The following is a 57,671-nucleotide window of genomic DNA, read 5'->3' as shown; positions in this document are numbered from 1 at the left end:
GATTGCAAAACCTTCGAAAGCAAATAATGAATGATTTCAGAATATGAAGGAGCCCTCCACAGGTTCCTTCTTTCTTTTCTCATTCTATCAAGAATGAGAATTATTATCAAGTGTTTCCTGCAAAAAACAAAACCACTGCAACAGGAGATATACGCTCCCGCTTGCAGTGGTTTTTCTGTGCAAATCTGAAGATTTTAAACGGAACAGCTCCGCCCTGTTAACGGGCCACTGCGCCGTGCTGCTCTCTCACCAGGACCGCGGCCTTCACCATATTGCGCAGTGCGCCAGTGGTCTCATCCCAGCCCCGTGTCTTCAGTCCGCAGTCGGGATTAATCCAGAACTGCTGGACATCCAGCACGCGAAGCGCACGTTCGATGGCCGAAGTCATCTCCTCTACCACCGGTACACGCGGACTGTGGATATCATACACACCCAGTCCAATCCCCTTGTCGTATTCCTGCTCCTCGAAGCTGACAATCAGCTCACCATGGCTGCGTGAGGTCTCAATGGAGATGACATCCGCATCCATCGCCGAGATTGAAGCGATCATGTCATTAAATTCACTGTAGCACATATGCGTATGCACCTGCGTGGTGTCCTTGACATGATTCGTAGCGGTCCGGAAGGATTTCACCGCCCAATTCAGGTAATACTCATGATCTCTCGCCTTCAGCGGCAGACCTTCGCGGATCGCCGGCTCATCGACCTGGATCATCTCGATACCAGCCTCCTCAAGGGCGGATACTTCATGCCGCAAGGCGAGGGCGATTTGTCCCGCCACCGCTTCCCGGCTGAGATCATCGCGGACAAAGGACCAGTTCAGGATCGTCACCGGTCCGGTCAGCATTCCCTTCACAGGCAGCTTCGTCAGTGACTGGGCATACACGCTTTCCTTGACGGTCATCGGCTCTATAAAAGCAACGTCGGCATAGATTACCGGCGGCTTCACGCAGCGTGAGCCATACGACTGAACCCAGCCGCCTGCGGTGAACAGATAGCCGGCCAGCTTCTCCCCGAAGAACTCCACCATATCCGTACGCTCGAATTCCCCGTGCACCAGCACATCCAGACCAAGCTCCTCCTGAAGCGTAATCGCTTCAGCGATCTGCCGCTTGATGAACAAGTCATAACGCTCCTGGTTCCAGACTCCCTTGCGCCATTTCAGACGGGCCTGGCGGACTTCAGCCGTCTGCGGGAAGCTGCCGATGGTCGTGGTCGGCAGCAGCGGCAGACGCCACTTCTCCTGCTGGACCTTCACACGCTCGGCGAACGGAAGGCTGCGGTGGTCCGGCAGCTGGGCAAGGGCACGCACCTGCTCGGCTACATCCGCACGCCCGCGCTCAGGCAGGGCACGGAATACGGCCAGCACCTCACGGCTGCGCTCCAGCTCAGCGGCATAACGCTCTTTTCCTTCGTTCGTGGCTGCCGCAATCAGAACCAGCTCAGCCAGCTTCTCATTGGCGAACGCCAAGGCGTTCTTGACCGCAGCCTTCAGCTTGACCTCGCCCTCAACCGTTACAGGCACATGCAGCAGGCTTGAGGCAGGCTGAAGAATCAACTGCTCCTGAGGCACATAGGTCAGCAGCTTCGCTACCAGCTCCAGCTTAGCATCGGTATCGGCGCGCCAGATGTTGCGTCCGTCAAGGATACCGGCACCTAGTGTCTTATCCTGCGGCCAGCCCAGGCGTGCAACCGACTCCAGATTCTTGCCGCCGTCATGGACGAAGTCAAGACCCAGACCCTGCACGGGCAGCGCCAGCAATGCTTCAAGCGGCTCCGCAGCTTCGAAGTACGTCTGCAGCATCAGGTTCAGACCAGGTACGGCAGCAGCAATCTCACTGTAAATGTTCTGGAGCAGTGCGGTATCCTCAGCTGTTAAGCCTGTAACAATTGCCGGTTCATCGATCTGTACCCAGGTTACTCCTTCGGCCTGCAGCTCTTGTAGCAGCTGTACATACAGCGGGAGGAAGCGCGCGGCAACGGCGGCGATGCCGGCTGCCGGGAAGCCCTTGGACAGCTTCAGGAAGGTATACAGCCCGACTATAACCGGCTTGCCCTCAATACCTGCCCGCTCCTTGGCGAAGCGGTAGGCGGCCAGCGGTTTATTCGTTGTCAATACCGGAGTCAGACTCCCGATCTCAGGCACAATGTAATGGTAGTTCGTATTGAACCATTTGGTCATCTCGCAGGCCGGGGCCCCTGCATTGCCGCGCGCCATGGCAAAATACAGATCCAGCGGAATCTCTCCGCCCTTATATCCGTAACGCGCAGGTACGATCCCGAACATAGCGGCGGTATCCAACACATGGTCATAGAAGGTGAAATCGCCCACCGGAATCAGATCAACTCCGGCCTGCTGCTGGGTCTGCAAATGCTGAAGCTGGATATCCTCCATCTGCGAGCGGAAGTTCTGCTCATCGATTTTCCCGGCCCAATATGCCTCAAGTAATTTCTTCCATTCACGGTTCTTTCCGATTCTCGGATAACCGAGGCTGCTTGTCTTGATTCCTTTACTCATAGCTGTCCACTCCTCTGTATAATGGTCTGCCCTTATGCCTGCAAGCCTTAATCTGATGCCATCTTACTGCACGCCTCCCGCGCCCCGCAACAGATTCCACGCAATCCGGCTATACAGATTCCCTATAGCAGAACGCCAAAAAAAGCCGCACCCCCATGAAGGAGGAGCAGCTAAGACTCTGAAGCCCGGCGAAATCAGAACCAGATCAGATAAACCACACCCGCAAGTACAATCCGGTAGATCGCGAAGGGCAGTAGCTTGATCCGGTTAATCAGCTTCAGGAAGAAACGCATTGATACCAGTGCGAATACGAAGGCGCTGATGAACCCGGCAATGAAGAACGGCAAGGCATCCAGCGTGAAATACTGCCAGTTCTTCAGCAGTGAAATCAGGCTCGCCCCGGCCATAATCGGCACCGCCATGATGAAGGTGAAATCGGCTGCCGCACGGTGGCTCATGCCCAGCAGAACCCCGCCGGATATCGTCGAGCCCGACCGCGAGAAGCCCGGCCACAGGGAGATACATTGGATCAATCCGACTGATAGCGCCTGCCTATATGTAATTTGGTCCACACTCTCAGTCCGGGCATTCGCAGGCGCAAAACGGTCGGCACAGATCATGAACAATGCTCCAACCACAAGTCCAATCAATACAGTAAAGGTAGAGAACAGATGCTCATCAATGTAGTCCTCCAGCAGAAATCCGAAAATTCCGGCCGGTAGCAGTCCGACAAGGATATGTGTCAGCTTCAGCCGCCCTTCCGCGGGGGCCTGCCGCTGCCCTTCCGGCACTACGGCCAAATCCTTGCGGCTGAGCTTCCCGAGGCCCAGCAGATCAATGAACCGGTTACGGAAAATAATAACGACCGCTAGAATAGAGCCTAATTGAATTACTACCTTGAAGGAGTTGGCCGTGTACTTCCCCAGGAATTCCTGCGATTTAAGCCACATATCATCAACGATGATCATATGGCCTGTCGAGGATACCGGAGCAAATTCGGTCAGCCCTTCCACAATTCCCAGGATGATTGCTTTGACAATGGTCAGCAGCTCCATGGCGATCCCCCTTTATTGTTTTCAATATAATAATTGTAAACTCACACAGCTATTTCTGAAACTTACAACCCTCTTGCACTATTGCAAAATTTAGTCCATAACGGTCACTTGACAGGCAGGAGTCTACACTTTATATTTATATGCATGCGCATGCATTTATTGTTTATCCATTCCATATAGAACGAAGGAGCGAAACCCATGACGAAAGATCTGTTCACCCCCTATGAATATAAAAGCTTAAAACTGAAGAACCGGGTGGTGATGCCGCCCATGTGCCAATATTCAGTGACCAATAAGGATGGAATCGCTAATGACTGGCATTACAACCACTATGTAAGCCGTGCTGTCGGCGGCACCGGGCTGATCATTGTCGAGATGGCTGATGTGGACCCGGACGGCCGGATTACCGATTATGATCTGGGCCTCTGGTCGGATGAGCAGATTCCTGCGCTGGCGCGGATTGTGGAAGCCAGCCATGCCCATGGAGCCAAAATCGGAATTCAGGTGGCCCATGCCGGGCGCAAGGCGGAGGATGCCAAGGTTCCTGTCTCCTCTTCAGCTATTCCTTTTGACAGCAAGTCCAAGACTCCTCATGCCCTGACAACAGAAGAAGTTAAAGAAATGGTCCAGAAATTCAAACTGGGCGTAGCGCGTGCGGTTCAGGCCGGGTTCGACACTATTGAGCTGCACGGTGCCCACGGCTATCTGATTCACCAGTTCCACTCGCCGCTGACTAACCAGCGGACTGATGAGTACGGACAGGATCTGACCTTGTTCGGCCGGGAGGTTATCGCTGCCGCTAAGAGCGTGATGCCTGAGGATATGCCGCTGATCATGCGGATTTCCGCCAGAGAATATGTGGAAGGCGGCTACGGCCTCCAAGAGGGTCTGGAGATCAGCAGAGCTTATAAGGAAGCCGGGGCCGATATTTTCCATATCAGTTCAGGCGGTGAGGGAGCAGTTGATACAGAGAATGGACCGGGCAACCATGCAGCCTATCAGTTACCGCTGGCCAGAACCATCCGCCAGGAGCTGAACGTGCCGGTGATTGCTGTCGGCCGCTTGGATGAAGCGGTTCTTGCCAATGCCGTCATTGGCAATGAAGAAGCTGACCTCGTGGCGGTGGGCCGGGGAATGCTCCGTAATCCTTACTGGACGCTGGAAGCCGGTGTGACGCTGCGCAAAGACGCAGATATCCCTAAGCAGTATGCATTGGGATTCCCGCGTTAAGGACAATTCGTCAGCAGCTGGCCTATGGTGATGGTATACTGTATAACAGCTACTATTCATTACAGGTACACACCGGGAGGATGGAAGACATGACTAACCCCCCTTCGAATGATCTGATTAACAGCTGGTTATCACTCTCTCTGATACAGATGAAGGTGGCCGCAGTCCTTGAAGCGAGGCTGACCGAGAACTATGAGTTATCGCTTAAGGAATTCTACGTATTGCTGTTTCTGTCCGAAGCCCCTGAGCAAAAGCTGAAGCTTCAGCAGCTGGAATCGATGGTCGGGCTTAGCCAGAGTGCTGTGTCCCGGCTGGTCAGCCGCTTCGAGGCCAAGGGCTGCGGAGCGCTGGAGCGCAAGTCCTGTGAGGCGGACCGCAGAAGCATCTATACGTCCCTGACTGCTATCGGGCAAGACAAAGTTGACCGGGCGAAGCAGACCGTTAATGAAGTGCTGCAGGAAGCCTTTCCTGTAGCCGACACGCAGGAGCTGCTGGAGCAGCTTATCCAGCTGAAGCAATCCTAGACCCGGGCAGCTGCCTGCCGGGTAAACCCGCCGTCCCTCCCGAGGGGCGGCGGGTTTTTATCTGAACCTCCCTCTCTCCCTGAGCATACATCATACTAATACGTAATTAAGAAAAGCGGGGTGTACGAATGGTATTCACTGTTATGCAGCTGGTTGGCGGCCTTATTCTCTCTGTAGGCTGGATTCCACAGATTGTGCAGATTCTCAGGACCCGTTCTGTTGCAGATCTCAGTCTGAAAGCTTATCTGCTGATGCTGCTTGGCATCCTTCTTATGGAGGCTTATGCGGTTAACCTGGCGGCGCTGGGGGTCGGGCTGGCTTTTCTGATCACCAATTCCTTGTCGCTGGCGGTTGTAACAACGGTTGTCCTGCTAATTATCCGCTACCGCCACAAGGGTAACGGTTTCTAAAGGCTGCACCTCTGTCCAATCTGCGTTATACTTTCTGTAACAAAAGGATGCAGGAGGTTCAGTGAATGAAGCAAAATAAGTATGATGACGCGGTTTTTTTTGCGAATTACAGCCAGATGCCCCGCTCTACGGGCGGACTGGAGGCTGCCGGAGAATGGGAGGTCTTCCGTACCCTGCTGCCTGATCTGACGGGCCAGCGGGTGCTTGATCTGGGGTGCGGGTTCGGCTGGCACTGCCGGTATGCCCGTGAGCAGGGGGCGGCTTCCGTCGTAGGCATAGATCTCTCCTCCAATATGCTGGAGCGTGCCCGGGCGATGACGGACGACCCGAAGATTGAGTATCTCCAGCTCGCAATTGAAGATGCCGCATTCGGGGCAGAGCAATTTGATACCGTTATCAGCTCGCTGGCGATCCACTATATTGAAGATTTCGGCAGCCTCTGCCGCCAGGTCCGGCATTGTCTCAAGCCAGGGGGAGCCTTCGTCTTCTCTGTAGAGCATCCGATCTTCACCTCGCTTGCTGCACAGGATTGGCATTACAGTCCTGATGGGGAGAAGCAGCATTGGCCCGTTGACAACTATCATCTGGAAGGCGTGCGGCAGGCTGATTTTCTCGAACACAAGGTTGCAAAATACCACCGGACCACCGCCACCTACCTGAGTACGCTGCTCGAATCCGGCTTCGTCCTGAAGCAGCTGTCTGAGCTGCAGCCGACTCCTGAGATGCTGGAGAAGAATCCGGCCTGGCAGGAGGAGATGCGGCGCCCGATGTTCCTGCTGTTGTCAGCGGTGAAGCAGGAATAGCCGGATCTTATTTCATAAATAACAGAACAAAACCATCCTAACGCAGAAATAAGATTACCTTAGCACGAGTACAATGTATGCTGTTTTTCACATACATTGGTCCATCTGCCTGCTTGCAAGCACAATATATGCTGTTTTTCACATACATTTGATCCGTCTGCCTGCTTGCGAGCAGGATGTATACTGTTTTTCACATACATTCAGACCGTATGTCTGCTTGCGAGCACGATGTATGCTGTTTTTCACATACGTTTGGTCCGTGTGCCTGATTGCGAGCACAAAGTATATTGTTTTTAACACACATTTTGGTCCATATGCCGGTGTACCAGGCAATTATAAATAAAAAAAAGACCAGCCGGACGGTAGTCCGCTGACCTTTTATCATCCCCGTGGTTCACGGAGTTCACATTGCATTATTCACATTCACTGTGCCTTCCTGAGTCTTGGCAAGTGCGGACGGAATCTTAGGTGCCTGAACCAGCTTCCGTCTGCCCAGAGAGGTTGTAAAAGTGATTACATAACCGGCTACAACTACAGCCATCACCGTATACAGCGTTTCTCTTAACGGCATATAGAAGAGGGAGAAAGCCAGAACGATTACATCCATCAGGATAAATACGGTTCCTACCTTAATACCTTTCCATTCACTGATCAGCACGGACAAAATATCGTCCCCGCCGCTCGCCCCGCCGCCCAGCAGGACCATTCCTGCGCCCAGACCTGTCAATACCCCGGACAACAGCGCCGCAACCGGCAAGTTATCCTGCAGGTCAATAACCCAGCCGGAATAGCGTTCCATCAGCCCGTAGAATACCGTGAAGGCCACTACGGATATGAAGGTGTTCACTACGAATGATTTTCCTTTGAAAATGATTGCGATGATGAGTACCGGAATGTCCAAAATCAGGATGCTTAGTGATGGTGAAATCCCCAGTACATACTTGCCGAGCAGCGACAATCCCACGAATCCGCCTTCGGTCAAGTGGTTCTGATAATTAATGTGATAATACGTAAATGCAAGCAATAGTGTTCCGGTCAAAATAATCGCTAACCGGAGCGGCAAACTCATGCCACTGTCTTGTTTCCTCATTACTCGGTCTCCCCTTATCGTATATGGCGGCTAGACGTTCGTGCCAGCCTCTACGAGGGGGGTACCTGAGGAGATGTTGCTCCTTCGCATACAATACTCCCTTCCCTTCGCAGAAGCGGCTTCGTCAATGAACAACGGTTCGCGCACATTCTACAGGGAAGCTAAGTATAAGACAGATCATAACGTTTCCAAATCGTCCTTTGGGGAATCGTCCTTCGGGGACACATGGTATCCTGATCCTTTCTTTAGTTTGATATGTTCTGAATAGATTATACCACGCGGAAGGGCCACTCTAAACAGTTTCCATCAAAAATAAGCAATCAGCCCTGATTTCTCAGCAGACGGTTGACCGTCTCGCGGCGGACGCCGATCAATTGTCCGATTTCTTCCTGTGTCAGCAGGTCTGTAAGCTGTGCGCCATGAGAATATTCGGTCAGCCAGCGGGTCAGCAGGGCCATACGCTCCCCCGGCGTTCCAACGGTGAGATGATCGAGCCTCGTCTGCATGAACCGCACCTTTTCCTGAAGCAAAAGGGCGATCTCCATCACCTTCTCAGGCTTCTCCCTCAGCTCCCGGTACCATTCTGCAGCCGGAATCAGCTCGACCTCACTTTTCATCATCGCCACTGCGGTTCCATGCGCCTCCTTCGGCGAAATGAGGGAATGATGCGGAACAGTCTCACCCGGATATAACAGGTTGAACAGCACCATGTTCCCGTTCTCATGCAGTCTCGTGACCTTGAACAGTCCGCTCTTCACCTTGAACAGGTTCTGGCCGCCGTCTCCCTGGCGGAATAAGACCTCACCTCTGTGCAGAATCATTTCGCATTCTCCTTTGCCTTCTCTGTATATATATTTTTAATTATACCGAAATAAGACACCAAAATGGAGGGGCAAGCGTAAAACAGCCATTATTCATGAGTTCAAAGACAAAGAAACCGCCTGGGCAGAGAAGGGTCTCTGCTCCCAAGCGGTTTCAGGGAAAGGCAAGATAGGTTATTTCGCTTCAACCGGCTTCTTCCAGAGCCCCAGGATCAGCCCGGAAATCACGGAGCCGATCAGCACAGATAACAGGAACAGCGCGGCATTGCTGGACAGGAAGGCTACAAACACACCGCCATGCGGTGCGGGAACGTTGAGGTTCCACAGCTGGGTAAGTCCGCCGGCTACGGCAGAGCCCAGGATACAGGAGGTAAGCACCCGCAGCGGATCAGCCGCAGCGAACGGAATGGCTCCTTCGGTGATGAACGACAAGCCCAGCACATAGTTGGTTACACCGGATTTACGTTCGGTCTCCGTGAATTTATTCTTGAAGAACGAGGTGGCCAGGGCAATCGCCAGCGGAGGTACCATCCCTCCGGCCATGACTGCGGCCATCATCATTCCGTTCGTGTTGCCGCTGGATGTAAACACGCCGATGGCAAAGGTATAAGCAGCTTTGTTGAACGGGCCGCCCATATCAATGGCCATCATCCCGCCAAGCACCAAGCCCAGCAGAATCTTATTGCCGGTGCCCAGATTATTAAGCACATCGGTCAGTCCCCCATTGATCCAGCTGAATAACGGATCGAACAGGAAGAACATAATCGTGCCGGTAATCAGCAGGCTGAATACAGGATAGAGCAGAATCGGCTTCAGTCCGTCCAGTGTGCGCGGCAGGCCCGAGAAGGCTCTGCGGAGCATTACCACAACATAACCGGCCAGGAATCCGGCAGCCAGACCGCCGAGGAAGCCTGAATTGGAGTTAAGAGCCATCAGACCGCCGACCATACCCGGCATCAGCGCAGGACGGTCGCCGATGCTCATCGCGATAAATCCGGCCAGGATAGGAATCAGGAAGTGGAAGGCTCCGTCACCGCCGCCGATGCTCTGCAGCAGCTTAACCAGCGGATTGTCGGGGCTGGCCACCTGTTCAATCAGGAACGAGATCGCCAGCAGAATTCCTCCACCGACTACGAACGGCAGCATATGCGAGATGCCGTTCATCAGGTCTTTGTAGATTTTGCTTCCAATAGAACCGGACTTCACAGGCGTGGAACCTTCTTCACTGCGTCCAGAGCTGCGGTAGATAGGTGCATCTCCTGCTACTGCGATCCGGATCAGCTCCTCTGACTTGCGGATACCGTCGCTAACCGGACGCTGGAGCACAGGCTTGCCGCTGAAGCGCTCCATCTCCACGTTCTTGTCAGCGGCAATAATGACCCCGCTGGCCCGGGCGATTTCTTCCGGTGTCAGCACATTCTGCGCACCCTCCGAGCCGTTGGTTTCGACACGGATATTGACGCCCATCTCCTTGGCCTTCTTCTTGAGGGCATCCTCCGCCATGAAGGTATGGGCGATTCCAGTAGGACAGGCGGTTACAGCAACTACGAAGCTCTGTGAATCCGGGTTCCCGGTAATGATCCGTGCCGGTTCAGCTTGCGGTACGGCTGCCTTCGGAGCAGCCTTCACTTCCGCTGCCTTGGCTTCCGCTTCTGCCCGGGCCTCAGTCTCAGCTTGCTTGGCATCAAATAAGGCGGACACCTCGGCAGGTGTCTTCGCACCCATAAGCTGTTCGATGAATTCGCTTTCAATGAGCAGCCTGGACAGTGCAGCGAGTGTTCGCAGGTGCATATTTCCAGCTCCGTCCGGCGCGGCGATCATGAAGAATATATGGGCGGGCGCTTCATCCAGGGAGGCAAAATCAATTCCGGCACTGCTCTTGGCAAATACCACCGTTGCTTCCTTGACGGCCTTCGTCTTGGCATGTGGCATGGCAATGCCTCCGCCGATGCCCGTGCTGGACTGGGCTTCACGCTCCAGAATCTTCTCCTTGAACAGCTTCGCATCCGTGATGCGTCCACTGGCTGCGAGACTGGCAATCAGCTCGTCAATGACCCCTTCCTTCGTGGTAGCCTGGAGCTCCATAATCATTGTTTCCTGTATCATCAAATCTGTAATCTTCATCAAGACTCAACTCCCCGAATGTACTTGAACCTCTTACTTCTGTTATTCATAGCTGGGATATGGCAATAAGCGGACGAAGCTCTTCAATCAATGTCTTGTCTGCCAGATCGTCGGAGAATGCTGTGGCACTTCCCGATGCCACACCGGCACGGAAGGCTTCCAGCTCATTCCCTGTCTGCGACAACGTGCCCACGAATCCGGCAATCATCGAATCTCCCGCACCTACTGAATTCCTCACCTGGCCCTTAGGAGCGCTGGCATGATAGACCTCTTGCCCTGTAATGAACAGTGCGCCTTCTCCAGCCATCGAGACCAGCACATGCTTGGCGCCGCCCATAAGCAGCTTGCGTCCGTAAGTGATAATCTCTTCCCGGGTGCTGATCTGAACACCGAACAGCTCTGCCAGCTCATGGTGATTCGGCTTGACCAGCAGCGGTCCCTGGGATAAGGCATCCTGCAAGGCCTGCCCGGTTGTATCAATAACAAACTCCGCGCCCTTCTGCTTGCATACTGCAATCAGCCTGCTGTAGAAATCTCCGCCCAGCGAAGGTGGCGTGCTTCCTGAGAGGATCACTATGTCACCCGGCTCCAAGGATTCCAGCTTCTGCAGCAGCGAAGCCGTCTCGGTCTCCGTAATGACTGGCCCCGCCCCGTTAATCTCCGTCTCCTGGCCGGCCTTAAGCTTGATATTGATCCGGGTATCGTCCGCAATATGAACAAAGTCGCAGGCTATTCCCTCCTGGCCCAGCCAGGTGTCAATATAGCCGCCGGTGAAGCCGCCTAGAAATCCAGTGGCTGTATTCTCTACGCCAAGCTGCTTCAGAACACGGGATACGTTAATGCCCTTCCCGCCGGGCAGCTTCATATCCCGCTTCATCCGGTTGAGTCCGCCTAATGTTAACTCTTCTACCTCCACGATATAATCGACGGAAGGATTGAGTGTCACCGTATAGATCATCATTCATCCCTCATTTATAATGTTTGTCTTCCCATCCCATCACACCAGTGTATAATCCACATCCAGCTTCTCAAGCTGCCTCCGGAAGCTATCCGGTATCCCGGTATCCAGAATGCAGTGGTCCATCTCCTGCAAATCTGCAACCTTGCAGAAGGAGATCTGCCCGATCTTGCTATGGTCGGCCAGCAGGATCGTCTGCTTCGCTACAGCGATCATTTTGCGCTTCGTGGCCGCTTCCAGCATATTCGGCGTCGTAATCCCTTCGCGGATATCCAGCCCGTTGGTGCCGAGGAAGGCCTTATCCACCCGCACCATGTCCAGCGAGCGTTCGGTCATCGGCCCGACAAAAGCCATGGTGTCCGGCCGTAGCATCCCGCCTGTAATGGACACCTCAATATGGCGGCAATCCTTCAGCTCATTCAGCGCCATGATCGAGTTGGTGATCACCTTGAGATTGCGGAACGATTTCAGCGCCCGGGCAATCTGCAGGGTGGTAGTACCCCCGTCAAGGAGAATGGCATCGCCATCCTCAATCATCTCCACAGCCTTCCCGGCAATCCGCAGCTTCTCCTCCAGGAACCGGTCTTCCTTGTCCGGAACCGCGGCTTCAAAGTTCACACTCTGCAGGGACACCGCACCGCCATGCGTACGCTTTAGCAGCCGTGCTTCCTCCAGCTCCTTGAGGTCCCGGCGGATCGTGGATTCCGAGACGGACAGCTCCTGGCCCAGCTCCTGAACCGAGGCTCTTGTATGCTTCTCGACAAACAGCAGAATCATCCGTTTGCGTTCTTCTTCAAACATGCAGCTCACTCCTTAGGATGTGCAGCTACCCGCTGCCGGATTCCTATATATACAGTAACTACTGAATTTAAAGATAAGATGACTGGATTCAAATCACTTGTGATTGATATTGACCATTTGTGCTCATTTATGATTGTAACAGCGTTTTCATGAACTGTAAAGAGGCTTTCTCTGCTTATTTTCCGCCAAAAAATCATGAATTTAAACCTGCTATTCCAGCCGTATTCACTGTTGCTGTAAGAATTGGATCATCACTTGCTCATTTATGCTCATTTCAGCCTGTCACTGTATCAGCATGCGCGGCAAATTACCTCCCGATTGCCTATTTCACAATGGCAGCGAGCGACATATTTATATTACATATGGGGAAAAGCGGGTGAACAGGAGATGGCCTATTACAATAACAACGGATATGGCAGCGCGGGCGGTAACGGCGGCAATGGCAGCAGCAGCGGCATTAACGGCCACGGAGGAGGCGGCAGTGACGGCCCTGTAGAAACCGAGGAACTAAGTGCAGAGGATTATGCGATTATTGCTGCCGGCTTCGGTGTACTCGGGGAACTGTTTGCTTTTTTCTCTCTGGTAAAAGCCAAGCAGGTGACCAAGGAAACGGGCGGGAAGGTAGCTACAGACATCGACCCGGTGCTGTTCGTGCAGAACCGCAAAAAAAAAGCAGCCAGACGAAAGTCCCGCCGGCTGCGTTGAACGTTTATTTTGTCTGAACCCTTCACTTACTTCAAAGGTATGACCTCGTGCTTTGCAAATATGGCCTGCACCTTCTCCCGCAGCTCCTCTTCGGGCAGAAGGACAATGACAATAATATGCTCCAGATCGGCATGCTTCGCATAAGCCTGCGCATCCTCTTGCGGAATTCCCATCCCGATCAGGCTGACTGCAAGCCCGTCTGTCTCAAGATCCGCTCCCGCCAGCTTGCGGGCTGCCGGACCTGCTGCGACCGCTGAATCGGCCACCATGTCCAGACCTACCCCGAGCCCGCGTGCTGTGCCGAACAAGCCCTTATTCCCCTGCCCTGTCTCCACATCCCCGATTCCGGCATCCTGGCTGATGATCTCAAGCGTGTTCTTCTGCTTCGTGACAGCTGAGATATGCTTCGCCTTGATCCCGTTCTCCTTCAATTCCCCGATCGCCAGCACCGCATCACTCCGGTGTCCAAAAATCCCCAATATCAATGTTGGCATGCCGCATCCCTCCTGTTACTGCGATATTACCACTCTGCCTGGGGATTGAACCTGCCTTGAATCTTGCTAACAGCAGCGGCTCCTGCCGGTCGTGAATCAATCTCTTCTAATTCGGTTATAAAGATACGTATACATAAATATAAACATAACTTAAGAGATAGGGGGGCTGCCTGTGCTTCAAAGCAAGTATTTCCGGACTTGCCTGGCCATTATCGCCTTTTTGACGATTCTGTACCTGGGGTCGAAGGTCATTTTTCTGTTCACACCGCTGGTATCTATTATTCAATTGCTGCTCGTACCGATGATGCTGTCGGGCTTCATGTATTATCTGCTGCGGCCGATCGTCAACTATCTGGGTACCAAAAATGTAAACCGCGGGCTGTCCGTGCTGCTGATCTATCTTGTGTTCGCCGGACTGTTCGTCCTATTCTGGGTACTGGTCTGGCCTACACTGCGCGAGCAGATCCAGAACTTCATCGACAATACGCCCTATCTGGTCGAGGGTATACAGAATCAGTTCAACAAGCTCCAGAATGATCCGTCGCTCTCCCGCTTCTTCAAGGGTGATACGGATGTGACCACACGCCTGACGGAGTATTTGAACAATGTCATTACCTGGGTAACTAATTCGATGTCCAATCTGATCGCAGTGATCTCCAGTATTGTCGTGGTAATCGCCACGCTGCCGATTATTCTTTACTATATGCTGAAGGACGGCCACAAGCTGTCTCCGATTCTTCAGGGACTGATCCCGAGAAAGTACCGCAAGGAAGGCCAGGAGATGTTCAAGGATATTGACTCTGCACTCAGCGGCTTCATCGTTACACGCGTCCTGCTTAATGTGGTGCTGGGCATCTTGCTGTATATCGGCTTTTTGCTGATCGGTCTGCCTTATTCCCTGCTGCTCGCCTTGATTTCCATCCCGCTGAATTTCATTCCTTATGTAGGCTCGCTGCTGGCGGCGGTTCCGGTGATTATCGTGGGGTTCATTGAATCACCTTCTATGGCTATATGGTCAGCCGTCGTCATTCTGATCGCGCAGCAGATTCAGGATAACGTGCTGTCCCCGGTCATCTACGGCAAGTCGCTGGATGTGCATCCGCTGACCACAGTGCTGCTTGTACTCGTGGGTGGCGACTTCTACGGCCTGATCGGCGTCCTCATTGCGCTTCCGGTCTATATGATTATCAAAATCATTTTCCTGCGCATTTACGAGATCATTGTCGCCGAACGGGTGGATCAACCCGTCCCTGAGCCCGGTGCTCCGCCCGGGATTGAGATTGAGATCGTCAAGGACGATAAGCTATAATAGTTAACAAAAAGCCCTCCGGCGCATCTTAGCGCCGGAGGGCTTGTCATGTACATGCTTGGACGTATCCAGACCTCAGCCGCGCAGCGAACGGACCACGAAGATGTGGTTGCCCTTAGGCAGGTTCTGCCCGTCACGCAGTGTCACGGAGCCTTTGGTATGTGCGATGATCGTCGCATTGAACGCCACCAGCTGGTCCCCCTTCCAGACAGTAACCGCTGATTTGAAATACACGGCATTATCAAACTGCAGACGTTCTGTCATGATATAGCCGACCGAATGGAGAACCGGGGGCAATGCCCTCTCTTTGGGAGCCAAGGCTTTGATGTACACAATATCGCGGAAAGGGACGGCAATCTCCTGATGCCCGATGACGGCTACCGAAGCTGCAAGATCCCATCTGCGCAGAACGCCTTTCATGATCGTATATGGCTGCTCGCCGCAGTACATAATGACCGGTCTGCCAACCCAATGCTTCATGGCTCCACGCCCTTCCCTGTGCCTGAACTACTTATACCTTTGGTATGGACCAGTCTATACCCTTAAGCCCATGCTGCTCCAGATACTGGTTGGCCTGAGAGAACGGGCGGCTGCCGAGAAATCCGCGGTGTGCAGAGAACGGGCTCGGATGCGGAGACTGGATCACCTTATGTCTGCTGCGGTCCACTACCGCGCCTTTGAGCTGGGCATGACTGCCCCACAGGATGAAGACCATCGGTTCTGTCCGCTCGTTCAGCTTCTCCATAATGGCATCCGTAAAGGTCTCCCAGCCCAGACCTTTATGCGAATTCGGCTGGCCCTCGCGTACTGTCAGCACTGCGTTAAGCATCAGCACACCTTCTTCCGCCCAGTGCAGCAGCGATCCGTGACCCGGCACCTCCACACCGAGATCACTATGCAGCTCCGCATAGATATTGCGGAGTGACGGCGGAATCCTTACGCCCGGCTCTACCGAGAAGCTAAGGCCATGGGCCTGTCCTGCGCCGTGATACGGGTCCTGTCCAAGAATGACTACCCGGGTCTTACTGTAAGGCGTCAGCTTCAGCGCCGAGAACAGCTTGTCCTTCGGGGGATAGACTGTATACTGCTTGTACTCGCGTGCCAGTGCATAGCGTAATTCCTCGAAGTAAGGCTTCTGTGTCTCTTCCTGAAGCACTTCATCCCAATCATTGCCAAACATCCTGTTCTCCTCCCAATTGCCTTGATAGTAGTATTGTTTCATTACCCGTTATTAACCAGAATAAAAGGAACTTATTTGCGGCCATAGTCCGCTTTGATCTCGCCCCATGACTTCGTCTGCCATTTCAGCACCTTGTTGTCATAAGTGTGGTTCCGCAGCCAGCTCTCCGCCCGGTCAATCAGTTGCCAGATCTCCTCCGTAGAGGCATCCCGGGGCAAGGTCGTGGCCACCTTTTTCTGCTTGACCCATTTCATTGCATTAACAGAATCACTATACACCGTCTTGCTGCTGCCCTCCTGCTTAAGATGAGCCAGCGCATGCACAATCGCCAGGAACTCTCCGAGGTTATTGGTCCCTTTACGGATCGGACCGCAGGAGAAAATCACATCCCCGGTCTGGGTATCCACGCCTTTGTATTCGACGGGTCCGGGATTTCCACGGGTGCCTACATCCACGGAGATGCTGTCATAATCGATCTCCTCAGACGTCTCCACTCCGGCACTGCGGCTCCAGGACTTGCCTGACTTACTTGTGCCGGATGCCCCTGAAGCTGCCGAACCCGTTCCCCAGTTGCCCTTCCAGCCTGCCTTGAAGGCTGTCTCAGCAGCCGCCTTGCTCTCATAGGACTTATATTTCGCTCCGGTATAATGATCGGTCTGCGCCTGGCATTCCGCCCATGTAGTGTAGACTCCGGGCTTCTTACCTTCCCATACTACGTAGTATTTCTGCTTCGCCATTCCTCTTGCTACCTCCTGCCGGTGTCACCTCAACCAGAATAATATTGTAATGCCTACCGCGTTCATATTGAAGCCTGAATACACTCGCACGCCTGCTGCCAGCCCGAATATCTATTGGATAATTACCGGCAGGCGCGTTCATACTAATACGGCAGCTTAGTCCAGCACAGCAAGTGTCGTATCGGCAATGGTCTGGAGCTTGCCCGTATCCTGTGTTGCCTTGACCATAACCCGCAGACCTACCAGGGCATTATGCAGATAAGCAGCCAGTGCCGGAGCCGGATGCCGGGAGGAGAGTTCTCCGGTCTCCTGTCCGTGCAGGATCAGCCGCTCAATTAAACTCTCTGTATTCAGAAAAGCCTCATTCGCCCGGCCGGCAGCCTCCGGATCATGACCCGACAGTTCCACTGCCGTATTCACCAGCATACAGCCCTTCGGCTCCTCTTCACTTCTGTGAATTGTGGCTTCGAATAATAGGCGGATAGCTGCCTTGGCGGAGGTGATGCCCTCGATCCGGCTCTCCATCCGGGAGCTTTGAAGGGATGCAAAGCGCTCCAGCGCTTTTATATATAAGGTATGCTTGTCTCCAAAGGTGTCATACATGCTTCGCTTATGAATTCCCATACCGGTTACAAGATCCTGCATGGAGGTCTTCTCATAGCCCTGCTGCCAGAAAATCGTCATTGCCTTGAGCAATACATCATCAATGTCAAACTCTTTGCTTCGCGCCATGATCATGCTCCTTTCGCGGTCTATTTTACCATTTATAGAACGATCGGTAAATATTATTGTAGCCATGTTAACTAGATCACATCAATTCCGCACCAATCATTCTATATTAATTTTAAGGAAAATACCATCAGCATTACACACCCCAAGGAGGTTATTACATGAGAAAAATCGCAGTAATACTTGCGGCATTCACCCTGACCCTGCTCATCGGCTGCGGCAACGCAAACAAAAATGCAGGCAACACTGGCACAGCAGCGAACACGAGCAATACGGCGGCTACCGCTGCACCGGATGCAGTCACTTCGGCTTCGGTAGTCGATAACGGGGAAGCCTTCAAGAAGGCGATCAGCAAAGACGGCACCTGGATTGCAGCTACGCTGAAGGACCTGAGCTTCTCCGAGGAGCTTGTGCTCGACGGACAATTCATCCATAAGGAAGAGCCTGCCCGCAAAATCGCGCTCTATACCCAGGATGCCGATCACAACATCACGAACTCCTTCAAGCTCACCGCCCCGAAATTGACGGTCCGCAGTGAGAATGCCCGGATTCAGGGAGGGACCTTTGTGGGTGATGTCTATGTGGAGGCTAACGGCTTCGCCGTCGTGAATGCCACCATTGAAGGCAATGTCTATTTCTCAGATGACAAATACCAGGCTACCTATTCCGCAGCAGACCAGGGTAAGGTAACCGGCGTCACTGAAGTGAAAAAATAATGCAGCAGGGTGCGGGGTGTTCCTCTTCGGGCAAGCGGCCGGGGAGAACACCCTATTTGTACATTGTTACCCATGAAAAGAGGTGCTGACCTGATGAAGTTCATCCGTAAGTATGCTATCCTTCCTCTTCTGCTCCTGATGCTCTCCTCCTGTAACGGACAGGATGCGGCGCAGACGGAGCCGCAATACCGGATTCAGTCCGGTCATGATCTCAGTATTCTGACAACGAGTGATACCCATTATTTAGCGCAGGAGCTTAGGGATCTCGGTCCTGCCTTCCAGCAGTTTCTGGCTGCCGGTGACGGCAAGCAGCTTGGCTACAGCAAGGAGATGATGGAGGCGCTGGGCTATGATATCGGAATCCGCAAGCCGGATGTGGTGATTATCAGCGGGGACCTCAGCAACAACGGGGAAGAAGCCAGCCATAAGGAGCTGGCCGGACATCTGAAGCGCATCGAGCAAGACACCGGAACCCGGATCTATGTGATCCCGGGCAATCATGATATCCAGAATCCCTGGGCCCGGAGCTTCCGCGATAAGCGCCAATACGCCGCAGATTCCGTGAGCGCCAAGGCCTTCAGCAAAATCTATGGCGGCTTCGGCTATGATGAAGCCCTGCTGAGAGACGAGGATTCGCTAAGCTATCTGGCTGCCCCGTCGGAGCAGCTGTGGCTGCTCATGCTGGATACTGCACAGTACGGAGACAATAAAGCGCTGGGCCATCCCCAGCTGGAGGGGCGGTTCAGTGACCGGACCCTGGAGTGGATCGCCACCTGCGGCGCGAAGGCCGCTGCCGCAGGCGCGCAGCTCGTGACGGTCATGCATCACAGCCTGCTGAATCACAGTGAATTCATTCAGGAGGGCTTCACTGTAGAGGACCATGTCAAGGTTACAGATGCCTTGATGAAGAACGGTGTGCGGACCGCTCTCAGCGGGCATATACACATTCAGGATATCAGTGAATACAGTCATGACGGGGAGCGCATCTATGACATTGCCAGCAATGCTTTGTCTGTTTTCCCCCATCAATACGGGCTCTTAACCTATTCCTCCGCCCGTCAGACTCTGGATTACAGCACTGCAAGATTAGGGATGGAGCAATGGGCCGCAGCCACAGGCAATACCGATCCGAACCTGCTGGGCTTCAGGGCTTACAGTGAAGCCAATTTCCGTAAGCGGTCTGCCACCCGGAGTTATTCCCGTCTGGCTGAAGATCCCGCTTACGCCAGTTATACCGAGACTGAGCTGAAGCAAATGGCTGACGTTGTCGGAAGGCTGAACGAGAATTACTTCGCAGGCTCTGCCAGTACGGGCAATGCTGCCGTGACCGCTGCAGAAGGCTACCGGCTCTGGCAGGATGCTCCGGCGGGCGGAATGAGAAGCTATGTCTTGAAAATGGCCTCGCAGCAGCCGAAGAACAATCATGAACTGCATGTTCAGCTTCCTCAGCGGTGATGTTTGAAGAACTGGAAATAGGTGTAAGATAGACAAGTATGCTTACACCTATTGCTGAGGAGATGATAATCACCATGTTCACACGTATGGACGAGATTATGATAGAAATCCCGGACGTCGAGAAACCAGATCCTAATGCCGCAGCAGCTGTACAGGAGCTGCTCGGGGGCAAATTCGGTGAAATGTCAACGCTCAATAACTACTTGTACCAGTCCTTCAACTTCCGCTCCAAGGACAAGCTGAAGCCCTTCTACGACCTGGTGATGAGTATTACCGCCGAGGAGCTGGGCCATGTTGAGCTGGTCTCCCACGCCGTGAACAAATGTCTTAGAGGTTCCACGGCCTATAAGAAACCCGATTCCACGCCCCTGGGGGATGTCAAAGACGCACGGCTGTCTTATCATTTCCTGGCAGGCGCACAGGGGGCCATGCCATTCGATTCGATGGGCAATCCGTGGACCGGAGCCAATGTGTTCAACAGCGGCAACCTGGTGGAGGATTTGCTGCACAACTTCTTCCTGGAGTGCGGGGCCAGAACCCACAAAATGAAGGTCTATGAAATGACCGACCATCCTGCTGCCCGGGCGGTAGTCGGCTTCCTGCTTGTCCGCGGGGGCGTTCACGTCGTCGCTTACGCCAAGGCGCTGGAGATTGCCACAGGCGTCAATGTTACCAAGCTCGTGCCGATTCCTTCCCTGGACAACAAAGCGTTCAATGAAGCCAGGAAGTATGAGGAAAAGGGCGTCCATACGAAGCTCTACACATGGAGCGATAAGGATTTCAGCTCCATTGACCAGATCTGGAAGGGTACCCATCCTGAGGGCTTCCACTAGAGGTCATTCAGGGTGTACCGAAAGGCTTCCCTATCCCCGAAGCCCCGGAAGTGAAGGAAGAATTCGCACCGGGCATCTCTGCCGAGGAATTCAAGGAGATTGCCAAACGGCTGAAAATGGCCGGGAATATTAATGACTAGCAGCCGGAGCCAAGCCTAGCGAATAATAGCACCCAAGAAGAAGCGGATGTCCCGAAAGCCATGAACTGGCTGCCGGAACATCCGCTTTGTTTGGGTATGAATACTTGTACGATCTCCGCCTTATAACTCAGGCTCAAGCAGTAGTAGGGTATCGGCAACAGCCCGCCCATTCACAAGCAGCACAATCGTATGCGCACCGGGATAGTGCTTGCGTGTAGTCAGGTTGGCCCAGCGGTGGGTCCGGGTACCGGAGAGTCTGGTGCCGCCGGGCACGGTTTTGTCGGATAACAGAAACAGCTTGCGAGAGGTCTTGCCGCCGGCCTTGACGAAGTCGATTCCGTATTCAATACGGATGCGTACCGGACCGCCCTCCCGGATCATCAGAGCGTATTGCAGCTCACACTGTTCCCCGATCCGCAGTACGGGCGGCTCAGCCGCCAACACAGCCGTGCTGACCAGCGGGGCGCCGCTCTCCTCCGGTGCATATCCGAACAGCTCCATGATCTCGGGATCGGCCTTGCGGATCAGTGAGCGGCAGCCATGCCGCACAATCCAGTTCGTATTCGCGTCACTGCCCAACCAGCGGCGGGCGGTGGCTATGACGATATCGGGGTGATCCTTTGCGATATCGTTCAGGCTGTTGGCTACACTTTTGCGCACATAGAGTGACGGGTCAGCCTTCAGCTTCTCCAGCAGCGGCAATAGCGGAGACGGGTCACGCTTGAACACCGGCAGCGCCTGGCCCCAGGGCAGACGGGGACGGCTTCCCTCGCTGGCGAGCCGCCGCACATGCTCCCCCGGATGCTCCGCCCAGATCAGCATCTGCTCCATCATCCGCTGCGGATCACGCAGCAGGAACGGCCTGACGGCGAATTCGGCCGAGGACCCCGGGGTGAACCGCTCCAGCGCCTCCATCGACAGCTCCCAGTGCTCCTCACTTCCGCCATACACCTCCACGAAATCCGGGAAGATCAGATACGGGAAGCCGACACAGTCCTTATCTATCGCATACAATATCTTCAGCGCTTCCTCATAGGCCGGGGGCAGGCAGCTGCCCAGCGTCTCTGTAATCCGCCGCATCCGTGCCTTCAGCTCCAGCTCCTCCCACGGCTCCCTCATCGCCTCCGCCATGAAGCGGCCCTGCTCGAACGAACCGTAGACGGCTTTAATTTTCATTCCCAGGCTGTGCAGGAATTCTTGGTTGTACATTGCTTTCAGGGGTTCGGCCATTCTTGAATTCCTCCTGCTGATGTAATTGGAGTCTCTTATGATGAGAGCATACCATATGAACCGGACATCCCTGTGTCAACTTTCAACTGGATATATATACACCAAGTATAGCCTATGTTCAAATCCGGCAGCCTGTCGTACAATAAGATTTAAGTTTTTTCCGCTGACGATGAATTTATATTCCGATGAAAGGACTGGGACTTTTGCCACAGACACTTGTTAAAAACATTGATTTTTTCGTAGCCGCACTGTCACAGACCTTCGTATCCGCCCTCCAGCTTGACCCTGACGGAATGTACTCCCAGGTAGGCAGCGGAGTCGTTGAGAAATTCTCTGAGGAGTATGTCCGGCTGAAAAGATTCGACGGCACTACCTCGCATTACGCCCGCGACATTACGAAATTCCAGCACAATCATGCCTGAGAAGACTTCGGGGTTTATCATCCAGAGGAAAACCGGCAGGGGAGAAGCAGCGTTTGCCTGTGATCCTCCCTCCCTCTTCAAACGCAGACCCTGGGCCCTGATCCGGGTCTATTTTTGCGTTTATTTTTCACAAAATATTAACGTGTGCATTTCAAGAAACTATTGACTTGACGCTGCTGGAGAACTAAACTGAAATCGTTAACAATTCCATGTACCCGGGGAGAACCTATGATTACCATCAAAGATATTGCCCGTGTTGCCGGTGTGTCCCATACTACCGTATCGAGGGCGCTGAACGGCAACCCGCTGATCAAGAAGGCCACCCGGGATAAGATTGAACGGATCGCCGCCGAAATGAATTATGTGCCGAATTACAGCGCCAAGAGCCTGGTCACCAAGAGATCGTTCATCATCGGCCTGTTCTTCTCCAGTATTGAGCAGGGGACTTCCTCAAGCTTCCTGGTGGATGCGATCAAAGGCATTACGCATAGCCTCGATGAGAACTATAATCTGACGGTGAACGGGATCGACGGTGTCCAGCATTTCAGCAATATTCAGCCGCAGCGCTTCGACGGCATTCTGGTCATGAGCCAGAGCGATGAAGACAATGCCTTCATCTATCATGTGAAGAAGATGGGCATTCCGCTAGTGGTGCTGAACCGCCAGCTGGAGGACCCGGGCATCATGAACGTGGTGGCCAATGACCGCGAAGGCGTGAAGGAAGCGATTGACTATGCTGTGCAGCAGGGTCATCGCAAGCTGGCTATTATTGAAGGAAAGCCCGGCTTCAAGTCCTCAAGCGAACGCAAGCAAGGCTTTCTGGACAGTCTGATTGCAAGCCGGCTTCCGCTGAATCCCGATTATTTTACCGCAGGAGATTATAGTATTGAGAGTGGATATGCCGCGATGAGCAAGCTGCTTAGCCTGGAGGACCGGCCTACGGCTGTGTTCTGCTCCAATGATGATATGGCGATTGGCGCCATGAATGCCTGTTATGCCCACAAGGTCCGGGTGCCGGAGCAGATCTCACTGATCGGCTTCGATGATATGATGTTCGCCCGCTATACGAATCCTGCCCTGACCACCGTCCGCAAGCCGATTGCCGAGATCAGTGAGCTTGGCATTACCATGCTGATCCAGCTGCTTCAGCAGCCGGAGACCCCGCCACAGCAGCTGTTTGTTAAGACTTCGCTGGTGGTACGGGATACGGTGGCCGCAGAATAACTCTACCAGAACCCCAGCCGCTATTTTCTGCAGATACGGAGCCTTCCTGGAGAAGTGAAGGCATTCCGTATCCTGCTTAAAATAAAATGTTAACGTGTGCAATTTATCACTGTATTCTAAAGGAGATCATGACCACTATGACAAACCGTTTATCCAGAAGCACTCACCCGGGGCTAACCGTCCATCCTGAACGGATGATCCAGTTCGGCGAAGGCAACTTCATGCGTGCATTCGTAGACTGGCAGCTGCAGCAAATGAACGATCAGGGTCTGTTCAACGGAAGCGCTGTCCTCATTCAGCCCATTGCGCAGGGCCCCGGAGGAGTAGCCGATCTGATGGCCGCTCAAGACAACCTCTATACCGTGCTGCTTAACGGCATCATGGACAACGAGACCGTCAATTCCCGCGAAATTATCAGCTCGGTCAGCCGGGTGATTAACCCATATACCGATTATGAAGCTTATCTCGCGCTCGCCGGGAATGATGATCTGGAGTTCATTACCTCCAATACTACAGAAGCCGGCATTGCCTATCTTCCAGGCGACCGCGCAGACGATGCTCCCCCTAAGAGCTTCCCGGGCAAGCTGACTGCGCTGCTCCACCGCCGCTTCGAGCTTGGCAAGAAAGGCTTCGTCATCATCCCTTGCGAGCTGATTGACCGTAACGGCGAGAAGTTGCAGGAGATCGTAGAACGTTATGCGGCCGACTGGAACCTTGGCGCAGAATTCCTGCAATGGCTGAAGTCCGAGAACACCTTCTGCTGCAGTCTGGTCGACCGGATTGTTCCTGGTTATCCGCGTGACCAGGCTGCTGCCCTGGAAGCTGAGCTCGGCTATCTCGATAACGTGATGGTAACCGCAGAACCGTTCCTCTTCTGGGTTATTGAAGGGCCGGAGTCTCTGGCAGAGCGCCTGCCGCTGGCTAAGGCCGGACTGAATGTCGTGGTGACACCGGATATGACGCCTTACCGCGAACGCAAGGTTCATCTGCTGAACGGACCGCATACTGCTATGGTTCCTCTGGGCCTGCTCGCCGGTCTTGAGACGGTTGAAGACGTCATGAACGACGGTACCTTCTCCCGTTTCGTGAAGCAGTTGATTGAAGAGGAGCTGATCCCGATGCTGGATCTGCCTGCTGAGCAGCTCTTGTCCTACGCTGATGCCGTACAGGAGCGCTTCCGCAATCCGTTCATCCGCCATGAGCTGACCTCCATCTCGCTTAACAGCATTTCCAAATTCAAGGCCCGCCTGCTCCCGGTCCTGCTTCGCTACCAGCAGGAACGCGGCAAGCTTCCGGAGCGGATGACTCTCGCCTTCGCCGCCCTGCTGCTCAGCTACCGCGGAGACCGTATTCCCCGGCAGGACGGCGCAGAGGTACTGGCGGTGTTCGATCAGGCCTGGAGCCAGCCGGCCAGCTTCGTGAACACTATTCTTGCCGACACCAGCCTGTGGGGACAGGATCTGACCCGGCTGCCGGGACTGGCTGATGCGGTTGCCGCCCACTTGCAGCAGCTGGAGCGTGAAGATTCCCGCGCAGCATTACAGGAGCTCGTCGGCTGAAGCCGCGAGCTTGTACGAAGAAGTTCAGGGAAGCGCAGCTTACAAACTTTTAGGAGGGCCAACATGAAGAACTTAATGAAAATGAACCCGAGAGATACGGTAGCTGTAGCCTTGCGGCCGATTGCTGCCGGAGAAGAACTGACGATAGACGGACTGACAGTTCAGGCCGCCCAGGACATACCGCAGGGCCATAAGATTGCCCTGACTGATTTCAGCAGCGAAGACATCATTACCAAATACGGGTCCCCGATCGGTCATGCCACGGCACCAATTGCCGCAGGCGACTGGATTCATACGCATAACATCAAAACCAATCTGTCCGGCGAGGAAGAATACGAGTATGTGCCGGATGTCCATCCGGTAATCTATCCGCGCCGTGATCTGACCTTCCAGGGATACCGGCGGAGTAACGGCAAGGTGGGCATCCGTAATGATCTGTTCATTATTCCGACTGTGGGCTGTGTGAACGGCGTGGCTGAGCAGATGCTTCAGGAGTTCAAGGCTGAGCATCCCGATCTTGGCGGATTCGACAACCTGACCGTGCTGAAGCATCCTTACGGCTGCTCCCAGCTGGGCGATGACCACCGCATGACCCGCAGCATTCTGCTGGATGCCGTTAATCATCCCAATGCAGGCGGTGTACTCGTCTTCGGCCTGGGCTGCGAGAACAATATCGTCTCCGAGTTCCGCAGCATGCTGGGCGATTATGACGAATCCCGGGTTAAATTCCTGGTAGCCCAGGAGGTAGGCAATGAGCTGGAAGCAGGTCTTGTACTGCTGGAGGAGCTGTATGAAGCCGCTGCGAACGACGTTCGTGAGCCGGTTCCGCTCAGCGAGCTGAACATCGGGCTGAAATGCGGCGGATCTGACGGGTTCTCCGGCATCACAGCCAACCCGCTGCTGGGCGCATTCTCCGACTTCATTATCTCCCAGGGCGGAACCTCAGTGCTGACGGAAGTGCCGGAAATGTTCGGTGCAGAGAAGGTACTGATGGCCCGCGCAGAGAGCAAGGAGGTCTATGATGATATCGTCTCGCTGATCAATAACTTCAAGCAGTATTTCCTCTCTTACGGTGAGCCTGTCTATGAGAACCCTTCTCCGGGCAACAAGGCCGGCGGCATCAGCACGCTGGAGGACAAATCACTCGGCTGCACCCAGAAGGCCGGATCGTCACCGGTGGTGGATGTATTGCAGTATGGCGTGAAGCTGCGCAAAAAAGGGCTGAGCCTTTTGCAGGCTCCTGGTAACGATCTGGTCGCCGCCTCCGCGCTTGCCGCTTCAGATTGCCAGCTTGTGCTGTTCACAACGGGCCGCGGCACGCCGTTCGGCAGCTTTGTGCCAACGGTTAAGATAGCAACGAACAACGACCTTTTTGCCAAAAAAGGCCACTGGATGGACTTCAACGCCGGTCCCCTGCTGGAAACGCCGATGGCCGATGTGCTGGAGGAATTCATCACCTATATTATCGATGTCGCCAGCGGCCGGAAAACACGGAATGAGCAGAATGAAGTGCGTGAGCTGGCTATTTTCAAAACTGGCGTTACCTTGTAGAACTTATTCTATTTATCCTAATCCATTCAAAGGGAGATCCTATTCATGTTCCTAAACGAGGACTTCATGTTGTCCGGCGAAACAGCACGGCTACTCTTTCATAATCACGCCAAAACCATGCCCATAATCGATTACCACTGCCATCTGGACCCGCGCGAAATCTATGAGGACCAGCCATTTGAGAATCTGACCGCAGCCTGGCTGTACGGCGATCATTACAAATGGCGGCTGATGCGCGCGAACGGCGTGCCTGAATCGCATATTACCGGTGACGCCTCTGATTATGATAAATTTCTGGCCTGGGCACGTACGCTGCCTAAGGCAGTAGGCAACCCTCTGTACAGCTGGACGCATCTGGAGCTCCGCCGTTTCTTCGGGGTAGAAGAGATGTTGAATGAAGCCACGGCGCCAGCCATCTGGGAGAAGGTCAACCGTAAGCTGGCTGAACCGGGCTTCACCCGGCGCGGACTGATCCGCAGCAGCGGTGTCAAAGTGATCTGCACCACCGATGATCCCGCAGATTCCCTGGAGTACCACAAGCTGCTGAGTGAGAGTGAGACCGCCTTCCAGGTGTTTCCGACCTTCCGTCCTGACAAGGCGCTGAACATCGATGCTGAAGGCTTCGCCGCCTGGACCCTTAAGCTGGAGTCGGCCTCCGGCCTGCCGGTCAAGAGCTATGCCGGGCTGCTGGATGCCCTGCGTAACCGGGTTGCCTTCTTCCACGAGCAGGGCTGCCGCCTGTCGGACCATGCGCTGGATGTCCTGCGTTATGAAGCGGTTGAAGCTGGAGCGGTTGAAGCTATTTTTGCCAAAAGAATGCAGGGAGCTGCGCTGTCGCTGGAGGAAATCACCCGCTACCGCACTGAGCTGCTGACCGCGCTGATCGGCTTCTATCACGATAAAGACTGGACCATGCAGCTTCACCTGCATGCTTACCGCAATAATAACACGCCGATGTTCCAGCGGCTTGGACCGGATACCGGTTATGACGGCATCAACGATCTGCCGCTGACCACAGCGCTGTCGCAGCTGCTTGACCGGGCCGAGAGCGGCAGCGGCTTGCCGAAGACAATCCTCTACTCGCTGAATCCCGGCGATTACCCTGCCCTGCTGGCTCTGCTGGGCTGTTACCAGAAGGACACCCCCGGCAAGCTCCAGCTTGGCTCCGGCTGGTGGTATAACGATACCCGCAGCGGCATGCGCCAGCAGCTGACCCTGCTGGCCGAAGGCAGCCTGCTCGGCAACTTCGTCGGCATGCTGACTGATTCACGCAGCTTCCTCTCTTATACCCGGCATGAATATTTCCGCCGCGTACTGTGCGGGCTGCTCGGTGAACTCGCCGAACGCGGGGAAGCACCGGATGACCTAGAGGTTCTCGGAGCCATGGTCCGGGATATCTCCTATAATAATGCTGCCGGGTATTTCGGGTTCCAGACGGCCGGCAGCGTAGCCGGGGTCACCGTCTAATGGAGGCATGCTGAAGATGCCGACAATCTATATCGCCGGAGACTCTACCGCTGCCCAGAAGGGCGGCGGGGAATGGCCGATGGCCGGATGGGGCGAATACCTGCAGCAGTATGTCAGCCGGAAGGTGCGGATTGAGAACCGGGCCATCAACGGACGGAGCACACGCTCCTTCCTGGCTGAGGGCAGACTGGCAGACATGGAGCGGGATTTTCTCCCCGGAGACTTCCTCCTGATCCAGTTCGGCCATAATGACCAGAAGCTGGAGGACCCTCTCCGTTATACAGAACCGCATACCGATTACCGCGAGAATCTGAAGGTATTCATCGATTCCGCCCGCAGCCGGGACTGCTTCCCTGTGCTGCTGACATCGGTCAGCCGCCGCCGGTTCACCCCGGACGGTGAACCTGATCCGCTGGCCGTCGGACTTTATCCGCAGGTCATGCGGGAGGTTGGCGTGGAGACCGGAACGCCTTTGCTCGATGTTTTTGCCGCCTCCCAGCAGCTCTACCGCAGGCTGGGAACCGAAGCATCAGCCGGGCTGTTCATGCACCTGCCGCCGGGTGCCCGCCCCAACTACCCGGATGGCATTACGGATGACACGCATTTCTCCAGATCCGGGGCGCAGCAGATCGCAGCGCTGGTAGCCGAAGCGCTCGCACAGTGTGCGGAGCTGAAGCTGCTGCACCCGTATTTGCGGGTGTAGCTGGGGGATGCGGGGGAGTGTGCCGCACGTATTAGGCTGTGCATTGGAATGTGGCACTCGCTACTGCTGCAAACGTATCGAATAGCTTCATTCTTTGGCCAGTATAACCGGGCCGCCTGTATCCTTAAAGGACACAGGCGGCCTTCTTGGCGGGAACCTGCCCTGCCGCGTTCCATGCAAACTCTTGTCCCAGAATATAAAGGAGGTTAACCCTATGACCGTTCCATTTCACCTGGGCGTCCGCGCCCATGACTTCAAGCAGTGTCCGCTGCCGCAATTAATCGATAAGCTGAAGGAGCATGGCTTCCCGGCGATTCAGCTCGCGCTGCATAAGTCTTTTCCGGAGAGTGTGACCGAGCTTGGCGCACTTAGTCCGGGTACTGCTGCGTACTATGGCGATGCCTTCAGACAAGCCGGTATCAAGATTGCTGTCCTTGGCTGTTATGTGAACATTATTGATGCTGACCCTGCCAAGCGCGATCAGGCGCTGAGCGACTTCAATACTCATCTGCGGCTGGCCCGAGACTTCGGCGCGAGTCTGGTAGGTACGGAGACCGGCAGCGTAGGCCAAGGATATACACCGGATAATTTCACGGAGGAGGCTTTTGAACGAGTGGTTGAGTCCGTTAGTGCCATGGTTGCTGAGGCCGAGCGGTTCGGAGTAACTGTAGGCATTGAGGCAGGCGTCAACCACCCGCTCTACACAGCGCAGCTAGCCCGGCGTCTGCTGGATACTGTGCCGTCCAATAACCTGCAAATTATATTGGATGCTGCGAATCTGATGACTCCGGAGAATTATCTTCAGCAGGAGCAGATTGTGGCAGAAGCGCTGGAGCTGCTGGGCAACCGGATCGCGGTCCTGCATCTGAAGGATTTCACGGTTAAGAACGGCACCATCGACATCGTTCCTGCCGGACAAGGGATGCTGAACTTCGCCCCGCTGCTCCGCTACATGAAATATAAGCGCCCGCATATCCAGGGCCTGCTGGAGAGCACTCCTGAGGAACATCTCCAGGCCAGTGCGCAATTCCTGCGGAACATGTATAACGAAGTTTAACAAAAGTGGTCTGCGGATGGAACTTGGGGGGCTGGGTAAGAGATGCTCAATAATGGATGTTGGATGAGAGACAATTAATGATGAATAAAAGATAATGAATGAAAGATAATGAATGAAAGATAAGGGATGAGGTAAGGACTTATACGGTCTACACAGCTTGTCTCACTAACAATGTCTTACCCATCCGCCTACTTTCGGGCTTTCGGCGAAATTAGGTGAATTCAGGGTATTAGTGCTCTTCATTTGCTCCCACTGGGCTGCATCCGATTTACGCACCTTCATGACTGCTCAAAGTATTCGGTTTTTCGAATACATTTGCTCTACGTGCCCTCATAACTGCGAAATGTATTCAGTTTTTCACACACATTTGCTCCATGTGTCTCACTTCCGGATGGCGTATTCGGTATTTCGCATACATTTGCTCCACCTGCCTCACCGCTACTCACTGTGTTCGGTTTTTCACACACATTTGGTTCACGCACCTTGGCGTCAGTACATTGCTTCCCAACTCTGTACTCCCTCTATCCACGACAGACGGAGATTATATTTACGCTACAGTACAGAAGTGCCACCTATCGGCGCATGGGGTACTTTTGCCGCATTCGTGTGTGGATTTCTGTGCTACAGTGTACAGGGGACAGAAACATATGCGTATGAGTTATAGAGTAATAAAGCAATAGACTAATAGACTTATAGCCTAATACCCTACAAACTAACACCAATAATCATGCACAAACTGCAGCTTCTCCCCCAACATATACACTCCATAGCTAGTATTGTTGTACAAAAAGCAGGATTTCTCCTTTACCAAAGCAGACTAGCCTGCACATTCCTGCATTTCCTGCAACAATCCTCAGGCAGGCCCTGGTTTCGGGGGTGCCAGGTTGCATAATCTGCAACATTTGAGGGTATACGCTCTATATGAGCGCTCCTCTAAATGACTGTCTTCCAAACGAGCGGTCCACTAAGCTGCGCGCTATAGGCATAGCAATAAGACCGCCCATAGTTAACCGGGCGGTCCATTGCTTGTTGCTGCTATTCCCCGGCCTCGGGAGAAATCACACCTTTTTTGAGAATAATATTCCCGTAGAGCGCTTCTTCTCCTGTAATTAGAATGGCATAGCTGTGCTTGGAGCGGTCATAGAAATCAAAACGTTCTTCATACTCCACCTGCACCGCAGGATCATGCCGGGTGAGAATCTCCTTGTACGTGTCCCATATCACCGGAACGGTGGATTCCCCCTCCACTACGGCCATGAAGGCTGCCTGAGCCGGAGCATAATGATCCAGTGGAAGCAGCTCCAGGATCGCATCAAGCAGCCGGGGGATGCCGATCCCGTCAGCCCGCAGCACCCGGGAATGCAGCGCATGTCCCGGATAATTGGCATCTGCCAGCACCAGCTCATCCCCGTGGCCCATCTCCATCAGGGTGCGGACGAGCTCGGGGGAGAGCAGTTTGGGTATTTTTTTGAGCATAAACATGTCTCCTCACTCAGCTTCATTACATCCCATAGAATGATCTCAGCGCTACCAGCTCCTCAATCCGGTGCGGCGGCAGCTCGCGCTCTCCCCCGATCATGCGGGTCAGGAAGGTCAGCTTCGCCGTATACTCAAGCCGCTCCATATTCATATAAGCAGCCATTACGTCCTTGCCCCAGGTCAGGGCCCCGTGACTCTCCAGCAGCACAGCGCTCTTCTTGCCCAGGAAGGGAGTCAGCGAATCCGGGATCTCTTCGGTCGAAGGCGTCCCGTATACCGCCAGTGGAATGTCCCCCATGGCAATGACGGATTCCGGCATCATCATTTTGTCCAGCGCTTCGCCTTTGATGGCAAAAGCGGTAGCATACGGCGGATGTGCATGAACCACCCCGCCCATCTCCGGGAGCTTATTGTAGATCTTCAGGTGCATCTTCACTTCCGTCGACGGCCGGTAGCCCTCCGCTGCATCCAGGATTTCTCCCTGCAGATTGACTTTGACCAGCATATGCGGCTGCAGATAGCCTTTGCTGACTCCTGTTGGCGAAGTAATGACCTCGGTGGCCGACAGGCGGGCTGAGATATTACCGTCGTTGGCCGCGATGAAGTCTTTGTTGAACAGATTCCGGCCGATATCACAGATTAGGCGCCGTAGTTCTTCTTCATGATTATTCATAATTGCCTCCTTGATTGCTGCTTGATAAATTGAACTAATGATTTTTAGGTTTTAGGATTAACCGTGACTCCAGAGAAGTTTTGGACTTCCGGCCGCTGCCCTTCTGCAGATTTCTTAATTTTATACCGTTGTTAACGGTTGAAATCCGCAGACAAAGGCGGACGCTACCGCTCCTCCAGTTCCAAAATTCCCCTCCGCCACTTTTCCTTTAACTTGAATTTTTAGTTCAATCTATATAGATTGCTGGTTGAAGCTTGTCAGTTCTGATGTATTAAAAACGGCTGGTACCGCACGGTTGAGCAGGACCGGGCTGCCACGCTGCGGACCTCTGCGGGATCAACAACTCCAAGCGCTGTCAATTGCACCAAAAGGTTGCCAATCGCGCTCGCTTCTACCGGTCCGGCAATAACGTCTTTGCCGGTGGCATCCGCCGTCAGCTGGCACAGCAGCTTGTTCTGAATGCCGCCGCCGACCATGTGAATGCAGCGTACCGGACGGCCGGTGAGGATCTCCAGCTCGCGGATCGTATCCGCGTATGACCGGGCCAGACTCTCCAGTATTGAGCGGATAATCTCCGCCCGGGTCTGCGGCACCGGCTGCCCGGTGCGGATGCAGTAGGATTCGATCCGCAGCGGCATATCGCCCGGTGTGCTGAAGAGCGGATCGTTCGGGTCCAGCTCTGCTATGCACGCACTTGACCGGTCCAGCTGCCCGGCGTGTTCGGCAGCTTCCTGATGGCTGAGCGGTTCCCCCGCTTCAGCCCAGCTCCGCTGGGTCTCCTGGAGCAGCCAGAGGCCGGTGATATTCTTCAGCAGCCGGTTCGTGCCCCCGAAGCAGCACTCGTTAGTGAAGCCGCTGGCCCGGGCGGCATCGCTTAATACAGGCTCGGCCGTCTCCAGGCCGACCAGCGACCAGGTTCCGCAGCTGATGAATGCAGCGGATGGCAGCGGATCGCTGAATCCGCCGATCCGGGCTGGACCGGCGAAGCCAGGATCAGCGCAACCAGAATCGGTATTGCTGGCCTGAGCGCTGCTAGAGCCGAAGCCGCCGTAAGGAATGGACGCCACGGCGGAAGCCGTATCATGCGAAGCTCCGGCGATGATCTGGAGCGGGCCGCTGCCCAGCTCTTGCTGGAGCTCGGGCCGGAGTTCACCCAGCACCGTGCCTGCCGGAACCAGCCGGGGCAGCAGCGCAGCTGGCAGCTCCAGCCTGCGCAGCACTTCGGCTGAAGGCGCCGTGGACTGCGCGTTCAGCAGCCCGCTGGTGCTCCAGATGGTCTGCTCAGCCACTGCCACGCCGCTGAGCATATAATTGAACAGATCCGGCATCATCAGCAGCTGCCTGGCGGTTGTCCGCAGCTCCGGCTTCGCCATAAGATCGGCAAACAATTGATACACCGTATTAATCGTGCTGGACTGGTTGCCCGTCAGCTTGAATTGCTCTGCCGGAGGCAGTGCAGCCTCCAGTGCTGATGCGATATCCGCCATGCGCTGATCCCTGTAATGATGCAGAGCGTCCAGCAGCTCTCCCCGCTCATCCAGCAGGCCGTAGTCGACTCCCCAGGTATCGACGCTTAGCGAGTGCAGCGGGCTATACTGTGCCGCAGCCGCTGCAATCCCTTGCTTAATCTCCTCAAGCAGCCGCTGTACATCCCAGTGCAAATGTCCGTTCACCTCTACCGGCCCGTTAGGGAAGCGGTGAATCTCTTCCACCGTCACCTTCCCGTTGCTGTAGCTTCCCAGCATCACTCTGCCGGAGCTGGCTCCCAGATCAATGGCCAGCAGCCGGATTCCTTCGTTACTGTTGACCTCCACAGCACTCGTCTGTGCCTCTGTCATCTTCCCACCTCTTCACCTGAGGGATTAGTAGAGCGGGCCAAAGTTGCGGCAGGCTCTGTAATCGGCACTCTCCAGATTCTCGGTGCCGAACAGCGACCAGACGCGCGGACGGAAAATCCGCGCTTCCTCCACGTTATGCATACTGACCGGAATCCGCAGGATCGAGGCCAGCGTAATGAGATCCGCGCCAATATGCCCGTAGCTGATCGCCCCGTGATTGGCGCCCCAATTGTTCATCACATCATAGACAGACTGGAAGGAGCCATGTCCGGTCAGCTTCGGAGCGAACCAGGTTGTCGGCCAGGTAGGGTCAGTGCGCTGGTCGAGCGTATCATGAACCTCTCCCGGGAGTTCAACAGTGTAGCCCTCTACCAGCTGGAGTACAGGTCCCAGACCCTTGACCAAATTGAGCCGTGCCATGGTGACCGGCATGCCGCCCCGGGTCAGATAGTCCGTGGAGAAGCCGCCTCCCCGGAAATATTCCTGGGAAGCCGGGCGGAACTGGGTCTGCGCGATACAGGCAGCCGCCTCTTCATCCGTGATATCCCAGAACGGCTTAATTGCCGGCTTGCCGTCAATACTCTGCTCGCCGGTGCCGTCCAGCGCTGCCGAGCCGGAATTGATCAGATGCAGCAGACCACCTGCTGCCGCTCCCTCCAGCTCATACCCGGTCACCCGCTTCACGGCAGCCGGACTCCAGAAGGTGCGGACATCGGCAAAAATCTGCGCTGTATTCGTCAGCAGATAATTGAACAGCATCGTCACCCCGTTCAGGCTGTCATTCTCGGTGGCGACGATATAAGGCGCCCGTCTGCCGTTCCAGTCGAACGAGGAGTTCAGAATCGTCTCCATGAAGTCGCCGTTCGGGAAATGGTCGGTCCACTGCCGCTGGCCCTGGAAGCCGCCCAGCAGGGCATTGTGACCATTCGCTTCTTCTTCGAAGCCAAGCTTCGCAAGCTGCGGATTGCCGGTCATGAGATCACGGGCAATCAGCGTCATTTTGACCACCGTCTCCCACTGCTCTTCCTTAACCTCTTCACTCAGCTGCAGATGCTGCGGGTTATTATCCGCCCCCACACGGCAGTTGTCCTTCACCCAGGCCAGCGCCCGCGCGAACTCCTCGGGATCATAGATCCCTTCCTCAAATCGGCGTACAAATTCAGACATATCGATATATTCATTGCGCATGCCGAGATATTCCTGGAAGAACTGTTCGTTCACAATGGAGCCGGCGATTCCCATCGACACGGAGCCCATCGACAGATAGGACTTGCCCTTCATCAAAGCGGCCGCCAGCGCGGACCTCGCGAACTGCAGCAGCTTCACCTGAACATCCGCCGGGATTTCCTCGCTGCTGGATTCCTGGACATCCTCTCCGTAGATACCGAAGGCCGGAATGCCTTTTTGCGCATAAGCAGACAGAACTGCCGCCAGATACACTGCGCCGGGGCGCTCCGTTCCGTTGAATCCCCATACCGCATGCGGGATGGCCGCATCCATGTCCATCGTTTCCGAGCCATAGCACCAGCACGGGGTGACTGTAATCGATACGCCTACCCCTGCACCCGCGAACTTCTGCGCCGCCGCAGCAGCCTCCTTCACGCCGCCAATCGTAGAATCGGCAATGATACACTCCACCTGTGAACCATCCGGATATCTTAGATTCTCCTGCAAAAATGCCGCCACGCGCTGCGCCATGCCCATCGTCTGTGCCTCCAGCGATTCGCGCACCCCGCGTCTTCTGCCATCAATCGTCGGCCGGATTCCAATCTTCGGATAATTTGCTGTCACTGCTGTTCCTCCCCGGAATCGTAAGTTGATAGTATGAGAACATTACACTGGAGCTATGGCTCCGATTAGTAAGCGCTACCAAATACAGCCTCTGCGGTCTGCACATTTTTGTCTTCCTTCGCCGACTAATCCATTTCTTCTACATCATAGAATCACTCACCTGCAAAGTCAACACTATTCCACACTTTAAATTTGGTTATTGTGTGGTTTTGTGTGATATAATTGCAGTAAACTGTGGAATTGTTTGTTTTTGTGGGATTTATGTTATACAGCAGATTATAGTAAACTGTACATAACTACATAACGTAAGGGTGGGCATGCTATGAAGGCTTTTGAACGGCGGGATCTGGTCATTAATGAGCTCTACAGGCATAAGAAGGTTCACGTGGCGGATCTGGCGCAGAAATTCGGTGTATCGGAGGAGACGATCCGGCGCGATCTTGACCGGCTGGACAAGGAGGGCATTGCCAAGAAGAATTACGGCGGGGCGATTCTGAACGCTCACACCAACGAGGACCCCTCCTACTCGCACAGGCATCAGGTCAACATTGAAGCGAAGCGGATGATTGCGGCAAGTCTGCTGGAGCTGATTAATGACGGGGACAGCGTGATGACGGACACCAGCACTACGGCTTTTGAAGGCTTGCGGAGAATTGTGGAGGACAAAAAAAATCTGACCATCATCACCAATTCCCTGGCGGTATTGTCAGAATTCCAGCATTCCGGGCAAAAGCTTATCTCCACGGGGGGCCTGCTCGGGCCGGAGACCAGCTCTTTCGTCGGGCCTACGGCCTCGCAGACCATTCTGAAATATAATGTGGATGTAGCGATTTTCAGCTGCAAGGCACTCTCCATGACCGGCGGACTCTGCGATTCCAACGAAGCGGAGACCGAGCTTAAGGTGCTGATGCAGCGGCAGGCGAGCAAGGTGGTCCTTCTGGCTGACCATTCCAAATTCGACCGGATCGCCTTCATCCGGCTGTTCAGCTTCGACAAGGTCGATTATATCGTCACCGATCAGCGGCCGTCTGAGGAATGGATCGAGTTCCTTGCCAAATATCAGGTTTCCCTGCTCTACCCTGCTGACTCGCATTAGGTCTTAACCTTCACGCTTAAAAGCCTGCGCCGACACATACACGAACCGTTCCGCTCTGGCCATCATATGGAACTTCTGCTCCGGAAAGTGGCGGTACAGGTGATCTACGAAATAGCCCGGATTCTCGGCATTGCCGGCGAACAGGTCATAATGCAGCGGTACCACGGTCTCAAAGCCTGAGGTCGCCGCGAACTCCACCGCTTCCCGGTAATTCATATTGCCGACGATATTGCGGCTGCCCCGGTAATAATCGCGTCCGTTAATCGGCAGCAGCGCCAGATCGATCTTGCGGCTGCCAACCTCCTCAATCAGCTCAGGGAACAGCACGGTATCCCCGGCATGATAGAGTGTCACCCCGTTCAGCTCCAGAATGTAGCCCACATACTTAGGATGACCCTGTTCATCGCGTTCAAGCTGTTCGTGCGCCGCTGCAACGGGAATCACCTTCAGCCCGCTGGCAGGCTCTGCTGCACTGGCAGGCAAGGCAGCGGTGAGCTGCTCCTTGCGGATGCCCAGCTCTTGCAGACGCTCCAGGCAGACCGCCGGAGCCATGAACTGCGCCTGCGGATTCAGTCCGGCAAGCACGGGGAGCGCCTCCTCATCCAGATGATCTGAATGGTCATGGGTAATCAGGCAGACCTCCATATTTGTAATTTCACCAGGCCCCACCGGCGGCGGGAAAGTCCGGTCCGGGTTCGGGGATACATAAGGATCAATGTAGACGGTCACCCCCGCCCCCTTGACAATAACGCTGGCTTGTCCGAGGAACCAGACCGCCAGGCAGCCGTAAGGCACCTCGGTGCTGCGGATTTCTTCGATCAGTTCTTGTCCTGCTAATGGCATAATGGGTTGCTCCCTTCCTCTTCTATATCTCATTCATCATAGCTAACTGTTACATCCCTGTTTAGTTTATACCCGCGGGAAGGCAAATGGAAGCGCTTGTGATAATCCCTGCTTGTTACCGGTGCCCATTGATGGGTACAATTAATAGATAGCTTACTTCAACTACAGGACGTGTAAAGGACAGGTGAAATGAATGCAGAATTACGGATTCGCAAGAGTCGCCGCCGCTTCCCCGGAACTCCGGGTGGCTGACTGCGTATTCAATGCAGACCAGATTATTGAAGCGATCAATACAGCCAGCGCTCAGGAGGTGGAGTACCTGGTACTCCCGGAGCTGTGCATCACCGGCTACAGCTGTGCGGATCTGTTCCTCCAGCCCCGGCTGCTGGAATCCGCGATGCAGGCACTGCTGCGGATTACGGCTGCAACGGCGGAGCACCAGATGATTGTTATTGCCGGCCTGCCGGTCTCCATCAAGAGCAGGCTGTTTAACTGTGCCGCTGTCCTCCAGGAGGGCCGGATTCTCGGGATTGTGGTCAAGACCTGCATTCCCGGCTACAGCGAATTCTACGAGCCGCGCTGGTTCGCGGGAGCCGAGGAACTGGAGGTGTCTGAGCTGCGGATCGGCGGATCGGCGGTGCCGGTGGGCAATGATCTGATTTTTGCTTGTGAGAGTGACGGTAATCTGTCGTTCGGTGTGGAGATCTGTGAGGATCTCTGGGTACCTGTGCCGCCAAGCAGCCTGCTGGCCCAGGCCGGGGCCACGCTGCTGTTCAACCCTTCGGCCAGCAACGAGCTGGTCGGCAAGGCCGATTACCGCCGCCAGCTGGTCGGCGGCCAGTCCGCCTCCTGTGTCGCCGGTTATGTCTATGCCAGCTGCAACACGGGCGAATCGACAACAGACGTTGTCTTCGGCGGACATTCGCTGATCGCGGAGAACGGCCAGCTGCTGGCCGAATCGGAACGCTTCACCCATGAGAGCCGGATGATTACCGCCGACATTGACCTTCCGCGGCTGCAGTATTCCCGCACCGTGATGGGCACGTTCCGGGCAGGCAAGGGCGGACGCAACTACCGTGAGATTCTCTATGCCGCGCCGCTTGGCAGCGGCACCCGGCGGGAGCTGAGACGGAACGTAGGCGTCAACCCGTTCGTGCCGGGCAATCCGCTCCAGCGGGACGAACGCTGCCAGGAGATTCTCTCGATCCAGACCTCTGGCCTGATGAAGCGTATCCGCCACATCGGTACCAAGCAGGCTGTGATCGGCATCTCCGGCGGCCTCGACTCTACGCTCGCGCTGCTGGTTGCTGTGCGGGCCATGGAGCTGCTCGGACGTCCGGCCAGCGATGTGCTGGCAGTCACGATGCCGGGCTTCGGCACAACCAACCGCACCTATGATAATGCGGTTGGCTTGATCAAGGCGCTCGGCGCCACGATGAAGGTCGTTGATATCAAGGCGGCCTGCCTCCAGCACTTCGCGGACATCGGCCACGACCCCGAGGTGCATGACCTGACTTACGAGAACGTACAAGCCCGTGAGCGTACCCAGATTCTGATGGACCTCGCCAACAAGAACGGCGGGATTGTCATCGGCACAGGCGACCTGTCCGAGCTGGCGCTGGGCTGGTGTACCTATAACGGCGACCATATGTCGATGTACAGCGTGAATTCGGGTATTCCGAAGACGTTGATCCAGTATGTTGTCGCCTGGTATGCGGACCATGAAGCCGACGAGACGGTGAACAAGTACCTCCACAGCATTATCGAGACCGGAATCAGCCCTGAGCTGCTGCCGCCTTCGGCCACCGGAGAGATTGTCCAGCTGACCGAGAATATCCTGGGGCCTTACATTGTGCATGATTTCTTTCTCTATTACATGCTGCGTACTGGCGCTTCTCCCGGCAAAATGCTCTATCTCGCCCAGCACGCCTTCGGCGGTGCTTATCCCAAGGAGCAGCTAACCGCCTGGCTGAAGGTGTTCGTCACCCGCTTCTTCACCCAGCAGTTCAAGCGCTCCTGCCTGCCGGACGGACCAAAGGTCGGCACGGTCAGCCTCTCGCCGCGCGGCGACTGGCGCATGCCAAGCGATGCTTCTGCCGCGCTCTGGCTGCAGGAGATCGAAGAATTGTAACTCCCGGCCGCAAACAGGGCCGAAGGCAAAGAGGCGTCCCCCATCATCGCAGGATGATCAGGGACGCCTCTTTTTTGTAAGCAATCAGCTTCTCTCGTACCTATTATCAAGAATTAAGACCTCATCGCTGCCGAACGGGGTCTGAATCGTTACCGTCTCGCCCGGACACGCCAGAATCAGCCCTCTGCCCATAGGCGACCAGAGTGAAATGCAGAATTCATCCAGCTCAGCTTCACCAGGAATTACAATCCGGTACGTATCCTTCAGCGTCTCCTGGCCGATCCGCAGCGACACCCGGGAACCGACCAGCACCATAGAACGCTCAAGGGCATCGTTGTCACCGGACAGAATCCGCTCCACCGTCTCCTGATAGCTCTTGATCATCGCCTGTACCTCTGCCCGCTCAGCCGGAGACTCCCATGTTCCCCTGTCCAGAATGGAGAATTTATGCTCATCGAGATAGACCAGCTGCTGCACCAGCTCCTCGCGTAAGGAAACAGTTCTGAGACTATGGCTCATAGTAGATTTCACCTACCTTCTTCATCAGGTCATGCTCGAAAATACGCTTGTTCCTGCTCATAGCCCTCAGTCCTCCTAATATAAGAAAATAGGTCCCGCGCAGGGACCTATTCTCTATGATAGCATCTTTCCTAGGAAAGACAATCTCATGTCCAGGGGATGGCGCGCTCCGGTTCAACGCTTCACAGGATCGGCAGATTTCCCGGATGTTCCGGCAGCGGCCCGGCTGTACATATTCAGGTCCTGGAGCTTAATCAGCACTTTGCCGAACCGTCCGCCTTGGCAGACAATGACTTGCTGCTGCGGGTAGGCCGTGTGCAAATAGTCCGTTACTACTTTGCGGGCAGCCTCTCCCCCGTCCAGATGATGCAGCGGCAGCATCTCCATCACCTCAGCGGCGGCTGCTTCCAGTGACAGCTCCTTGCTTTTCGCTTCGCGGGTAATGATGGTCTCATAGGAATAGCCCTTCAAATATAATAATTGAGTCAGATAAGCCATATCCGAGGACTCCGCATGAACCTCTCTGCCTGTCAGCAACGGCAGTACTTCATTCATCAGACTATGCTCCTGCACACCTGCCGAGGTGCTGATATAGCAGTATTGCTTGGCACAGCTGATCACCTTCTCCGCACTCTCCCAGTCGAACACCGCCGGACACATGGACACGAAGACCAGATCGAAGGCATTCAGCCAGCCGCGTGCAGCAATGTCGATATTCTCGAAGGCTTCATGCACCAGCTCCACCTGTCCGGGGGCTGCTCCGGCAGTGTTCTTCAGGAACAGCTCCGCTAAGGGAACATTAGGCTCTACTGCTGTAACCTTGGCCCCCCGCTCGATAAAAGGAACCGTGAATCCGCCCGAAGCCGCCCCCACATCGAGAACAGTCAACCCGTTAAAATCCACGCCCTGGCCTTCCATCCAGCCGATAATCCGCTCGCTCCGGTCCCGCCCGGCACTGCTGAAGACCTCTTCATTGAACACATCGGCTTTATGATCGAAGCTCGTGTGCGGGTTCATGCCCATCGCCTTGAACTTGTTAGCCATTGCCTTGGGATCTTCCTTCCAGGCCTTCTCCCATACGCTTGCATCGAATAATCCGTTATTCATTAATCATTCATCCTCTCCTGGTTGTATTCATCGCACTATAATTACAGCTAAGATTCTACAGACTTAACAGACTTTGAATATCTATAATACCCGCTAATTTGCAACGGCTATACCGCCCCTTGAAGGGACGGTATCCGTTACAGCGGGAAATAGCAGCACACAGAACGACACAGCATGGTGCCAGAGCTTATTGACAGGCCAGCATCTTCCCGGCAAGCTCGGACATCATTTTGTTACGCAGATAATCCTCCATCTGCCCTTCGGCCTTGACCATCTCCTGCTGAATCAGACACTCACTCGGATGGTCCAGGGAGCAGTCGAACAGCGACGCTGTGCCTTCAATGGCATGGATGATATCCAGGAACGAGATTTCGTCCCCCTTGCGCCGCAGACGATACCCGCCATTGGCCCCGGATGCGGATTCGATAAGCCCGGCCTTCACCAGCTTGGTCAGAATCTTCGACAAATACGTTGGCGATACATTCTGCCGCTCGGCAAGCTGCTGCACGCCCATTGGTTTATCGGGAGTGTGCGCCACCAGGAACAGCATCGTATGCAGGGCGTAGTTCGTTGCTTTGGAGTATTTCATGTCTTATTCCACCTTACATGAGGACTATATATTGACCATAAATTTGGACCAATATATGGAAAATAAATATAGACTACGTCCGTAATTACAGACTTTATTTATCTATGATAGCCCTTATGCGGGGGGAATGCAAGGGGTTGGGGAATGGGATGCGGAAAAGATGGAAGGAAGAATTACAAGTGAACACGGCTTTGTTGTCCTTTAAGCAGCCAACCAACGTCTGCACCGCCCCATTGTGCTCGGTTTTCCGCATACATTCGGCCCGCGCATCCTCACTCGGCACATTGTATTCGGTTTTTCGAATACGTTTGGCTCGCACATCCTCATTTTGCGCAATGTAATCGGTTTTTCGATTACATTCGGCCCGCACAGTAGCATCCAGCGCAATGTGATCGGTTTTTCGATTACATCTGGCCCGCACAGTACCATCCAGCGCAATGTGATCGGTTTTTCGATTGCATTCGGCCCGCACAGTATCATCCAGCGCAATGTGATCGGTTTTTCGATTACATCTGGCCCGCACAGTAGCATCCAGCGCAATGTAATCGGTTTTCCGATTACATCTGGCCCGCGCACCCTTGCACCGGCACAATGTGTGTTCGCACTTTCCAGCACAACAAAAAAACAGAGCCCCCTACTCCCGAAGGCTCTGCATCGCAGCATGATCAGTGGCTGAAATAGCCCCGTCTGCTACACTTCCCTTACTTCCGCAAAGGGTACTGGAATCTGTATTCCCCGGAGCCGAGTGTAACCTTCACCGCCTGTGCCAGCTGCTCAGCGGAATGAATGCCGGGGATCTGCTCAAGCTGCTGCCCAGCCGCTATTCCTGTCTCCGACACTTCAGCCAGCAAGGCGTCAGGCAACAGCACCGTAGCCGAGGTATTCGGGGGAACCACGGCGGTCAGTCCAATTATCCCGGAGTCTATTGTCCATTCGGAACGGATCGTCCCGTACATGGATTCCAGAGTGGCGGCAGCCGAGGTGAGTCCGCCTCCCGGATGCGGCTGGATCAGGAACTGCTTGTAGCCCGGCTCCTCCTCTGTCTGCTCGATCCCGGCCACATAGCGGTACAGGAAATCACCAATCGCTCCATAAGCATAATGATTAAACGAATTCATCGACGCGCTCCAAAAGCTTCCGTCCTCCTTCATTCCATCCCAGTGCTCCCAGATCGTAGTTGCGCCGCGGGTAATCGGGTACAGCCAGGATGGATAGTCCGTCTGGAGCAGCAGCTTGTAAGCAGCCTCGTAGTGTCCCGCATCCGCCAGCACCAGATTTAAGTAAGGCGTGCCGACGAAGCCTGTCGTAAGGTGATACCCGCTCGCTTCCAGCAGCCGGATAAGTCCCGCTACGGTGCGGTCTTTTGCACTCCCCTCCACTAGTCCGAACATTAACGCCAGCACACAGGCTGTTTGGGTTGCCGGACCTTCCTCCCCCGCTGGCAGGATATACGTTTGGTTGAATGCTTCCTTGACCCGTTGATGAAGCTGCGAGTACTTCTCCACATCGCCGGTCCGGCCCAGCACCTTCGCCGTTTTTGCCATCAGCTGGACCGAATAAGCATAGAAGGCCGTTGCGATATAGTTCCGGTCCGTAGCACCCACATGACTGTCTGCTTTGGCATCCAGACCCAGCCAATCTCCGAAGTGAACGCCGGTATTCCATAGGAACTCATCTGTTCCCTGGCGGCGGATATACTCCACCCAGTCCTGCATGCTGCTGTACTGCTGCTCCAGAATCCGCTTATCGCCGTAACACTGGTATATCGTCCACGGACAGATAACCGCCGCATCGCCCCACGCCGCAGAGGAATGCGCCTCCTCCCCCAATATATGCGGAATCACGTAGGGAACTCCTCCATCCTCCCGCTGATCAGCAGACAGATCCCTCAGCCATTTGCTGAAAAAGGGTGCCACATTCATCAGATACGCGGCCGTGCGGATGAACATCTGAGCGTCCCCGGTCCACCCGAGCCGTTCATCCCGTTGCGGGCAGTCGGTTGGCACATCGACGAAATTCCCTTTTTGCCCCCATAGGATGTTGTGCTGGAGCTGATTCAATAGTGCATTGGAGCAGGTAAAAGTGCCGGTCGGCTCCGTATCCGAATGCAGCACCACGCCTGTGAAGTCCTGCAGATCCAGCGGGTCCGGGAAGCCGATCAGCTGGACATAACGGAAGCCCTGGAAGGTAAAATGCGGCTGGAAGCTCTCCCTGCCCCCGCCACGGGCGGTATAAGCAACGGTCTGCCTGGCCGTCCGGAGGTTATCGGTATATACATTTCCCTGCTGATCCAGCACCTCGAAATGCCGCAGCTGATATTCCTGACCCGCCGCGCCATCTACGGTGAACCGCAGCCAGCCGACCATATTCTGCCCCATATCGAGCACCGTCTCCCCTGCCGGGGTGCGGATGAGGTCCACAGGAACCAATTCCTGGACTGCCCGGACCGGATCATTCTCCTGCGCGAGCAGAATATTCTTGGCATGCGGAAGAATCTCCGCCGGTGTCCAGAGCGTGTCGTCATACCCCGGCAGGCTGAAGCCGTGCTGCGCCAAGCGGGCGTCATAGGTCTCGCCATGATACAGCTCCGACATGAGGAGGGGGCCGGGCGAAATTGTCCACTGCGGGCCAGTTCCTATGATCTGCTCCGTGCCGTCCTCATACGTAAGATGAAGCTGCATCAGCAGCGCTGTCCGGCTGCCATAGATATGCTTCCTGTGCTCCCAGCCGAGATTCCCTTTGTACCAGCCGTTCCCGAGCCAGGCACCCGCCGCATTGTCTCCAAGGACAAGCAGCGGGGTCACATCATACGTCTGGTATTGCAGACGCTGGCTGTAACTGGTCCACCCGGGATTGAGATAAGTATCGCCCACCCGCACGCCGTTTAGCTCCAGCTCATACAGCCCGAGACTGGTCACATAGATTCTGGCGCGGGCGACTGGCCGGTCCACCTGGAAGCTGCCGCGCAGCAGCGGGCTTTGCTCAGCCTCTTCCGCAAGGCAGGCCAAGGGAGCCGTAATCCATTCTGCGGTCCACTCCTCCGGCGAGAGCAGCCCCATCTCCCACCAGGCCGCTTCGGACCACTCCGTGGGACGATGGTGCTGATCCCATATTTTCACCCGGTAATAATAGCGCGTCCTGGACTGCAGCTGCAGCTCCTTCAGCTCAATGTGCAGGGAGTCCCCGGACTCCACTCTGCCCGAATCCCACCACACGCTCCCGAAATCCTCCGTGCCTGCCACCTGTAATTGATATGCCTGCTGCCTCACATCCCGCTCATCTGCTCTCACCTGCCAGCTGATTCTTGGCCTCGCAATATCCAGCCCCAGCGGATTCTCCTTATACTCCACACGTAATTGCCCAACTGCGATCATGAATTCCACTCCGTCCTATTCTAAGATTGGCCTTATACATAGGAAACGCATTCCATTCCAATTATAGAACCCCCGATTGCCCGTGTAACCTGTATAATAGGGAAGAGTTACTATTCCAGCTACACAGAAAGGTAGTCCTATGATTAAAGTTCAACACCTGTCCTTCTCCTTCCCGCAAAAAGAGCTCTACACTGACATTTCGTTTACGCTCGAAGAGGCGCAGCATTGCGCTTTTATCGGAACCAGCGGCAGCGGAAAAAGCACCCTGATCGACATCCTGATGGACCGGGACAGATATTTGTTCGACGGCAGCATTGAGATGGAGCCTGATTTCAGCATCGGGTATGTCAGCCAGTTTGCCAAGCCGGACCTGTCTGCCGACATCACCGTGTTTGAATATATAGCCGGACCCTTCATTAAGCTACAGGAGGAAATACAGCTCATCTGCACAGAGATGGAGACCTCGGCGGATATTGAGCCGCTGCTGGAGAAGTATCAACTGGCTCTGGACGCTTTTGAGGCCTTGGGCGGAGAGGATTACGAGAGCCTCATTCACAAAAAGCTGAATCTGGCTGATCTCATGAAGCGCAGAGACCTCAAGGTATCCGAGCTGAGCGGCGGGGAATTCAAGCTCGTTCAGGTCATGAAGGAAATTCTGAACCGTCCTGACTTCCTGATTATGGATGAGCCGGATGTATTTCTGGACTTCGAGAACCTGAATGCGCTCCGGCAGCTGATTAACTCGCATAAGGGAATTCTGCTGGTGGTTACGCACAACCGTTATCTGCTTAACCATTGTTTTAACAAGATTATTCATCTGGAAAATAAGGAGCTTCAAGAGTTTGACGGCCGCTATCTGGAATACAACCTCTCCCTGCTACAGACCAAAATAGAGCTGCAGGAGCTGGCCCTCGCCGAACAGGAAGAGATTGAGCGCAACGATGTGATCATCGACAACCTACGTGCGATCGCCACGTATAATTCAGAAGCCTCCAGAGGGAGAGCGCTGAAAGCGAGAGTGAAGTTTCAAGAGAGACTGGAAGCCCGCAGAATCAAAGCGCCGTTCGTGGACATTAAGCAGCCGCAGATTCATTTGGGAATGGTGCATGAGCCGCAGGACGACGACGCGCCTGTGGTGACAGTCCAGGAGTACCGGGCGGCCTTCGATGAACTGCTGCTGGACAAGGTTAGCTTCGAGATGAAGGCTGGTGATAAAGTCGCCCTGATCGGTCCGAACGGTACCGGCAAAACAACCCTGCTGCGCGATATCGCGCGGGGCCAGCACGACTCTATAACCCTGAGCCCGGAGGCTACGGTAGCTTATCTGTCCCAGCTTCAAGGCGAAGTGCTGACAGATTCGAACACCCTGCTCGAAGAATTCATCGAGGCCGGAATGGCTACGTATGATGAGATCCGCTCCCATCTGGCAGACTACGGCTTTGAAGGCGAGATCGTGAACCAGAGAATAGAAGCCCTGTCCGGCGGCGAAAAAAATCTGCTCCAGCTGGCCAAGGTATCTGCCCTGAAAGCCAATGTCCTGCTGCTCGATGAGCCGACCAGCCATCTGGACACCTACACGCAAATCGCGCTGGACCAAGCCATCCAGGAGTACAAGGGCGCGATTCTTATGATCTCGCATGACTTCTATTCCGTGGTCAACGGGATGGACTATGTCCTGATTATTGACAATAAGACAATCCGCAAGATGACGATCAAGAAATTCAAGAAGATGATCTATGCCCGGCATTTCGATAAAGATTATCTGGAGCTGGAGCAGAAGAAGAAAGCAGCCGAGACCCGGGTAGAACTGGCGCTGAAGGATAACAATTTCGAGCTTGCCAAAAGTCTGGTTGCCCACCTGGAAGAGCTGATTAAGCTGATGTAAGTATGCGGGAACCGTGGTATATTAGAACACCTGGCCCCAGCAATTATATGCTGTTTTCCGCATATATTAGGGCTGTGCGCCTGCGCGCTAGCAAATGTGTGTTGTTTTCCGCATACATTCAGGCCACACCCCTGCTCGCTAGCACAATCTATGCTGTTTTCCGCATACATTCGGGCTGTGCGCCTGAGCGCTAGCAAATGTGTGTTGTTTTCCGCATACATTCAGACCACACCCCTGCGCGCTAGCACAATCTATGCTGTTTTCCGCATACATTCGGACTGTGCGCCTGTACGCTAGCAAATGTGTGTTGTTTTCCGCATACATTCAGACCACACGCCTCTGCGCCAGCACAATCTATGCTGTTTTCCTCATATATTGGGCCCATAAAAAAGGCCGCCAATTTCGGCAGGGTGTTGTGAAAACTCCCCTGCCGGAATGGCGGTCTTTTCGATGTGCATCAGGCAAAAGTTAAATGAACCGTATGGATCTCATAAGGCTTGAAATCAAGCCGGATCGCTGGAATTTCTACTGCTTTTGTGTCCAGCGGGCGCTCCATCAGATCGCGCAGCTGCCAGGAGGAGACGGCATAATCGCTGCTGACATTCGTCGTGCAGCGTGTTCCGGTGAACTCATGCAGCCGGACGATACAGCCGCTGCCGTCTTCCGCCAGCTTCACGGCATCGATCGCAATGTTCGGGGCATCGCAGGTGATCAGGGATTTGCCGGCTCCGGCGGTATAGGCACCTTGCACGGCCAAAAGGGGCTGGTTCAGCGCCCACGCTTCCTGCACCGTGCCCGCAGCCACCCAATCCCCTTCATGCGGAAGCAGGGCATACGTAAAGTTGTGCTCGCCCTGATCCGCCAGCCGGTCCGGGCTGGTTGCCGATTTGATCAGCGACAGCCGCATCGTATGATCCTTGATGTCATAGCCGTATTTGCAGTCGTTCAGCAGGCTGACCCCGTAGCCCCGCTCCGACAGATCGGCCCACTGATGCCCCACGCTCTCGAACCGCGCATAATCCCAGCTTGTATTCCAGTGAGTCGGCCGCTTCACATTGCCGAACTGGATATCATAGGTCGCTTCCGTAGCCCGCACGGCCACAGGGAAGGCTGCCTTCAGTAGCTGCTGCTGCTCATGCCAGTCTACATAGGTCTCGAAATCAATCCGCGCGCTTCCGGCATAGACCTTGACTTTCTGGACAATGGAGGAATCCATGTAGCCCCAGACGAATTCCAGCACTGCCTGAAGCGGCCCGCATTCGGTCAGCTTGACGGAACGCAGATCGCTGATGATCCGCATCTTCTCCTGGTAGAACAGATCGATATCCCAGGCATCGAACATCTTTGGCTTATCCTCGAAGACCTGCAGCACATTGCCGCATTCGCCCTGTGCCAGCACCTCGCGTTCTGCACGGCGGTCGAAGATCCGGCTAAGCTGCCCAGATCCGTTCCACTCCAGAATATAATAAGGAGTGGTCAGTGTGGAATCCTGCCAGCGGAAAGGAACGGTAGGTTCTGGATGAGCGGCTTCGGTACCGCCAGGCTCAGCGGCAACAATCACTGTACTGCCCATTGCCGGGACCGCCGCCGTCTCCACCAGCCACTGCCCGCGGGAGCGCTGGGCAGTCAGCCGGTTACCCTCGGCGTCTGTCCAGATAGCATTCTCTCCAACATGAGGCACGGCTGCCAGCCGGGGAGCGGTGAAGAAGGCGCTGTTAAACAGCGTGTATTCCGTCTGCATCGGGGTTTCTGCCGGAGGGAGACCGGCAAGTCCCGCAGGTGCCCCCTCGGCAGGGACAGATGCGAGACCGGCAAGTCCCTCCACAGCCGCTGTCCGCGCTGCCAGGCCAATCTGCTCCGCTTCCGCATATTCTACCCGGGAATCCTCGTACACCTCATGAATGGAGGAGCCGGGAATAATATCGTGGAACTGGTTGCGCAGAATGGTCTGCCAGCCTTCCAGGAGCGAGTCCGCCGGATACTGGCCGAATCCGCCGCTCTCCGCCGCCCAGAGCATCTGCAGCCATTCCGCTTCGCGGTAGAGCAGCTCCAGCTTGCGGTTCATTTTTTTATTATAGGCCTGGCTTGTATAAGTTCCCCGGTGGTACTCCAAGTATAGCTCCCCATCCCAGGTATGCACATACTCATCCGTAGCGTCTATCGTCTCATTGAGCCGTTCGAAGTACTCCGCTGCCCGGCCCGTCTTCACCTGCGGAAGACCCGGCATCATATCCAACCGCCGCCGCATCTCCAGCATCTCGCGGTTGACACCGCCGCCCCCGTCCCCGTATCCGTAGGACAGCAGCAGCTCGCGGTTCAGGTTCTTGTCGCGGTACTGCTCCCAGATGCCCTGCACGGAGAAAGGCTCGATCAGCCCGTTATAGGTGTAATACCAGGCCCCCGATTCAGGGCCCTCCGGCGTCGTGATGAAGTGGGTCAGCACCTCGCTGCCGTCAATCCCTCTCCACTGGAACGTATCATGCGGCATCCGGTTGTATTGGCTCCAGCTGATCTTGGTCGTCATGAAGGTGTCGATGCCCGATTTACGCAGAATCTGCGGCAGCGCCCAGCTATAACCGAACACATCCGGCAGCCATAGGTATTTACAGTCCACCCCGAACTCCTCACGGAAAAACTTTGTCCCATACAAAATCTGCCGCACCAGCGACTCACCGCTCGTCAGATTACAGTCCGCTTCCAGCCACATCGCCCCTCCGGCTTCCCAGCGCCCCTCTTCCACCCGCTCCTTAATCTCCTGATAGATCTCCGGGTAATCCTGCTTGATGTACGCATAGAGCTGAGGCTGGGTCTGCAAAAAAATGTACTCCGGGAACTGCTTCATCAGCCGGAGTACCGTCGAGAAGGAACGGGCTGCTTTCTCCCGGGTGTGGGTAAGCCGCCATAACCAGGCCACATCGATATGTGTATGGCCGATGGCGGTCACCGTTACCGGATGCTCCTGCTCCAGCCGGGACAGGTCTGCGAGCAGGCTTGACTCGGCCTCCTGGACTGAAGCATAGAACGCTTCGCTTCCAGGTCTGGACCAGTCCAGCAGGTTGAAGGCCTTGTTCAAAGCGGTTAGCAGCTCATGCTTCTGAATCTGGCTGTCTTGCAGCTGCTTGATCGTACCCAGCGCAGCCCGGCCGGTATAATAGAGATTGTCAGTGGACTCATCCAGATACGCCAGCTCCGACCGCTTGATCTTGTGCTCCTGCGGAATCAGCTGACCGTCGCCGTTCAAGCCCGACCATAAGCGGAAGGTGAAATCCAGCTCCCGGCCGGCCACACTGTCTTCCAGGAATACCTCCTGATGGTTGGAGTCGACCCCCTGATATGGCTTCCCGTCCAGGTACAGCAGCGATTCGAACCCGCCGTTATTCCCCCCGCCGGTGCGCCCGAAATCGAACAGCCCGACAACACGTTTGCCCTGCCATTCGGCAGGCACGGTTACCTTACGGTACAGCCACAGATAAGCATCATAGCCGGTCCAATACTCCCCGGTCAGCAGCTTCCTGTCCCCATCAAGTACGGGTGGATAGGCACCATTAGCTCCCTCCGGATCCTCAGTAACCTGCCATTCCTCAAGTGTAATCCCCTCACGGTACCTGTAACTCTCAAGCTCTCTCAACCGTGCACCAAGCTTATCTTCTGTCCAGAACATTAACATTCTCCTCTCATCTTATAACACGTGTTATTAATCGGGCAAAAGTGTGGGCGTGCTGAGATCAGGTGCACTTGTGCTCCTCATTTGCTCACCCAGCCAACTTTCAGCCAACTCAGGTGCACTTGTACTCCTCATTCGCTCACCCAGCTCACCTTAACTAGCACATCCGGCCTAATTTCAGCCGATTCAGAGGGATTTATCCCTCTCATTTTAGCATCCGGCCTATTTCCAGCCGATTCAGAGGGATTTATCCCTCTCATTTCAGCATCAGGCCTATTTCCAGCCGATTCAGAGGGATTTATCCCTCTCATTTTAGCATCCGGCCTATTTCCAGCCCATTCAGAGGGATTTACCCCTCTCATTTTTGCATCCGGCCCATTTCCAGCCCATTCAGAGGGATTTATCCCTCTCATTTCAGCATCAGGCCTATTCCCAGCCGATTCAGAGGGATTTATCCCTCTCATTTCAGCATCCGGCCTATTTCCAGCCGATTCAGAGGGATTTATCCCTCTCATTTTAGCATCCGGCCCATTTCCAGCCCATTCAGAGGGATTTATCCCTCTCATTTCAGCATCCGGCCTATTTCCAGCCCATTCAGAGGGATTTATCCCTCTCATTTCAGCATCCAACTCATTTTCAGCTCACCTAGCGCACTCCATGCCACCAACCGGACCATCTCCACTAGCTCCAGCCTCTAAGCACTTATCTCCACTACCCCCATCATCTAACCGCTTTAGCTCCACTACCCCCATCATCTAACCGCTTTAGCTCCGCTACCATCAGCAGCTAACCGCTTTAGCTCCACTACCATCAGCAGCTAACACTTTAGTTTTACTTGCACCACAATCTACGCACTTTCTCCCGCCTTCAACACGGCCGGGAGCCAGATTTTCCCGGCCTGACCAGCCTTATTCCCGGTCCCGCCGCTCATGTCCCCGTTCCCGCCGCTCATCTGCGCGAGCAAGCAGCGGACGGCTTCCTCCCCCATAGTGACATAGGGGATCTCCACGCAGCTTAAGGAGGGCAGGCTGAGCCTGTCGCCTTGAATCGTGTTGTCTGCTGCCATAATGCGCAGGTCTTCGCCGATCCTCAGGCCCAGCTTATGAGCAGCACGGTACAGGTCGGGGATCGCGCTCGACCAGTTAACCAGGAGCGGCGCAGACGGCTGGCCGCTGCCCACCGTAAGTCTCTGGAGACAATCTGCCCATTCTCCGCCATGCTCTGCCAAACGGATAATTTCCGGCTCCATCCCGCGCGATGTACACCAGCTTGTGTAGGCTTCCCGGCGGTTCCGCTCCGCCCAGTTATCCGTGTCAAGCGCATGATACACCTCGGCATAGACCGGTCCCGGCTGCTGTGCCGTGCCTTTCCGCATCAAATAATTCATTGCGCTCTCTACACTGCCTGAATAATCAGCCAGTACAGAGTGTACATCCGGTACTTCCGCGTACCCTTCCACGGAGACATAAGGGACTCCGGCAGCGCTGACAAGGGACGCCCACTCCTCATCCTTGTAGCTGGTGTGGTCCAGGGTAACTATCCCGTCAATCTTCCGCTGGTGATACAATTCCAGCAGCTCGGCCCTGCCGCCCGCATTCCCCTTGGGGCGCGGGGAACAGAGCAGAATGTGATACCCGCCCAGCTCACACTCCCGCTGCATCCCTTCCAGCAGCCGGATAAATAGTGGATGGCGCGTATCTCCGTAAGCGGCAAGCGTCATGCTTCTGCCCGTCTTCATGCTTCGCGCACCCGCGTCCACATGATAATTCAGCTCACGGATCGCTTCCAGCACAGCCTCGCGTGTATCTGCTCCAACCCCTATACCGGGCGTATCGTTCAGCACCGCAGAGACTACACTGCGGGACACGCCCGCCCGTTTGGCAACATCGAAGCTGGTCACTCTTTTTTTGCTCATACTGTTCAGCACCTCAAGGAAAGTATAACACGTGTTATAAAATCATGTATAGCGCTTTTTTAAAGGACTATCCATATCATTCTCCTCATACGTCTCCTCCTCAAGCTGCAAATAGTCCTTCAGCAACTGAAATCATCTTCTTGCAAAATGACAACCGTGTCATTATAATAATAATGACGCATGTGTCATTATTATTGAGGAGGAATCTGAATGTCACCGAGAATCTCCGATCGGCAGAAGGAAGAACGGCGCTCCAAAATCCTGAATGCTGCGAAGCTGGTATTCACCGCTAAAGGCTACGAAGCCGCTACCTTCAAGGATATCCTGGATGAAACCGGAATGAGCCGCGGCTGGATCTATCTGTATTTTCAGACCAAGGAGGAAATCTTCGAGGCGCTGCTGGACCAGCAGGACATGGAATATGAGGAGTATCTGGCGGAGCTGACAGCTAAGCAGCCTACAATCTGGGATGCCGTCATCCGGATGTATGCAGATCAGAAGACGGACCTTATGCAGATGCCGGGCGGGAGCTTCATGCCAGCCTTCTATGAGTATTTCCTGGGCGGCTCAAGGGATGAGCGGCGGCGGAGCCTGCTGTTGAAGCGGTACGAGACAGGTCTTTCACGCTTAGAAGGGCTGCTTCGCACAGGAGTGGAGCGCGGGGAATTCAGCCCTGTGCTGCCGCTTGCCCAGGTAACAAGAATTGCCGCAGCGTACCAGGAAGGAATTTCCACACACACTCTGGCTGTCGGGCCAGAGCTAGCCCATACGGAATTGCAGATCGAAGCACTGCTTGATTATCTGAAGCAGCTGCTGAACCCCCCGCTCCGTCCGGCGGCTCAGGAATAGGAGGCATCTGATGTCTGTGCTTTTTCGAAACCCTGTCTTCACCAGACTGTTCCTGGCCAACTTCGCTTCCCAGCTCGGAACGGTGGTCGGAAATATGGCCTTTGCCTACTACCTGGTCGATCATTTCAGTACCCGTCCGGCGCTGGCGGCAACCGCTGAACTGATGTATTCTCTGCCTACTCTGGCCGTATTCTGGCTGGTGGGGGTCATCGCCGACCTGCTTGACCGTGCCCGTATCGCAGTATACAGCGATTGGATCAGGGCGGGATTAACTCTGCTGCTCCTCGTAGCCTTGCATTTCGGACTGCTGACCCTATGCTTCCTGCTGCTCTTCCTGCGCAGCGCCGTAGCGAAGTTCTTCGGTCCTGCCGAGATGGGCTTGCTGCAGGGCAGCATCGGCCGGGAGCAATATGTGCAGGCCGCCGGGCTGAACCAGATGATTATGGGACTGTTCATGCTGTTCGGCATGAGCCTTGGGGCATTCGCCTACCGGTTCCTCGGTATTGAAGGCGCCCTTCTGATCGACGGTATCAGCTTCCTCCTCTCCGGACTGCTCATTCTAAGCTGCCGGTTCCATGAGGATGTGCGGATGCCCGGCGGGCGCCACGCTCTGAGGGATATCCGTTTTCCCCGGCTGATCGGAGATTTCCTGGAAGGTCTTCGCTATATCCTCAGCCACAAGCTGCTCCTGACGCTCATCTCCGGCTTCCTGTTCTTCGGGATCGTCAATGGGGTGTTTGCAGTTTTGCCTATTTTTACGATGAAATACAAGCTCAGTCCCGATTCCTACATGCTTCATGCCTCGCTCATTACTCTGTGCCTGGGCACAGGGTTCCTGGCCGGAAGTGTGGCAGCCTCTCCCCTGATCCGCCGGTTCACGCGGACCCGGGTGCTGATCACCGGACTGCTGCTGTCCAGCCTGCTCATTGTTGCTCTGGGCTCAGCGGATAGCGTCTGGGTCTATCTTCCGCTTGTCCTCATAGAAGGCCTCTGCATTGCACCGGTGAACATAGCCATTGGCAGCTGGCTGCCGGAGCTGGTCATTCCGAAGAATATGGGGCGTGTCAATGCTCTGATTGAGCCTATTATGATGCTCGGCCATTCGCTGGCGCTTGGGCTTGTTGCCCTTGCATTTCCGGCTATCCTCTCCGTCACTTGGCTGCACTATCTTCTGGCAGTATGTACGCTGCTGGTTTGTGTGTATTACGGTTTCGCCCTCCCTCCGCTGGTCCGAAGACTGGCCTTGAATAAGGCAGCGGCTTCGGCGGCTGAACGGGCAAGCTAGAACATGTATTTCCGTCAAAAAAGCCCCGCAGCCCATGATCAACCTCATTCATGGCTACGGGGCATTTTTTTTATCGCTGCAGCTCCTGATCCTTTTGCTTCAGCAGGTCGGCGTATTCTTCCTTGTACTGTTCCAGCTTCTGCTTGAGCTCGGCGTTGCCGGGACTCGTCTTCAGCAGGCTGCTGGTGGTCAGGATGTTAGTAACCACAGCATCGATCTTGTCGTCAATCATATCAATTTTGCTCTTGGCCGCAGTCATAGCAGGATCAGGGGTGCTTACCGGCACCGGACCCACCAATGAGCTTCTTTCGTCAGACAAAGGGGGTGCCGCCTGCCCTTTATCGTCCAGGCTGATCGTTTTACCCTTCACCGTCACTTGGAATCCGGCCAGTTCGCCGATGGCGCGCACGGGTGCATAGCTCTTGCCGTCAATAACAATAGCCGGATCGGCCAGCTTCTTCCCATACACATTTACCGTATACTCCGCCTGAATGGCCTTTCCTACCAGTGTTGCAGAAGCGCCCAGCGCCTGTGCACCCACCATCAGTATCGCTCCGGCAATGACTCCGGCAGCAATCTTTTTCATAAGAAATTCACTCCCTGTATAAGACTATGACTATTATTCTATCATTTTATTGCAGCGGGTGCTTCTCTCAGGCAGAAAGAGGGTTCAGTTATTTTTTCCAAATGAGCAGCTTAAGGATTGACAATACCCCTATTCCTCTCTATCATAATTAAATGATAATGATTATCATCTTCATTATAATACATACCTTCTAAAGGAGCATTGCACATGCCAAGCCTCAAAAAAATAGTACTCCCGTTAACCCTGCTTCTCTTCACCCTGATCCTGGCCTCCTGCGGTCAACCGGATAACTCGTCTGCGCCAACTCCTTCAGCCGCCGCCACAAGTCAGGCAACTGTAGCGCCCGAAGCCAGTCCGGCGGGTGTCAAGGAAGCTGCTGCAACACGGAAATATACCGATTACAAGAAACGCGAGGTTGAGATTCCCGCAACCCCTCAGAAGATTGTCTATGTCGGCAGCAATCCGGGTGACCTACTGGCGCTGGGGATCATGCCTGCGGGAGCTTCGTTAAGCGTCATCGGCACACAAGTGGCTTACCCCGATCTGCTCGAAGGGATCGAGGACATCGGATACCCGTTCTCCGCCGAGAAGATTCTGGCCGTGTCCCCGGACCTGATTATCTTCGACGACTGGGACGAGACCGGAATCGAAGCATTAAGCAAAATCGCACCGACCGTGGTCGTGGGGCTGGACGGTACCTTCCCGACAGAGGAGCGTGTCCGGCAAATCGCTGACTTGCTCGGCCGCACAGCTGCTGCGGATCAGTGGTTCAAGGACTATCAGGCGAAGGTAGACGCTGTGAAGAAGCAGCTTAACCTGAAGGAAGGCGAGACAGCCACCTCCCTGCTTGTCCTGGGCCAGGATCTGTACATCATGGGCAATAAAGGCTTGAACGAAACGCTGTTTGGACGCCTCGGCTTCAAGCCTGCGGAAGGCGTCCAAAAGGTGATTACTGCCGATGAACGGTTCGTAACCATATCCGACGAGGTCTTGCCGCAGTACGTCGGCACCCACCTGTTCCTCCTGACCGACACCGGCAGCAAAACAGTTGCGAGACAGAACGCACTTATGGACAGCGGCTTATGGAAAGCGATCCCTGCCGTCAAGGAAGGCCGTGTATACACGCTCGACAGCAAATATAACTTCGACGATCCGATTACGCTCGATAGGTTGCTTGATGAGATTGCGGGCATTTTCAAAGGTAAACAGTAATTAGAAAAATCGCGTTGACCGAACGTGCCTTACGGCAGCACATTGTATTCGGTTTTCCGATTACATTCCGCCAACGTACCAGCACAATACTCTAAAAAGACTTAGGCTGCCCGGAATAATCCCGGCAGCCTAAGTCTTTGTCTAGCCTAAAATCTCTACTCCCGCTCGCCCCCCGCCTTCACCGATACCGCACCCTTCGCAGCAATAGTAAGAGTCAGCAGCTCTTCCCCATCCAGCCGCACAGACACGGTCTCTTCGGCCCCGCTGTCGTTGAACAGCACGGCGGCAAGTGAGCCGTCGCGGTTGCGGAAGGCCACGGAGCGCACCCGTTCATGGCTCGCGGCAGAATCCAGACGCAATGCCCCCGGACGAATTACTTTGCTGAAATGTGCCAGTGCATAATAGTCCAGGGTATAGTTCAGCTCACGGGTCTGCTGGTTAACCGTCACTACGCCGCGGCAGGTACTCTCCCCGAAGCCGGGCACCGTAGGGCCGTTCTGCTCATCCAAGGCCATATTCCATAGCACGAATGACTTGCTGTGATTCCGCAGAATCTCAATCCCCGTACGCATCACATTGGAGAAAGCCTGTTCGAACGGGGGAATCCATTCCCCGCCGGAGCCTTCGGTGAAATGGACCTCGTGATCCGGGTAAGCTGCCTGCACCTCCGACTGCGCAGACGCAGCACCGCCATACCAGTGCCAGGCTACGCCGTCCACGTCTGCTGCGGCTTCCTCCAGCACAGAGAGCGGATAATCCGGCCGGTCCCAGTTATGGTCGTAGCAGAAGATTTTGGCGGCCAGCCCGTGCTGCCGGAAGGCAGGCTTCAAATAGTTACGGATGAACTCCCGCTGCTCCTCCGGCAGCATCAGCATACTGGGATAATGCTGCGGCTCATAGAGCGGCTCGTTCTGCACGGTGACAGCATAGATCGGTAAGCCATGAGCAGCATAGGCCTGAATATAGCGGACAAAATAATCCGCATAGACT

General features: G+C 54.8%; 50 protein-coding genes and 1 pseudogene (2 of these 51 cut by a window edge). 24 read left to right on the top strand and 27 right to left on the bottom strand.

The window, feature by feature from the left end:
- Positions 1-27, top strand: the 3' portion of a protein-coding gene (locus tag NSU18_RS30305; protein WP_076079942.1) for a DUF1540 domain-containing protein. 126 nt of this gene lie to the left of the window's left edge; 27 of the gene's 153 nt are visible here — the last part of the coding sequence; its start codon lies beyond the left edge, outside the window; its stop codon occupies positions 25-27.
- Positions 28-217: 190 nt separating this feature from the next.
- Here the strand turns inward: NSU18_RS30305 and metE are convergent, their stop codons facing one another.
- Entirely contained in the window at positions 218-2,518 is a 2,301-nt protein-coding gene (gene metE, locus NSU18_RS30300; RefSeq protein WP_341150831.1) for a 5-methyltetrahydropteroyltriglutamate--homocysteine S-methyltransferase, read from the bottom strand.
- A 194-nt stretch (positions 2,519-2,712) separates the two neighbouring features.
- Complete coding sequence (locus NSU18_RS30295; RefSeq protein WP_209871277.1) at positions 2,713-3,573, bottom strand: undecaprenyl-diphosphate phosphatase; 861 nt, start codon at positions 3,571-3,573, stop codon at positions 2,713-2,715.
- A gap of 198 nt (positions 3,574-3,771) precedes the next feature.
- Here NSU18_RS30295 and NSU18_RS30290 point away from each other — a divergent pair, with 198 nt between their 5' ends.
- From NSU18_RS30290 to NSU18_RS30275, 4 genes are all read left to right on the top strand, one after another.
- Entirely contained in the window at positions 3,772-4,803 is a 1,032-nt protein-coding gene (locus NSU18_RS30290; protein WP_341018034.1) for an NADH:flavin oxidoreductase/NADH oxidase, read from the top strand.
- An 89-nt stretch (positions 4,804-4,892) separates the two neighbouring features.
- Positions 4,893-5,327, top strand: coding sequence for a MarR family winged helix-turn-helix transcriptional regulator (locus tag NSU18_RS30285; protein ID WP_341018032.1), 435 nt, complete (start codon positions 4,893-4,895; stop codon positions 5,325-5,327).
- 128 nt (positions 5,328-5,455) lie between these two features.
- On the top strand, positions 5,456-5,737 hold the full coding sequence (locus NSU18_RS30280) for a PQ-loop domain-containing transporter (RefSeq protein ID WP_341018030.1): 282 nt from the start codon (positions 5,456-5,458) through the stop codon (positions 5,735-5,737).
- Positions 5,738-5,802: 65 nt separating this feature from the next.
- A complete protein-coding gene (locus NSU18_RS30275; protein ID WP_341150830.1) occupies positions 5,803-6,540 on the top strand; it encodes a class I SAM-dependent methyltransferase in 738 nt (245 codons plus the stop codon).
- A 403-nt stretch (positions 6,541-6,943) separates the two neighbouring features.
- Here NSU18_RS30275 and NSU18_RS30270 read toward each other — a convergent pair whose 3' ends face one another.
- The 5 genes from NSU18_RS30270 to NSU18_RS30250 all read right to left on the bottom strand — a co-directional run bounded on the left by NSU18_RS30270 (position 6,944) and on the right by NSU18_RS30250 (position 12,334).
- On the bottom strand, positions 6,944-7,630 hold the full coding sequence (locus NSU18_RS30270) for a YitT family protein (protein WP_036698508.1): 687 nt from the start codon (positions 7,628-7,630) through the stop codon (positions 6,944-6,946).
- Positions 7,631-7,950: 320 nt separating this feature from the next.
- Complete coding sequence (locus tag NSU18_RS30265; protein WP_341018027.1) at positions 7,951-8,451, bottom strand: Crp/Fnr family transcriptional regulator; 501 nt, start codon at positions 8,449-8,451, stop codon at positions 7,951-7,953.
- A gap of 174 nt (positions 8,452-8,625) precedes the next feature.
- Positions 8,626-10,575, bottom strand: coding sequence for a PTS fructose transporter subunit IIABC (locus tag NSU18_RS30260; protein WP_341150829.1), 1,950 nt, complete (start codon positions 10,573-10,575; stop codon positions 8,626-8,628).
- A gap of 46 nt (positions 10,576-10,621) precedes the next feature.
- Positions 10,622-11,533: a 1-phosphofructokinase gene (gene pfkB / locus NSU18_RS30255; RefSeq protein ID WP_341150828.1), complete on the bottom strand. Its 912-nt coding sequence runs from the start codon at positions 11,531-11,533 to the stop codon at positions 10,622-10,624.
- 39 nt (positions 11,534-11,572) lie between these two features.
- Positions 11,573-12,334 carry a DeoR/GlpR family DNA-binding transcription regulator gene (locus NSU18_RS30250; protein ID WP_036731798.1) on the bottom strand — a complete coding sequence of 254 codons (762 nt, stop codon included), beginning with the start codon at positions 12,332-12,334 and terminating at the stop codon, positions 11,573-11,575.
- A gap of 387 nt (positions 12,335-12,721) precedes the next feature.
- Here NSU18_RS30250 and NSU18_RS30245 point away from each other — a divergent pair, with 387 nt between their 5' ends.
- Complete coding sequence (locus NSU18_RS30245; RefSeq protein ID WP_209871792.1) at positions 12,722-13,039, top strand: hypothetical protein; 318 nt, start codon at positions 12,722-12,724, stop codon at positions 13,037-13,039.
- Positions 13,040-13,065: 26 nt separating this feature from the next.
- Here the strand turns inward: NSU18_RS30245 and NSU18_RS30240 are convergent, their stop codons facing one another.
- Positions 13,066-13,533: a hypothetical protein gene (locus NSU18_RS30240; protein WP_341150827.1), complete on the bottom strand. Its 468-nt coding sequence runs from the start codon at positions 13,531-13,533 to the stop codon at positions 13,066-13,068.
- Positions 13,534-13,705: 172 nt separating this feature from the next.
- On the opposite strand from NSU18_RS30240, the gene NSU18_RS30235 reads away from it, so the two are divergent.
- Positions 13,706-14,842, top strand: coding sequence for an AI-2E family transporter (locus NSU18_RS30235; protein WP_341018021.1), 1,137 nt, complete (start codon positions 13,706-13,708; stop codon positions 14,840-14,842).
- A gap of 75 nt (positions 14,843-14,917) precedes the next feature.
- Here the strand turns inward: NSU18_RS30235 and NSU18_RS30230 are convergent, their stop codons facing one another.
- The 4 genes from NSU18_RS30230 to NSU18_RS30215 all read right to left on the bottom strand — a co-directional run bounded on the left by NSU18_RS30230 (position 14,918) and on the right by NSU18_RS30215 (position 17,491).
- Positions 14,918-15,322: a hypothetical protein gene (locus tag NSU18_RS30230; RefSeq protein WP_341018019.1), complete on the bottom strand. Its 405-nt coding sequence runs from the start codon at positions 15,320-15,322 to the stop codon at positions 14,918-14,920.
- Between the two features lie 31 nt (positions 15,323-15,353).
- Positions 15,354-16,022, bottom strand: a complete 669-nt coding sequence (ung, locus tag NSU18_RS30225) for a uracil-DNA glycosylase (protein ID WP_339219046.1) — start codon at positions 16,020-16,022, stop codon at positions 15,354-15,356.
- A gap of 71 nt (positions 16,023-16,093) precedes the next feature.
- On the bottom strand, positions 16,094-16,759 hold the full coding sequence (gene rnhA, locus NSU18_RS30220; protein ID WP_341150826.1) for a ribonuclease H: 666 nt from the start codon (positions 16,757-16,759) through the stop codon (positions 16,094-16,096).
- A gap of 156 nt (positions 16,760-16,915) precedes the next feature.
- Positions 16,916-17,491: a TetR/AcrR family transcriptional regulator gene (locus NSU18_RS30215; RefSeq protein WP_341018017.1), complete on the bottom strand. Its 576-nt coding sequence runs from the start codon at positions 17,489-17,491 to the stop codon at positions 16,916-16,918.
- Positions 17,492-17,649: 158 nt separating this feature from the next.
- Here NSU18_RS30215 and NSU18_RS30210 point away from each other — a divergent pair, with 158 nt between their 5' ends.
- The 3 genes and pseudogenes from NSU18_RS30210 to NSU18_RS30200 all read left to right on the top strand — a co-directional run bounded on the left by NSU18_RS30210 (position 17,650) and on the right by NSU18_RS30200 (position 20,632).
- On the top strand, positions 17,650-18,204 hold the full coding sequence (locus NSU18_RS30210; protein WP_341018016.1) for a hypothetical protein: 555 nt from the start codon (positions 17,650-17,652) through the stop codon (positions 18,202-18,204).
- A gap of 72 nt (positions 18,205-18,276) precedes the next feature.
- Positions 18,277-19,659, top strand: a complete 1,383-nt coding sequence (locus tag NSU18_RS30205) for a metallophosphoesterase (protein WP_341150825.1) — start codon at positions 18,277-18,279, stop codon at positions 19,657-19,659.
- A gap of 74 nt (positions 19,660-19,733) precedes the next feature.
- A pseudogene (locus NSU18_RS30200) lies at positions 19,734-20,632 on the top strand (manganese catalase family protein).
- A gap of 120 nt (positions 20,633-20,752) precedes the next feature.
- On the opposite strand, the gene NSU18_RS30195 reads toward NSU18_RS30200, so the two are convergent.
- Positions 20,753-21,862: a hypothetical protein gene (locus tag NSU18_RS30195; RefSeq protein ID WP_341018013.1), complete on the bottom strand. Its 1,110-nt coding sequence runs from the start codon at positions 21,860-21,862 to the stop codon at positions 20,753-20,755.
- Positions 21,863-22,065: 203 nt separating this feature from the next.
- Here NSU18_RS30195 and NSU18_RS30190 point away from each other — a divergent pair, with 203 nt between their 5' ends.
- The 7 genes from NSU18_RS30190 (at position 22,066) to NSU18_RS30160 (ending at position 29,845) form a co-directional block, all read left to right on the top strand.
- Positions 22,066-22,284, top strand: coding sequence for a hypothetical protein (locus NSU18_RS30190; protein ID WP_341018011.1), 219 nt, complete (start codon positions 22,066-22,068; stop codon positions 22,282-22,284).
- A gap of 228 nt (positions 22,285-22,512) precedes the next feature.
- Positions 22,513-23,508 carry a LacI family DNA-binding transcriptional regulator gene (locus NSU18_RS30185; protein ID WP_341018010.1) on the top strand — a complete coding sequence of 332 codons (996 nt, stop codon included), beginning with the start codon at positions 22,513-22,515 and terminating at the stop codon, positions 23,506-23,508.
- A 137-nt stretch (positions 23,509-23,645) separates the two neighbouring features.
- The gene (locus NSU18_RS30180) at positions 23,646-25,067 is read left to right on the top strand and encodes a tagaturonate reductase (protein WP_341018009.1); all 1,422 of its coding nucleotides are present in this window, start codon (positions 23,646-23,648) and stop codon (positions 25,065-25,067) included.
- A gap of 63 nt (positions 25,068-25,130) precedes the next feature.
- Entirely contained in the window at positions 25,131-26,618 is a 1,488-nt protein-coding gene (locus NSU18_RS30175; protein ID WP_341018008.1) for a UxaA family hydrolase, read from the top strand.
- Positions 26,619-26,663: 45 nt separating this feature from the next.
- A complete protein-coding gene (uxaC, locus tag NSU18_RS30170) occupies positions 26,664-28,085 on the top strand; it encodes a glucuronate isomerase (protein WP_341018007.1) in 1,422 nt (473 codons plus the stop codon).
- A gap of 16 nt (positions 28,086-28,101) precedes the next feature.
- Complete coding sequence (locus NSU18_RS30165; protein WP_341150824.1) at positions 28,102-28,788, top strand: rhamnogalacturonan acetylesterase; 687 nt, start codon at positions 28,102-28,104, stop codon at positions 28,786-28,788.
- A 214-nt stretch (positions 28,789-29,002) separates the two neighbouring features.
- Positions 29,003-29,845 (top strand): sugar phosphate isomerase/epimerase family protein, encoded by an 843-nt coding sequence (locus tag NSU18_RS30160; RefSeq protein ID WP_341150823.1) that lies wholly within the window; start codon positions 29,003-29,005, stop codon positions 29,843-29,845.
- 1,035 nt (positions 29,846-30,880) lie between these two features.
- Here NSU18_RS30160 and fucU read toward each other — a convergent pair.
- The 4 genes from fucU to NSU18_RS30140 form a co-directional block, all read right to left on the bottom strand.
- Positions 30,881-31,321, bottom strand: coding sequence for an L-fucose mutarotase (gene fucU / locus NSU18_RS30155; protein WP_341150822.1), 441 nt, complete (start codon positions 31,319-31,321; stop codon positions 30,881-30,883).
- Between the two features lie 25 nt (positions 31,322-31,346).
- Entirely contained in the window at positions 31,347-31,997 is a 651-nt protein-coding gene (locus NSU18_RS30150; protein WP_341150821.1) for a class II aldolase/adducin family protein, read from the bottom strand.
- Positions 31,998-32,254: 257 nt separating this feature from the next.
- Positions 32,255-33,835, bottom strand: a complete 1,581-nt coding sequence (locus tag NSU18_RS30145; RefSeq protein WP_341150820.1) for a rhamnulokinase — start codon at positions 33,833-33,835, stop codon at positions 32,255-32,257.
- A 24-nt stretch (positions 33,836-33,859) separates the two neighbouring features.
- Complete coding sequence (locus NSU18_RS30140) at positions 33,860-35,626, bottom strand: L-fucose isomerase (protein WP_341017999.1); 1,767 nt, start codon at positions 35,624-35,626, stop codon at positions 33,860-33,862.
- A 322-nt stretch (positions 35,627-35,948) separates the two neighbouring features.
- Between NSU18_RS30140 and NSU18_RS30135 the strand changes: the two genes are divergently transcribed.
- Positions 35,949-36,722, top strand: a complete 774-nt coding sequence (locus NSU18_RS30135) for a DeoR/GlpR family DNA-binding transcription regulator (protein ID WP_341017998.1) — start codon at positions 35,949-35,951, stop codon at positions 36,720-36,722.
- A gap of 3 nt (positions 36,723-36,725) precedes the next feature.
- Here NSU18_RS30135 and NSU18_RS30130 read toward each other — a convergent pair whose 3' ends face one another.
- Entirely contained in the window at positions 36,726-37,565 is an 840-nt protein-coding gene (locus NSU18_RS30130) for an MBL fold metallo-hydrolase (protein WP_341017997.1), read from the bottom strand.
- A gap of 193 nt (positions 37,566-37,758) precedes the next feature.
- On the opposite strand from NSU18_RS30130, the gene NSU18_RS30125 reads away from it, so the two are divergent.
- Positions 37,759-39,696 (top strand): NAD(+) synthase, encoded by a 1,938-nt coding sequence (locus NSU18_RS30125; protein ID WP_341150819.1) that lies wholly within the window; start codon positions 37,759-37,761, stop codon positions 39,694-39,696.
- A gap of 84 nt (positions 39,697-39,780) precedes the next feature.
- Here the strand turns inward: NSU18_RS30125 and NSU18_RS30120 are convergent, their stop codons facing one another.
- The 3 genes from NSU18_RS30120 to NSU18_RS30110 form a co-directional block, all read right to left on the bottom strand.
- Positions 39,781-40,215: a GreA/GreB family elongation factor gene (locus NSU18_RS30120; protein WP_341017994.1), complete on the bottom strand. Its 435-nt coding sequence runs from the start codon at positions 40,213-40,215 to the stop codon at positions 39,781-39,783.
- 174 nt (positions 40,216-40,389) lie between these two features.
- Positions 40,390-41,322 (bottom strand): methyltransferase domain-containing protein, encoded by a 933-nt coding sequence (locus tag NSU18_RS30115; protein ID WP_341150818.1) that lies wholly within the window; start codon positions 41,320-41,322, stop codon positions 40,390-40,392.
- Between the two features lie 187 nt (positions 41,323-41,509).
- On the bottom strand, positions 41,510-41,911 hold the full coding sequence (locus tag NSU18_RS30110; RefSeq protein WP_341017992.1) for an Rrf2 family transcriptional regulator: 402 nt from the start codon (positions 41,909-41,911) through the stop codon (positions 41,510-41,512).
- A gap of 235 nt (positions 41,912-42,146) precedes the next feature.
- On the opposite strand from NSU18_RS30110, the gene NSU18_RS30105 reads away from it, so the two are divergent.
- The gene (locus NSU18_RS30105) at positions 42,147-42,587 is read left to right on the top strand and encodes a hypothetical protein (protein ID WP_341150817.1); all 441 of its coding nucleotides are present in this window, start codon (positions 42,147-42,149) and stop codon (positions 42,585-42,587) included.
- Positions 42,588-42,612: 25 nt separating this feature from the next.
- On the opposite strand, the gene NSU18_RS30100 is transcribed toward NSU18_RS30105, so the two are convergent.
- The gene (locus NSU18_RS30100) at positions 42,613-45,285 is read right to left on the bottom strand and encodes a glycoside hydrolase family 78 protein (RefSeq protein ID WP_341150816.1); all 2,673 of its coding nucleotides are present in this window, start codon (positions 45,283-45,285) and stop codon (positions 42,613-42,615) included.
- Between the two features lie 139 nt (positions 45,286-45,424).
- Here NSU18_RS30100 and NSU18_RS30095 point away from each other — a divergent pair, with 139 nt between their 5' ends.
- Entirely contained in the window at positions 45,425-47,170 is a 1,746-nt protein-coding gene (locus NSU18_RS30095) for an ABC-F family ATP-binding cassette domain-containing protein (protein WP_341150815.1), read from the top strand.
- Positions 47,171-47,627: 457 nt separating this feature from the next.
- On the opposite strand, the gene NSU18_RS30090 is transcribed toward NSU18_RS30095, so the two are convergent.
- From NSU18_RS30090 to NSU18_RS30080, 3 genes are all read right to left on the bottom strand, one after another.
- Positions 47,628-50,831 (bottom strand): alpha-mannosidase, encoded by a 3,204-nt coding sequence (locus NSU18_RS30090; RefSeq protein ID WP_341150814.1) that lies wholly within the window; start codon positions 50,829-50,831, stop codon positions 47,628-47,630.
- Between the two features lie 134 nt (positions 50,832-50,965).
- Positions 50,966-51,463 (bottom strand): hypothetical protein, encoded by a 498-nt coding sequence (locus NSU18_RS30085; protein WP_341150813.1) that lies wholly within the window; start codon positions 51,461-51,463, stop codon positions 50,966-50,968.
- Positions 51,464-51,681: 218 nt separating this feature from the next.
- Entirely contained in the window at positions 51,682-52,749 is a 1,068-nt protein-coding gene (locus NSU18_RS30080; RefSeq protein ID WP_341150812.1) for a LacI family DNA-binding transcriptional regulator, read from the bottom strand.
- Positions 52,750-52,959: 210 nt separating this feature from the next.
- Between NSU18_RS30080 and NSU18_RS30075 the strand changes: the two genes are divergently transcribed.
- Both NSU18_RS30075 and NSU18_RS30070 read left to right on the top strand, forming a co-directional pair.
- On the top strand, positions 52,960-53,598 hold the full coding sequence (locus NSU18_RS30075) for a TetR family transcriptional regulator (RefSeq protein WP_341150811.1): 639 nt from the start codon (positions 52,960-52,962) through the stop codon (positions 53,596-53,598).
- A 10-nt stretch (positions 53,599-53,608) separates the two neighbouring features.
- The gene (locus tag NSU18_RS30070) at positions 53,609-54,883 is read left to right on the top strand and encodes an MFS transporter (RefSeq protein ID WP_341017981.1); all 1,275 of its coding nucleotides are present in this window, start codon (positions 53,609-53,611) and stop codon (positions 54,881-54,883) included.
- 70 nt (positions 54,884-54,953) lie between these two features.
- Here the strand turns inward: NSU18_RS30070 and NSU18_RS30065 are convergent, their stop codons facing one another.
- Positions 54,954-55,469 (bottom strand): hypothetical protein, encoded by a 516-nt coding sequence (locus NSU18_RS30065; protein WP_341017980.1) that lies wholly within the window; start codon positions 55,467-55,469, stop codon positions 54,954-54,956.
- A gap of 207 nt (positions 55,470-55,676) precedes the next feature.
- Between NSU18_RS30065 and NSU18_RS30060 the strand changes: the two genes are divergently transcribed.
- Positions 55,677-56,681, top strand: a complete 1,005-nt coding sequence (locus NSU18_RS30060) for an ABC transporter substrate-binding protein (RefSeq protein ID WP_341150810.1) — start codon at positions 55,677-55,679, stop codon at positions 56,679-56,681.
- Between the two features lie 155 nt (positions 56,682-56,836).
- Here NSU18_RS30060 and NSU18_RS30055 read toward each other — a convergent pair whose 3' ends face one another.
- Positions 56,837-57,671 carry the 3' portion of a glycoside hydrolase family 30 protein gene (locus tag NSU18_RS30055; protein WP_341017978.1) on the bottom strand. It continues 521 nt past the right edge of the window, so only the last 835 of its 1,356 coding nucleotides appear in the window; its start codon lies beyond the right edge, outside the window — the gene reads right to left on this strand; its stop codon occupies positions 56,837-56,839.

This window comes from Paenibacillus sp. FSL H8-0048, assembly GCF_038002825.1.
GTDB lineage: Bacteria > Bacillota > Bacilli > Paenibacillales > Paenibacillaceae > Paenibacillus_AQ.
Note: the sequence above shows the minus strand (reverse complement) of the source record. Positions and strands in the feature narration are given on the sequence as shown.

Coding starts and splice junctions, on each gene's coding strand:
- metE (WP_341150831.1), bottom strand. CDS start 2,518: ATGAGTAAAGGAATCAAGACAAGCAGCCTCGGTTATCCGAGAATCGGA.
- NSU18_RS30295 (WP_209871277.1), bottom strand. CDS start 3,573: ATGGAGCTGCTGACCATTGTCAAAGCAATCATCCTGGGAATTGTGGAA.
- NSU18_RS30290 (WP_341018034.1), top strand. CDS start 3,772: ATGACGAAAGATCTGTTCACCCCCTATGAATATAAAAGCTTAAAACTG.
- NSU18_RS30285 (WP_341018032.1), top strand. CDS start 4,893: ATGACTAACCCCCCTTCGAATGATCTGATTAACAGCTGGTTATCACTC.
- NSU18_RS30280 (WP_341018030.1), top strand. CDS start 5,456: ATGGTATTCACTGTTATGCAGCTGGTTGGCGGCCTTATTCTCTCTGTA.
- NSU18_RS30275 (WP_341150830.1), top strand. CDS start 5,803: ATGAAGCAAAATAAGTATGATGACGCGGTTTTTTTTGCGAATTACAGC.
- NSU18_RS30270 (WP_036698508.1), bottom strand. CDS start 7,630: ATGAGGAAACAAGACAGTGGCATGAGTTTGCCGCTCCGGTTAGCGATT.
- NSU18_RS30265 (WP_341018027.1), bottom strand. CDS start 8,451: ATGATTCTGCACAGAGGTGAGGTCTTATTCCGCCAGGGAGACGGCGGC.
- NSU18_RS30260 (WP_341150829.1), bottom strand. CDS start 10,575: ATGAAGATTACAGATTTGATGATACAGGAAACAATGATTATGGAGCTC.
- pfkB (WP_341150828.1), bottom strand. CDS start 11,533: ATGATCTATACGGTGACACTCAATCCTTCCGTCGATTATATCGTGGAG.
- NSU18_RS30250 (WP_036731798.1), bottom strand. CDS start 12,334: ATGTTTGAAGAAGAACGCAAACGGATGATTCTGCTGTTTGTCGAGAAG.
- NSU18_RS30245 (WP_209871792.1), top strand. CDS start 12,722: ATGGCCTATTACAATAACAACGGATATGGCAGCGCGGGCGGTAACGGC.
- NSU18_RS30240 (WP_341150827.1), bottom strand. CDS start 13,533: ATGCCAACATTGATATTGGGGATTTTTGGACACCGGAGTGATGCGGTG.
- NSU18_RS30230 (WP_341018019.1), bottom strand. CDS start 15,322: ATGAAGCATTGGGTTGGCAGACCGGTCATTATGTACTGCGGCGAGCAG.
- ung (WP_339219046.1), bottom strand. CDS start 16,022: ATGTTTGGCAATGATTGGGATGAAGTGCTTCAGGAAGAGACACAGAAG.
- rnhA (WP_341150826.1), bottom strand. CDS start 16,759: ATGGCGAAGCAGAAATACTACGTAGTATGGGAAGGTAAGAAGCCCGGA.
- NSU18_RS30215 (WP_341018017.1), bottom strand. CDS start 17,491: ATGGCGCGAAGCAAAGAGTTTGACATTGATGATGTATTGCTCAAGGCA.
- NSU18_RS30210 (WP_341018016.1), top strand. CDS start 17,650: ATGAGAAAAATCGCAGTAATACTTGCGGCATTCACCCTGACCCTGCTC.
- NSU18_RS30205 (WP_341150825.1), top strand. CDS start 18,277: ATGAAAAGAGGTGCTGACCTGATGAAGTTCATCCGTAAGTATGCTATC.
- NSU18_RS30195 (WP_341018013.1), bottom strand. CDS start 21,862: ATGGCCGAACCCCTGAAAGCAATGTACAACCAAGAATTCCTGCACAGC.
- NSU18_RS30185 (WP_341018010.1), top strand. CDS start 22,513: ATGATTACCATCAAAGATATTGCCCGTGTTGCCGGTGTGTCCCATACT.
- NSU18_RS30180 (WP_341018009.1), top strand. CDS start 23,646: ATGACAAACCGTTTATCCAGAAGCACTCACCCGGGGCTAACCGTCCAT.
- NSU18_RS30175 (WP_341018008.1), top strand. CDS start 25,131: ATGAAGAACTTAATGAAAATGAACCCGAGAGATACGGTAGCTGTAGCC.
- uxaC (WP_341018007.1), top strand. CDS start 26,664: ATGTTCCTAAACGAGGACTTCATGTTGTCCGGCGAAACAGCACGGCTA.
- NSU18_RS30165 (WP_341150824.1), top strand. CDS start 28,102: ATGCCGACAATCTATATCGCCGGAGACTCTACCGCTGCCCAGAAGGGC.
- NSU18_RS30160 (WP_341150823.1), top strand. CDS start 29,003: ATGACCGTTCCATTTCACCTGGGCGTCCGCGCCCATGACTTCAAGCAG.
- fucU (WP_341150822.1), bottom strand. CDS start 31,321: ATGCTCAAAAAAATACCCAAACTGCTCTCCCCCGAGCTCGTCCGCACC.
- NSU18_RS30150 (WP_341150821.1), bottom strand. CDS start 31,997: ATGAATAATCATGAAGAAGAACTACGGCGCCTAATCTGTGATATCGGC.
- NSU18_RS30145 (WP_341150820.1), bottom strand. CDS start 33,835: ATGACAGAGGCACAGACGAGTGCTGTGGAGGTCAACAGTAACGAAGGA.
- NSU18_RS30135 (WP_341017998.1), top strand. CDS start 35,949: ATGAAGGCTTTTGAACGGCGGGATCTGGTCATTAATGAGCTCTACAGG.
- NSU18_RS30130 (WP_341017997.1), bottom strand. CDS start 37,565: ATGCCATTAGCAGGACAAGAACTGATCGAAGAAATCCGCAGCACCGAG.
- NSU18_RS30125 (WP_341150819.1), top strand. CDS start 37,759: ATGCAGAATTACGGATTCGCAAGAGTCGCCGCCGCTTCCCCGGAACTC.
- NSU18_RS30120 (WP_341017994.1), bottom strand. CDS start 40,215: ATGAGCCATAGTCTCAGAACTGTTTCCTTACGCGAGGAGCTGGTGCAG.
- NSU18_RS30115 (WP_341150818.1), bottom strand. CDS start 41,322: ATGAATAACGGATTATTCGATGCAAGCGTATGGGAGAAGGCCTGGAAG.
- NSU18_RS30110 (WP_341017992.1), bottom strand. CDS start 41,911: ATGAAATACTCCAAAGCAACGAACTACGCCCTGCATACGATGCTGTTC.
- NSU18_RS30100 (WP_341150816.1), bottom strand. CDS start 45,285: ATGATCGCAGTTGGGCAATTACGTGTGGAGTATAAGGAGAATCCGCTG.
- NSU18_RS30095 (WP_341150815.1), top strand. CDS start 45,425: ATGATTAAAGTTCAACACCTGTCCTTCTCCTTCCCGCAAAAAGAGCTC.
- NSU18_RS30090 (WP_341150814.1), bottom strand. CDS start 50,831: ATGTTCTGGACAGAAGATAAGCTTGGTGCACGGTTGAGAGAGCTTGAG.
- NSU18_RS30080 (WP_341150812.1), bottom strand. CDS start 52,749: ATGAGCAAAAAAAGAGTGACCAGCTTCGATGTTGCCAAACGGGCGGGC.
- NSU18_RS30075 (WP_341150811.1), top strand. CDS start 52,960: ATGTCACCGAGAATCTCCGATCGGCAGAAGGAAGAACGGCGCTCCAAA.
- NSU18_RS30070 (WP_341017981.1), top strand. CDS start 53,609: ATGTCTGTGCTTTTTCGAAACCCTGTCTTCACCAGACTGTTCCTGGCC.
- NSU18_RS30065 (WP_341017980.1), bottom strand. CDS start 55,469: ATGAAAAAGATTGCTGCCGGAGTCATTGCCGGAGCGATACTGATGGTG.
- NSU18_RS30060 (WP_341150810.1), top strand. CDS start 55,677: ATGCCAAGCCTCAAAAAAATAGTACTCCCGTTAACCCTGCTTCTCTTC.